Origin of the sequence: Mesorhizobium sp. M8A.F.Ca.ET.202.01.1.1 (assembly GCF_004791595.1) — a bacterium.
GTDB lineage: Bacteria > Pseudomonadota > Alphaproteobacteria > Rhizobiales > Rhizobiaceae > Mesorhizobium.
In genome coordinates, this window is sequence record NZ_SRUN01000002.1 from 557,181 (window position 1) to 614,851 (window position 57,671).

Consider the following 57,671-nt stretch of genomic DNA (forward strand, 5'->3'; position numbering starts at 1 on the left):
TGCGCTGTGGAGAAGGTGCAGCGCGTCGACAGGCCGGGCTGCAGGCTGGAGACCAGCCGCGTGTTGCGCTTGACGACGTGGCCGGCGGGCATGGTCTGCACCTGCTGGCCGGGTTTCAGCACGGCCATCGCTGTCGCCGGCGCCGGCGTGACCAGATCGGGATAGAGAACATCGAGCACGCTGCGCGAAAATCGCGAGCGCTCGGCGTCGACTTTCAGCCGGGTGCGTGCGGCGAGGAAGGCGACGCCGTCCAGCAGCCGTTCGACATAGGGATCCGGGCAGGGCACAGTATCGAGGGACAGGTTGCGCGCCACTGCCGGATGCATGTCGGCAAATTCCGCCGCAAGGCCGCGGATATGGGTCAGTTCCTCCTCGTAATATTCGACGAAAACCCGATCCATCTCAGGCGTCCCTAATTTCGGTCCGCGCCAAGCCGTTGTCGAGATTGATCGTGGTGCGCAGGCGCATGCGTTCCGGTGTCGGCGTCATGATCAGCACGGCATCGATCTCGATCTTTAGCCCTACGGTCTTATCACCAAGGGTGACGGTAACCTTCGTCGCACTTTCCTTGAGGCGGGGCTCGAAGGTGGCGAGCACCGAGCGGATTTCGCGCGCCAGCACGTCGCGGTCAAAGTCGCGGGACGAACGTCCCGAGAAGGAAGGCACGCCGTAATTGACCACGCTTCGGCGGACCTCCGGAAAATCGGCGAGCGACGGTGGGTTGTCCGCCATCTGCTCGTTCTCCAGGTCGGAAAGCAGCGGTGTGGCCTCGAAGCGCTCGGTGTTGAACAGAGCCTCGATGTCGCGCCGCACCGCTTCCCTGAGCACGCGGGCCGATACCACCACACCACGGCTCTCGATCTCGACGCGGTGCTGGGTCTGAAAGGCCAGGCGATGCAGACGCCGTTTCTGATCGGGCGTCAACTCCGCATCCGCGTCGATGCTCCGCGCACTGCCGGCAACCAGGGTGTCGAGACGGTCCGCGCCAAGCTCGTTCAGTAGGACATGGCGCAGCCCGTCTATCTCCGAGGTCAGGCCCGGCAGGTCGTTGACGAGGCGATCCCACAGCGACGGCTGGACGGCCTCGCTTTTCGCCCGCAGGCTGCCCGCGATCTGCTGCTTGCCCGCGCCGGGCCGCCGAACCTCACTTGCCGACATAGACATCCATTTCGGCTTCATCATTGCCGTCATAGACGAACTTGATCTTCTTGTAGGCGAAGCTGACCGCTTCCTCGATCAGGTCTGCCTCATCGTCAGCTTGCGACATGTCGTATTCCATGATCGAGGCGTCGGTCAGCGTAACGACCAGGTAATCCTTGCTTTCGCCATCGATGGTCCGACGTGCCGAAAACACCACCTCATTGAGGGCCTTGTTCTCGAACAACGCCTTTGCCAGGTAGGGCGAGGATTTGTCATAGTGTTTGGTGAACTTGATCATGCCCATGGACACGCGGCCACGGCGTGAGAGCGAATTCGGATCATAGGGTGCGACCATCTTGTAGTCGACGCCATGGACTTCGATCTCGTCCGAGTGGCCGTCGCGGGTGCTGGGGCCCTTGATATCGGGGACCTTCAGAAAGCCATCAATCTTCATGGTCGTGGGCATTTTCTCTCTCCACCGCTTTTAAAAACCAAGATGTTGTTGCTGCAAATCAAGTCTTCACGGACGGCAGTTCCGACACCAGTCGGAGCGAGGCATTGATGCCCTCCAGCTGGTAGTGCGGGCGCAGATAGAAGCGGGCATTGTAGTAGCCTGGCCGCCCCTCCACGCTGTCCACCTGGACCTCGGCAGCGGCAAGCGGACGCTTGGCGCGCGCCTTGTCGTCGGCAAAGGCCGGGTTGGCCAGCACGTAGCGGTTGATCCACTCGGTCAACCAGATCTGCATGTCGGAGCGCTCCTTGAACGAGCCGACCTTGTCGCGCGCAATGGCCTTGAGGTAGTGCGCGAAGCGCGAGACGGGGAAAAGATAGGGCAGGTTGGCGCTCAGCCGCTCGTTCGACTGTGCATCGGGATCGACCAGCCGGCCGGCACGCGTTTCGTCGTCCTGCAGCGAATGGGCGCCGATGAAGGCCGCCAGATCCGTGTTCTTACGGTGCAGGATCGGCATCAGGCCGAGCTTGGCCAGCTCGGCCTCGCGCCGGTCGTCGATGGCGACTTCGGTCGGGCATTTCATCGCGATCGAGCCATCATCGGTCGGGAAGCTGTGCACCGGCAGATTGAGCACGGTGCCGCCATTCTCGACGCCGCGGATTTGCGTGCCCCAGCCGAAAAGCTTGTGGCTGCGGTTGATGTTGACGCCCATCGGGAAGGCGGCGTTCATCCAGACGTATTTGTTGTGGTCGCCCTGCACCTCCTCCTCGAAGGTGAAGCCCTTCACCGGAACGGTATCGGTGCCATAGGGCAGCCTGGCCAGAACGCGGGGCATGGTCAGGCCGATGTAGCGGGCGTCCTCGCTCTCGCGCAGCGACTGCCAAGAGGCATAGGCCGGGTTGGAGACGATCTGCTGCAGGTCTTGCGGGTTCGGCAGTTCCTGCCAGCTGTCCATGCGGAACAGGCGCGGCGAGGCGGCTGCGATAAACGGCGTGTGCGCCGAGGCGCAGATGCCGGAGATATTGCGCAGCAGGCCGACGTCGCGCGGGTGGTTGGAGAATTCGTAGGCACCGATCACACAGCCGATCGGCTCGCCACCCAGCATCGAATACTCGTCCGTATAGACCTTCTTGAAGATCGGGCTCTGGTCCCACATCTGGCCTTCATAGTCTTCGAGCGTGTCGCCCAGCTGTTCCTTGGAGATGTTCATCACCCGGATCTTCAGCTTCTGGTCCGTCTCGGTGTTGTTGACGAGATACCAGAGGCCGCGCCAAGTGCCTTCCATCTCGCGCACTTCCGGTGCGTGCAGGATCTCGTTGACCTGTGCCGTCAGCATCTTGTCGATGCCCGCGATCAGCGACTTGATCGACTTGATCGCATTGGACGAAATGGTCGTGGTGTCGGAACGCGACTGCGCCGCGAGTGCCAGATTGCGCACGAGTTGCTGCAGCTTCTCGCTGTCGTCCTTCTTGACCTTGAAGTCCTTCTCGAGGAGGCCGCTGAATTCGTCGAGGTTTATGGCTTCGGCCTCGGCGGCGACGGCGGCGGTCTTTTGCTGTTCGGCCATGGTTTACTCCCCTGCCTTGTCGTCGTCGGCGAGCGCCTGGCCGGCGATCTTGCCAAGCAGCGGCTCGTTGTTCAGCAACTGCGCGATGCGTTTTTCGGCGTCGACACGGCCGTCCATGAAGCCGAGCAGTTCCTCGAGCTGGCGGCGCATCTTGAGGATCTCGGCCAATTGCGGCACCTGCGCGGCAATTTTGTCGGGAGCGAAATCACCCATCTTGGTGAAGGTGAGATCGAGCGCCAGTTCCTCGTCGCGCTCCTGGCCTTCGGCCTGTGGCAGCGTGTTCTTCACTCGGGCTTTGACGCGCGGCCCGAGCGCCTCCATGAATTTGGGGAAGCGGTTGGCGTCGGTCTCGACGAAGGATCGGTCCAGCACCGATTTTGACGCTTCCTTGGTCTGCGAAGCGCCGGAAAGGTCGGCCATCACCGCCATCACAAACGGCAATTCGATCGTGGTCGGGCTACCGTAGGTTTCCACGTCGTAGGCGATCTGCACCCGCGGCGCGCGATTTCGTTCGATGACCTTCGCTTTGCTTTCGGCTGGCATGTGCTGTTACCTTTCATCCTTCTGGGCCGTCTTCTTGACATCGGGAACGCCGGCAAGGAGCCGGAATTCCTTCAGCCCAGACGGGGCGAGATCTTCCATCAGTTCAACGAAATCCATGTGCACCATGCGGCGCACGCGCCGTGCCAGGTGCGGTATAGGGCTCGACGGTTCGGTGCGGTCGTAGAAGGCGACGACCAGGTCGAGGCACTTCACCACGTCGTCGCGCGAGGAGATCCGGTCGGGAAGCCCCGTGCTCGAGTCCGAGTAGCTTGCCGCACTTGTCATAGTATCGGCTCCACGACCGTTTCGAGCAGGCGTTGCCAGTTCTCCCGGGTTGGGCGTCTTGGCCGAGCCATTCGCCACGGCGCCGGCTGCCGAGTTCCGTTCGAGGGTCGTCAGCAAACGCTGGAGAAACCGCTTTAATTCCGGAACGGGAGCGCCGCCGCCTTCGAGGCGGGCGTTTAGGGCGGTTTCGACCGCGTCAAGAGCTGCGATCGCTGCCCTGGTGTCGGCGACGAGCGCGACCATCTCTGCGCCGGCCTGATCGATCTGTGCCGCACATCCGGCACGCACCCGGTTCAACAATTGTCCGTGGGCGCTGACCAGTGCGGCCTTTTCCGCCGTGTTCAATCCCGAGGCGGCTTCCTGGAGCATGATACGGTCGTCGAGCGCGCTTTGTTCCAGGTCGCGTCCGCTGATCGGTCCGATCGCGCGTGGCGTAAAGAAAATCATTTGCCGCAGGTTCGCCAGCAACCCGTCCTGACCATTCTGGAGGTCGAGCAGTGCGTTGATACGGCGCAAGGCAGCATCGCGAGGCGTAGCGTTGGGCCGCAGGGCCGGATGCATGGTTTCCCAATGCTGATCGAAGGTCTGCGCGATGAGGGTCAGACCCTGCGCGAGCCCGGCCAGTCCGTCTTCATTGGCCAGCGCACGCGTGACGATGACCAGCAGGCGCAGGTCGCGGCCATGCGCGCGCAAGTCCACCGCCTTTGCCAGCACTGCGGACCAGTCGACCGGAATGGTGCTTTGCGACGTGGGCTTGTTGTTGCCGTCGTGGACGACCTTGACCTCGGGCTCCGTCAGGCGCTCCAGCTCATGAAAAGCCGGGTCGTTGCGCAAATCCTCACCTGACGGGTTTCCACCGTCGAGCGGACTAAGCCAGAGCGCGGCATCAATCACTCAAACCCCCAGCGACCGACCTCATACCGTAAGTGACGCAACGTTATCACAGGGTTGCACTTTACCACAATTAAACGACGGCTCAAAAATTAACAGAAGCTAAACGCCACCGCCTCCAGAGTGCCGGAATCCTTGGTGTGGTGGCCGAAGCTGCAGGCGAACCGCATCGCGGAGGCCGTTTACAGTCAGTGGTGCGGGACTTTCCACAAATGGAAACGAGCCGGCTAAACCGGGCATTGCGACAGCGGTACATCAGGCGCTTTGTCAAGTGATGGCTTATGTGGCAATTTATCGGCTGGCAGACTGCAGGAGCACGTTCGATGGAACAGCGCCGGTCATCGCAGACTTTCAAGCGCAAGGAACTGGTCGGCAAGCTCAATCCTGTCGGTGTCCGCGCCTTCAAGGCGGCTGCCGACACCGCCAAACTGCGCGGCAACCCATACGTCGAACTCGTCCATTTCGTCGAGCAGCTGGTGCTTTCCGACCGCTCGGACGTGCAGATGATCATCGCCGATGCGGGCGTGGATGCGAGCCGGATCACCGCCGATATGACCCGCGCCGTCGACAAGCTCCCCTATGGCGCCACATCGATCGAGGAGTTCTCCGACCATATCTTTCATGCCATTCAGGAAGCCTGGAACCTGGCTACGCTTGAGTTCGGCGTGGAGGAAGTCCGCAGCGCCCATATTCTGCTTGCCTGCCTGAAGACGCCGGTGCTGGAAGGCCTGCTGTCGAAGATCAGCGGCGAGTTTAACAAGATCGATGCCGACGCGGTCATCGCGCGGTTCGCCGATGTCGTGGAGGGTTCACTCGAAGCCGGCACCTCGACCACGCTCTCCGTCGCGGAGGCGCCGAAGCGGGCTCCGGGCGGGGATTCGGCGCTGGCGAATTATGCCACCGACCTGACCCAGCGCGCCCGCGACGGCAAGATCGATCCGGTCGTCGGCCGCGAACCAGAAATCCGGCAGATCGTCGATATCCTGATGCGGCGCCGGCAAAACAACCCGATCCTGACCGGCGAGGCCGGGGTCGGCAAGACGGCGGTCGTCGAAGGCTTTGCCTTGCGTATCGCCGAGGGCGACGTGCCGCCCTCCTTGCAGAATGTCAGCGTGCGCATGCTCGACGTCGGATTGATGCAGGCGGGCGCCAGCGTGAAGGGCGAATTCGAAAAACGGCTGAAGGCCATTATCGATGAGGTTCAATCATCCGAAACGCCGGTCATCCTGTTCATCGATGAAGCCCACACCTTGATCGGCGCCGGTGGCGCGGCCGGAACCGGTGACGCGGCCAATCTCTTGAAACCGGCGCTGGCGCGGGGCGAACTTCGCACCATCGCCGCGACGACCTGGGCCGAATACAAGCAGTACATCGAGAAGGACCCGGCGCTGACCCGCCGTTTCCAGGTGGTCAAAATCGACGAGCCGTCGGAGGCGGTGGCCGTCCTCATGTTGCGCGGTGTGGCCGGTGTCCTGGAGCAGCACCACAAGGTGCAGATACTGGACGAGGCGATCGAGGCCGCGGTCGGCCTTTCACATCGCTATATCCCGGCGCGACAATTGCCGGACAAGGCAGTGAGCCTTCTCGACACCGCCTGCGCCCGCGTCGCCATATCGCAGCACGCCACGCCCGCCGAGGTCGAGGACATCATGCGCCGTCGCCAAGCGCTGGAGGTCGAAAGCGGCATCATCGGTCGCGAGGCTGCGATAGGCATCGAGGTGACTGACCGGCAGGCCCGGGTCGACACCGGACTTGCCGAAGCCGAAATCACGTTGGCCGCGGCTCAGCAACGCTGGGATCGGGAAAAGGCATTCGTCGCCGAAATACTCGAACTGCGCGCCAGACTGCGCGGCGAGGGTGTTCCGCTCGATCCGGTGGAGACGCCGGAAAGCAATACCGCAACGGCGGGCTCCGACACAGTTGAGGCTCAGCCGCCGAAGACCGAAGCGCCTAAGGCCGAAGTGCCCAAGACTAAAACGACGAAAGCCAAAACAGCCAAGACTGATGTAGAAGGACCGGCCGCTGCCCCTCCATCTGATCCTGCCGCCGATCTCGGCCGGCTGCGCGAACTGATGGCCGAACTGGCCGAGGCGCAAGGCGAGACACCGCTGATCCTGCCGTCGGTCGATCGCAATGCCGTGGCGGCGGTCGTTCAGGACTGGACGGGCATCCCGACTGGGCGGATGCTATCGAGCCAGACCGAAAAGGCGCTGCGGCTCGCCGGCAGCCTGTCCGAACGCGTGGTCGGACAGGATCACGCCATGGAGATGATCGCCAGGCGGGTGCAGACCAGCCGCGCCGGGCTCGGCGCGCCCGAAAAGCCGGTAGGCGTCTTCCTGCTCTGCGGCCCTTCGGGCGTCGGCAAGACCGAAACGGCATTGGCGCTGGCCGAAACGCTCTATGGTGGCGAGCAGAACCTGATCTCGATCAACATGTCCGAGTTCCAGGAGGCGCACACCGTCTCGACGCTCAAAGGCGCGCCGCCGGGCTATGTCGGCTACGGCAAGGGCGGCATCCTGACCGAAGCGGTGCGCAGAAAACCCTATTCGGTGATCCTGCTCGACGAGGTGGAGAAGGCGCATCCCGACGTGCACGAAATCTTCTTCCAGGTTTTCGACAAGGGGATGATGGACGACAGCGAGGGCCGCCGGATCGACTTCAAGAACACGCTGATCCTGCTCACCTCCAATGTCGGCTCGGAGGTCATCATGGACCGCACCAAAAATGGCACGCTGCGGGCCGGGCTCGACGATCTGGACACCGCCTTGCGCAGCCCATTGCTGAAAGTCTTCCCGGCGGCCTTCCTCGGCCGGGTGGTGACCATTCCTTATTATCCGCTCTCGGATTCGATGATCGAAGCAATCACCCGTCACCAGTTCGCCAAAATCGCCCGCCGGCTGCGGGCAACCAATGATGCGGAACTGGTAATCGGCGACGGTGTCATGGATCTGATCAAGGCCCGCTGCACCGAGATTGAATCCGGCGGCAGGATGATCGATGCCATCCTGACCAACACGCTGCTGCCGGAACTGAGCCGCGGCGTGCTGAACCGCTCGCTCGAGGGCGAAAAGATGACTAAAGTCACCGTCGGCGCCTCCAAGGAAGGGTTCACCTATTCCTTCGAGTAGGAATGTTGATGACGATTTGCTTCGGCGTCTCGCGCATAAGCAGGCTGAGCCGGTCAGCTCGACGATTTTTGAAGGCATGGAAGTACCTGCCTGCCGTTCCATCTCGGGCCAAAGGGCGAGTTTGTGTGGCGTGATTGACCTACTGACGGTACTTTTCGCAGGGCAATGTCATCACGTCGAGACGCTTCTGTGTGCAAAAATCGAGCGATTGTTCCCGATAGTTGGTGAAACCTCAGAATATTTTTTGTCGCGATTTTCCCTTTAAAATCAAGAGCGTAACTTTTTGACGGACTGTGCGTCGGCTTTCGGTGCCGCAGGTAAGAAAAAACCCAGCTAGATCAATGACCTAGCTGGGTTGGGAACAATCGAGTGGGAGTAGGGGTTAGCGTAGTATAGAGTGCTCCGACGTAGTTTTTCGCAGAAAAAACAACGATTTGCGGATAGTCTCATTCACTATCGATGTCACATCATCAACGCAGTCTCCGACTGCCCTAAATCACTGATTTTTCTGACCCCATGCGAGCGAGGTCTCATTGGGATGTAGGGCCAGTAGATCAATCCGACGATATTTTTGACAGTACTCTTCCGCGCGGCTCAACGTCCGAGAAAAACTTGGCGGCCACACCGCGTTTCGCGCGGGAAACGTCGCTGATCAAGCCATCACCCGCCGCACCGAGCGTGCTGAAACCGAGATGGCGATGAACGCCAGCAGGATGACGCAGAAACTGCCGGCCAGCGACGAGACATGTGCGATCAGGCCCAGCAATCCAGGCCCCAGCAGCAATCCAGCATATCCCATCGTCGTCACGATTGACATTGCCCGAGCGGCCGATGCGCCTCCCGCACGGCCGGCGGCTGCAAAGAGGGTGGGCACGACGTTGGCAAGGCCAAGACCGCACACCGTGAGTGCAACCAGAACAACGGGAAGATTGCCGCCCATCAGGATCAGTACGAGCACCGAACCTGCGCAGATCGTTGCGCAATAGCTCAACATTGTCATCTGCCCGATACAGTTGGCAATGGCGTCACCGAACAGGCGGCCGGTTGCCATCATGGTCGCAAATGCCGCGAAGCCATAGGCGCCTGTGCTTTCTGCGCCGCCGGATCGCGTCACGATGTAAATGGCGCTCCAATCCATCATCCCACCCTCGGCGAGCATCCCCAGAAATGCGAGGCCGCCAAGCAGGTAGAGGTGCTTCGTCAATGCGCTGTCCAACTTGCCGTCCGTCGCCTCTATCGCGTCCGCAGGCCCGTTGAACCGGGCTGCATTGTTCCACCCCGCGCAGGCGACAAGCGCCACTGCCCCCACACCGGCCCCCGTGACGCCAAGGCATACGCTCAAGGCGCCACCGTAGGACAGCATTTGACCGACCACAAACGCGCCGGCTAAGCTTCCGAAACTGAATACGGCATGGAAAGACGACATCACCTGCCGCCGCATGCGGCGCTCCAATGCCGAGGCATCGATATTCATCGAAACGTCGAGCGTTCCGAAACCGGCCCCCGCAAGAAACACAACCGCCGCCAGCGGCCAGGCGCCACCGACATAAGGGAGGGCTATCAGGGTGGCGCCAAAGGTAATCGATCCCAGTAAGCTGAGGACACTGCTTGGAACAATCGCTGCCAAGCGGCCTATATTGGTCATCATCGAGATGGCGCCGAGAGCAAAGCAGATCAGGACCAGCCCGAGTTGCCCTTTATCCAGGTTCATTTGAATGCTGAAGACTGGAAGGGACGAAGCCCAAGCCCCGATCCCGATACCGCCGCCGAGAAAGAACAGACTGCAGAAGAACCGGCTTCGTTTGATGCCTTGGGAAATCGTCGAGACATCGTTCACTATCGTAGGCCTCCGGACTGCTTGTCATTATCAGCCGGCTTGCGGGAGGCCGGCGAGCGCGTGAGGCTGATCTTGGAGATAGAACTGAGGCGCGTTCCTACTTGCCATGCTGGATAAAGTTCGCGGTCCTCTCGCCGATCATAATGCACACAGCGTTGGGGTTGCCGGATATGAGCGTCGGCATGACCGATGCATCTGCCACGCGAAGGCCTTCTACACCGTGGACGCGAAGCTCGGGATCGACGACTGCCATGCCGTCCTTGCCCATTCGGCAGGTGCCGGCCGGATGCAGCGCCGGGTGCGCGACCTCTTGGCAGAACTTTCTCACCTGCAGCGGAGTCGCTATGCCGGCGGACGGGATCTGCCTTGACGCAATGTAGCGACGGATGGCCGGCTGCTCCATGATATCGAACGCTCCCATCGTTCCTTCAACCACCGCATCGAGATCGTAGGTGTCGGAAAAATATCGCGGCGCAACACGTGGATTTTCGTAGGGGTCGGCGCTTCTCAGCGTCACTTCCCCTCGAGATCGCGGCCTGATCTGCCCAAGATTGATGGTGCAGCCATTCCCGCCCGGGACTGCATCGACACCTTCCTCGATGCCGGCTCCCACGACCATAAAGTATTGCACATCCGGGATGGCCTCGCTTGTATTGCCCCACCAGAACGCACCGCCTTCGATGAGGTTCGACGAAGCGGGCCCATCCCGGAACAGGAGGTAGTTCAGACCGGCAGCGGCCTTCCAGTGCGGCTTCTTGTATTTGTCGTAGCTGTGGGGGCCGTTCAACTGATAGACGAGAGATATCTCGATATGGTCCTGGAGGTTTTGCCCGACGCCCGGCAAGTCGGCAACGACAGGAATGCCATGTTCGCGCAAGGCCACGGCGGGGCCGATTCCAGACAACATCAGCAATTTCGGCGAGGCAATCGCACCGGCCGACAGGATAACTTCGCGACTGGCCATAAGCACCCATTTGCGGCCTTTTGCGACGTACTCCACTCCAACGGCACGCCCCTTCTCGACGATTATGCGGGTGACCGTGGAACCGGTTCGAATCTGGAGGTTGGGTCTGCGGCGGGCGGGTTTGATGAAGGCCGTGGCAGCACTGCTGCGCCGCTTGTTCCTGGCGGTGATCTGGTAAAGACCACAGCCGGCCTGGTCGCCGGAATTGAAATCCGGATTATAAGGCAGTCCAGCCTGCTGACAGGCCTGCAGCCAGGCGCGGGTGAGGGGGTGGATGTGGTCGATGTCGGAAACGCCGAGCGGTCCGCCCGCTGCGTGAGCCTGATTGCAGAACCGATTGTTGTCTTCGGAACGCAGAAAGAAGGGCAGTACATCAGCGTAGTTCCAGCCATCCGCGCCGAGCGCCTCCCACCGCGCATAGTCAGACGGAGCGCCGCGGATATAGATCATGGCGTTGACTGAACTGCCGCCGCCCAGCACCCGGGCCTGGACCATGGTCGGCTGTTCGCTTCGCGATTGGCTTGAGGTCGGTTCCCAGGCAATTCGTTTCAGGAGTGATCCTTGAGCAGTCTTGTAGTAGGCGCCCGGAATATGGATGTAAGGATTGAAGTCGCGCGGCCCTTCCTCCAACAGGAAGACCGAGGCATCGGGGTTCTCCGAGAGCCGCGAGGCAATCACGCAGCCGGTCGAGCCGCCGCCAATAACGATGTAGTCGCAATTGGTTTGCATCACTTCTTCCTGCGGACGTATACCCCAGAGGGCCGAGCCATGCGATGTCATGGGCCAAGATCCTAAAACAGCCGCCCCGGTTTTAGGGCCAGGGCGCCGCGCTCAATGTTTGATTGACCGCGGCGAACCTCGACAATACCGAGGCGTCGGCGGCTAGTAGGCAACCTTCGGGTATCGCTGACAACTTCGCAGGATGGCGAACTTAGACGCAACATGACGCGCCGAGAGAGGGGTCGCGCCTTGGCTCAGACATAGGACGCCCGGCAGGTTTGGCCTTCCGGGGCGATAGTTGGAAAGCGGCTGGCGTCAGTGCCGCTCTCGAAGGGCTAAAGGCCTTCGCAAATCGACGCATGAGGGGCGTCAAGTCACGACAAGAATCGTCATAACGCGCACTTCTTTCAGGTGCCACGTTATGGTTTGGTATGGTGAAAGTCACCCTGAGGATGGACGACAAACCCGTGCCCAACCAAACGAGAGACCTTTCGTTTGCCGACGACTTCATCTTCGCCAAACTCGTGGAAGATGTCCGCGACTATGCCGTCGAAGACGCCGTCGTTGTGAACATCAGCCCCAGCGCCATGATCACCGGTGACGAGCATCCGGCAATCGTGCCTGCCTGGAAATCGACATGGCTGAAGGGCGGGCAAATCAAGTCCGCGGAGCGCGCGGCGATCCTCAAGGTGCGAAAAGCCACCAATCTTGGCGGGTGCATGTTTCGCGGTTGGGATTGGCTGGGCAATCGCATCAAAAGCTTTCCGCGCGATACGCCGCTTTTCATTTCGTCGCAGGACGAGATCGGCACGGTGTCGACCGACCCGCTGGTCTTCACCAATGAGCGTGCCGCGCCAGGATCGCCGCAGACGTTCACGCTCAAGCTGAACCTGTGGTGGTCGCCTGGAGACACGGACTGCTTCATCCACAACGAGCACCCGTTCCTGGAAACGCATACGCAAATCCATGGCAGTGGTCGTATGCAGAAATTTCGACTGCGCGACGAAACCACGATTTACGAAGACGTGGTGATGCCTGTCGGTTATTCGCATGACCCGTTTTGCCGGATTACAGGCAAAAACCAGTGGACCTACCCCTGGCATCGCTATTACGCGGACACTGACTCGGTCTGGCTGGCTATAGAACTCCATCCATAACAGTAGTCACGCCATGGTCTCCCACGAGCCTTTCTCGTCTAGCGCCGTCGCGACCACCAGCCCTGTTTTCGTCGGCCATACAAAGGTGGACGAACCTGCATGAGAGCGGGACGACGGGGCTTTGGATCGCGCCCGGCTCTGGTCGCCGGCTGTCGGCCTTTGAGAGCAGGACATGATCAAAACGGCGCTCCACTCGGCGCAATCTCGCAAAGTGAAAGGAAGCACTAATGAAACTCGACAGCTTGCTCGTTGAAGGCACCGACAACGGCACGGCGACGATCCAGGACGATGTGGTGCGGCTTCGCGTCAATGGAAAAACGGATTGGTTCTTCGCTCCAAGCGGCAACAGCCGGATGGCAAATGTCACGCGACTGGTGGGGGAGGTCGAAGACAAGCATTTTGCATTGTCCGCAAAGGTCTCCGTTGAATTCGCGTTCGCCTTTGACGGTGGCGCTCTCTTCATCGAATGCGATGGTGACAACTGGGCGAAGATCGCTTTCGAGTTCTCAGCCGCGCGCAAGCCGACCATCGTCAGCGTGGTCACGCGGACTACATCAGACGATTCTGACGGCCCGGCCTTTCCCGGCGACCATGCGTGGCTGCGGGTCTACAGCGATGGGGAAGCAATCGCCCTCCATTTTTCGACCGACGGCAAATATTGGAACTTCCTGCGCTGGTTCACGCTGCCTGGCATTGCAAAGCGACCCATCCGTATCGGCATGGGGGTTCAATCGCCCACGGGCGAGGGGACGACCGCTGTCTTCTCGGACATCAAACTTTCCGTTGGCAAGATCGATGATCTGCGCAACGGACAATAGTCGAGCCGGCACTCATTGACGACGCCGGGCCGTAATCCGCAACGGCCCGGTTCCTACTTCCGTAGGTCCTGGAAAAGTGCCCATTGCGGCGGCGGTCGCTTTGTCGGCTGGTTGATACCAGGAGAGCGGGCCGGCACATTCGGCGCCGCGACTTCCTGCGGGAGCAAATACGGGCGCGCGGCTTTGTCCACGTCCTGGCGCGAACTGCATTGCGTCGGCCGCATCACGGGCGATGGCCCGGATATTGACGCCATCTCATTTGCCTCGCCTGCTTCCAGTTTGGCATTCTGATCTAGAGCCCGCAAAGCGGTTCCAAGCCAACAGAAGGCCGGAATCATTCGCGTTTCCTCGCCTTCCATTGAACAGAAGACCGGCGATCAACCTTGATGCACGACCATCCGAGGTTTCAAAAACCCGGCTGCGGAAATGTCGTTCGAGCCCGTTGCACGAAACGCTCTTGACAAGGGGAGCGCTTCACGGGATGTTCATTCAGTAATAGTGACTTTCACTGAGTGAAATAAGGATTGGCAATGACGACTGTGCTTCAAAAGGACGAGATCAAGGGGATCATCCCGCCGCTCGTTTCGACCTTCAAACCCGACGGTGATCTGGACCTTGACCTGTTCAAGGGCGAACTGAAGTTCATGGAGAGCGCGGGCATCAGCCTCGCCGTGGTCGGCGGCAGCACCGGTTCAGGTGATGAACTCTCCGCCGAAGAACTCGGCATCCTGGTGGAGACCGCAACAACCAGCAGCAAGCTGCGCGTCATTGCCGGGATAATCACGACCACCACACGCGACGCTATAAAACGTGGTCAAATCGCCAAGCAGAACGGCGCCTGCGCCCTCATGCTTGGACCGCCCATCTACAATACCCCGTCCGGGGAGGGGCTGGATAAGTTCATCCAGGATGTCGGGACGGCGACCTCGCTTCCCATCATCTACTACAATCATTTCTTCAACCCGCCGGCCGTCATGCAGCGCATTGCCGAGCTGCCTGAGGTCATCTGCCTGAAGGAAGTGGCGCTGGAGCCCGTGACGGAGCTGGTCCAGACCGTCGGAGACCGTGTTGTCATCGCCGCGGGTGCCGACAGCGTGAACATTGCTAGCTTCCTGTTTGGGGCAAAGGCATCGATTTCCGGCATCAACAGCGTGATCCCGAAGCAATATCTGGAAATCCATGACGCGCATGCGGCGGGCGACTATGCGCTCGGCCGCAGGCTTACGGACAAGATCGCGCCGCTCGCCCGCGAAATGACCAAGGGCGTCAATTTTCCCGCCCGCATCAAGTTCGCGATCAATGCCCAGGGCCGCAAGGTTGGTGAACCGCGCCTGCCGAATGGCAACCTGGCGAAGGAGGATCAGGACAACATCCTCAAGGCTCTCAAGCATGCCGGGCTGCTTGCCTGAGCCGGGATCGTCTGCAGCTGCCCGTCCGTTGGTCGATTAAACAGGCAAACAAAACAATCAAAACAGAGGGAATGTGGAAATGAGCAAGGACATCAATCGCCCTTACGCCGATCCGACGCTTATCGGGCGCCGGGATCTATTGAAAACAGGCTTGTTGATGGGCACGGGCATGGTGCTGGCGGGGGTCGGGCTTCGCCCGGCCCTTGCCGACGAACCGAAACGGGGAGGGACGCTGCGGGTCGGCCTTGGAGCGGCCGGCGCGAAGTCGTCGCTCAACCCTTTCATCTCGACCGGCGATATGGATTTCGCCGTCGCCCAGTCGATCTTCGATCGGCTCACCGACTTCGACAAGGATGGCAATCTCTACAACAAGCTGGCCGATGACTTCACCCACAACAGTGAAGGCAACATCTGGAAGATCAAGCTCAAGAATGGTGTCGTATGGCACGACGGCGCGCCCTTCACCGCCAAGGACGTCGCCTACACCATCCAGTACATCCTCAATCCCGACAACAAAGCCGATGCATACCCCAACCTGGCACCGCTCCTGGATTCGAAAGGCGTGCGCGCATTGGATGCAAGCACCGTCGAAATCGAACTGAAGCAGCCTTATGCCCTGTTGCCGCAGGTGTTGGGCAGCAAGGTGATGTTCCTCATCAAGGACGGCACGACCGACTTCGAAAAGCCGATCGGCACCGGACCCTTCAAGTTCGTGTCGTGGTCGCGCGGCCAGCGGGTGACACTGGCACGCAGCGATAATTATCGCACGGCAGGTCAGCCCTATCTGGATGGGGTCGAGTTCATCGCGATAAACGACCCCACCGCCCGCATGAATGCGCTTGTGGCCGGCCAGGTCGACGCTGTGGCACAGCTCGACGGAAGCCTCGCGCGGCTCATCGAAGCGAACCCCGCGCTTGTGCTCCTGCGTTCCAAGAGCGGCGCCACGACCGATCAATTCATGATGACAAACCTGAAACCATTTACCGACGTGAAGGTCCGGCAGGCGTTCAGGCTGATGGTCGATCGCCAGCAATTGCTCGACAATGCGCTGTCCGGCTATGGCAGGATCGGCAACGATCTGCATTGCATCACCGACCCGGACTATGCAGCCGAACTCCCGCAGCGTGCGTACGATCCGGATCAGGCCAAATCGCTGCTCAAGCAGGCGGGCTACGACAACAGCCAGGCAATCACCCTCTACACTTCCGACGCCGCTCCAGGCATGCAGGCGTCGGCCACGCTCATCGCCAACCAGGCGAAGAAAATTGGCGTGAACATCGAGCTCATGGTCGTCCCGCCAGACAGCTACTATTCCGGCCCGAACTTCAAAAAGACCCAGATGGGAAGTTCGGACTGGGGGCAGCACACCCTCGAATCCCAATTCGGCCAAGGCTACGCGCGGGGCGCCTACTGGAACGAACCGGATTGGACCAGCGACGCGTTCGACAAATGGGTAAACAAGGCAAGGGCCACATTCGATGCCCCCAAACGCCGCGAATATTACGTGGAGGCGCAGAAGGTGCTCTGGAACGAAGGAGCCTATATCATCTGGGGCTTCCGCGATCTCCTCGACGCCTCCAGCGCCAAGGTCAAGAACATCGTTCCCTCGACCCAGAGAAACCTCGGCTACTATCAATTCGAAGGTGTCTATCTCGCGTAAGCAGCAAGGCCGCCGTGTCGCCAATCAGGCCACGGCGGCTTCCTCTCCTATGAAGAGTGATAGCCCTTGAACAAGCCGTTGCTGCAGCTTTTGCTGACAAGAATAGCCCTGGCTTTCGTCACGCTATTTGCCGTCTCGGTCGTTGTCTTCACCGCGACCCAATATCTGCCGGGAGATCCGGCCCGTGCGGCTCTCGGCGCCAAGGCCGACCCCTCCGCAGTCGAGGCGCTCAGGCGCGAGTTCGGCATGGATCGGCCTGCGGTCGTGCAGTATTTCAGCTGGATCGAAGGCGCCCTCACTGGCGACTTCGGACGATCAATCCCCTCAGGCCGGCCGGTGTGGGAAGCGATCGGGCCTAGGGCCGTCAACACCATGGTGCTGACGGTCACCTCGCTGCTCTTGCTGATACCGCTCTCGTTCGTACTTGGCATTGTCGCTGCGATCTACAAAGACAGGTTGGCGGATCACCTGATATCTGTCCCGACCATCGTCACGGTTGCCTTGCCCGAGTTCGTCATTGGCACCGTGCTGATCGTGCTTTTCGCAGTCTATTTGCGCTGGTTGCCGCCGGTCTCGCTGATCAACGACAGCCTGCCCCTTTCATCCCAATCCAGCCTCTTCATCTTGCCGGTGCTGACGCTGCTCGGCACGACGCTCGCACAGGTCGTGCGCATGGTTCGGGCAGTGGCCCTCGAAGTGCTAAGCGCCGAGTACATCTACATGGTGCGGCTAAGAGGGATAAGTCCGGCGCGGGTATTGATATGGCATGTCCTTCCAAACACCATCACGCCGACCATTCAGACGATCGCGTTGAATGCGGCCTGGTTGGCGGGTGGGGTCGTGGTCACAGAATCCGTCTTTCAACTGCCCGGAATCGGCAGCGCGCTTTCTGACGCGGTCATCAACCGGGACATGCCGACAGTGCTCGCCATCACGCTGATCATCACGGCTACCTACGTGCTCATCAACCTGGTGTCGGAAGCGCTGATCCTTTTCCTCAACCCAAGACTGCGCGTAGCGCGCGGGAAGAACTGAGCCAGGGAGATCGGTCCATGTCCACCTCTGTCCTGCGCCTTACGCTGGCCAAGCCCGCCGCCCGCATCGCCCTGGTCCTGGTCCTGGTCATCGTCGCCCTTGCAACGCTTGGACCCTATTTCAGCCCATACGCCTTTGATGAAATCGTCGGCGCTCCGTTCGCGCCCATAACGCACGAGCATTGGCTCGGAACCGATTTCCTCGGCCGCGACACTTTCAGCCGTTTCCTCTACGGCGGCAGGACGGTGCTCGTTGTCGCACTGTGCGCGACCGTCGCGGCCTATATAGTGGCCGTGCCGTTGGGCATCTATTCCGGGCTGCGGCGGGGGCCTCTCGATGTCCTGCTGATCGCAATCTCCGATGTCATCTATGCCTTGCCGCCGGCCATCTTCCTCTTGGTGCTTCTCGCCTCGACCGGGCCGAGCCTCCCAACCGTCATAGTCGGCATCGTGATCCTGCATTCTCCCCGCATCTTCCGCATCGTGCGTTTGATTACGATGGATATCTCCAAGAACGAATATGTGGAGGCTGCCTTCGCCCGCGGAGAAAGTTGGACGGCGATTTGTTTTCTCGACATCCTTCCCAACGTGCTGACGCCGGTTCTCGCCGACTTCGGTGTGCGGCTTTGCGGATCGATCATTCTTTACGCCTCCCTCAGCTATCTGGGTCTGGGCCTGCCGCCGCCGGCCGCCGACTGGGGCCTGATGATCAGCGAAAACCGGATCGGCATCACCATCTCGCCATGGATCGCCATCGCGCCGGCGCTTGCGATTGCCGTCTTCTCCGTTGCCGTAAACGTTCTGACCGACAGCTTTGCGCGCTCGGTCGGTCGCTCGAAAGAGATTTGAAATGGCCGAAGCAATTCCGCTCGTCGTGCAATCGCTTTTCATGCACGATCTTAACGGCCGCGAGATCGTCAGCGACGTATCCATTGCCGTCAAGCGCGGCGAGGTTCTGGCCATCATCGGCGAGTCGGGATCTGGAAAGACCTCTGTCGCGCTTAGCTTGCTTGGCTTTGCGCGACCGGGAATGCGCATTTCGTCGGGCAAGATCATGATTGGCGGCACCGACATCCTCTCGCTTTCAGGGCGCGAGAGGCGTGCCTTTCAAGGCGGTAAGGTCTCGCTGGTTCCACAGAATCCGACCACCAGCTTCAGTCCGCGAATGTCCATCGGCAAGCAGATGGCCGAGCTTCTCACCGCGCATGGCCATTCGGGGCCTGGCGTGAAGCCGTTGCTGGCCGAAGCTCTGCGCAACGTCGACCTCCCCGATGATGAACGGTTTTTGAAGCGCTATCCCTTCGAGTTGAGCGGCGGACAACTTCAACGCATCGCCATTGCCATGGCCTTTATGACGTCACCGCAAGTGATCGTGATGGATGAGCCAACGACGGGCCTTGACGTCTCTACCCAGCAGACGATCCTTGAACTGATTGCCAGGCTGGTGAAGTCCAGCAACGCCAGCGTGGTGTATGTAACTCACGACCTTGCGGTCGTGAACGTCGTGGCCGATCGGGTGGCCGTCATGCTGTCCGGCAGGATTGTTGAGCAAGGTGGCCGCAAGCAGGTTTTCGCGGAGCCGCGCGACGACTATACGCGCATGCTGCTCGACGCCATACCGCGACTGGTGACCGATAGCCCGGGTCCTGCGGCGGATGACACGACCGTCAACTTCCTTGCATTCCGGAACGTCCTCGAGGTGAAGAACCTGCGCGCGTCGCATGGCCACGTCGAAGTTGTCCACGGCATCTCATTCTCGGTCGGCAAAGGCGAATGCGTGGGGCTGGTCGGCGGCAGCGGCAGCGGCAAGACCACGACAGGCCGCTGCGTGACGGGTTTGCATGGCAATGCCACGGGCAGCTTGTTGTTTGAAGGCCATTCGATACCCTTCGCCGTGTCGAGCCGCTCCAAAGCTGATCTGAGTGCCATGCAGATCGTGTTTCAGAACCCTGACCGCTCACTCAACCCCAAGGAATCGATTGCTCAAAGCATTGCCCGCGCCGTTCGCCTGACCGGGATGACAGACAAGACGAGGGTTGGTGCGGAGGTCCGGTCGCTGCTCGACCGCGTTCGACTGCCGCAAAGAGTAATCGACCTCTATCCCGCGGATCTGTCCGGAGGCGAGCGTCAGCGCGTCGCGGTGGCCCGGGCGCTGGCGTTGAAACCGAAGCTCCTGGTCTGCGATGAGATTACCTCGGCTCTAGACGTGTCTGTGCAGGCAGCGGTCGTCGAGCTTCTGCTCGATCTGAAGAAGGATGGTCTTGCAATGTTGTTCATAACGCACAACCTGCCGCTGGTCTCGGAAATCGCTCAGTCCATCATAATCATGAAGGACGGGGACATCGTTGAGGCCGGGCGAACGAACGAAGTCCTCCATTCGCCGCAGCATCGCTACACGAGGATGTTGTTGGAAGCCGCGCCGCGCCTTAATTGACGGCAACCTCTTCTTGGAGCACCAAGAGGGCGATTGTCATGGAGATTCGCCGGAGCGATCTTGCCCACCGACCTTGCCACCGATGAGCAGAAGAGTGCCCGTTTCGACGCAGTCGATCGGGCGGTTGCCGTTCTACGCGTTCTCGAACGGGCTGACCAGCCGATGTCGCTGTCAATGATTGCCCGCGAGGTCGGGCTGGGCCAACCAACGACGTCGCGCTATGTCTCCAGTCTTGTCGGTCATGGTCTTATCGCCAAGGTAAACGGCAACCGCTATGTCCTGGGCATCGGGCTCTATATTCTGGGGCAGAAATCCCTCCATAGAAGGGATGTGCGAACTGTAGCCCGTCCCTATCTCGAAACCCTGCACGAGCAGTTCAACGAGACGGTCAGCTTCGCTCTCTGGCTGCGCGATGAACTCGTTGTCGTGGACTGTATCGAGGCCATGCAAACCTTGCGTCAGGGGGCGTCAGTCGGCGTGACGAATCCGTGGCATGCCAGCTCCTTGGGAAAGTCCATACTCGCCCGGCTGGATGCGCATGAAGTTAACAGGCTCATCAATTCATCGGGGTTACCCCGCTACACCCAGAATACCCTCGTCACGCTGGACCAACTGCGTGGCGAATTCCCGCTCATACGGGAACGGGGCTTTGCGGTCGACAACGAGGAGTCGGCGATAGGTGGCCGCTGTATCGGGGCACCTGTTTACGATGAGGCCGGACGCCCGCTCGGCGCGATCAGCATCAGCGGGCCGATCGCGCGCGTCACCGACGAGGATCTCCCTTCGACGGGCAGGCGCGTTGCCGAGATCGCGGATCAGATATCGCGCGCCATGGGGTATGAAGGGAAGATGTCAGCCTGACCCCCGCAGCGAGTGATCGGCGGAGCAACCTGCCCGGCTGTCATTTCGACAGCCAGGCTCTGCAGGTTACGGCCGAATTGCGATTGTTCGGCGCTTTGTCGCAGCCGTGGCCACCGCCTCGGCGGCCCGCAGGGCCGCGACATTATCCGAGCCTCGCGCCAGCCAGGACATTTTTCGCTCCCCGGCGCTGACAAAATCCTCGACGGTCGCGACATGGGAGTCTCCGTCGCGAACCGGAACGAGCTCATTCTTGGCGCCATGGCGTCGCATGAGCGTACCCGAAGCCTTCCCGTTCAGCGTGCCATGGGCGATCAGTGTGCCGCGATCGCCGGCGACCACCACCGTGCTTTCCATGTCCATGATCGCGAAACTCTCGAACGTTTGGAATATGCTGCCATCGTCGAGCTTGAAAGCATAGGAAATCTGGTTAGGACCATTGCCTTCATTCGCACCGAGGGCGGAAACTTCCTGAGGCTCCGCGCCCGTGAGGAATCTAGCCAGGTCGATGTCGTCGACGGACATGTCGAGATAGATGTCGCTGTCGCTTTCGAGATCGTCCATCCTGCGCTTGGCTGTCGGCTTGTATGGTCCCTCGCGTGTTATAAGGGTCGATTGAACCTTGCCGATTTCGCCGTCGACGATCAGCCTGCGCATGGTCTGGTGGATCGCCGAAGCCCGGAACGGGTGATGTACGGCAAGCACGATCCCGGCCGTATCGCACATTCGCACCAAAGCGGCCGCCGTCTTGCTGCTTTCAGAGATGGGACCGTCGCAAAGGACGTTCTTCCTGGCCTCCGCCGCGGCAGCGATATAGTGCCCTCGGCGCCCTATCCGCGCGCTGACATAGATGAACTCGACGTCAGGGTCGCCGAGTGCATTCGACAAGTTGGTTGTCCACTGTGGGATATCCAGGTCCTGGGCGAAATGCGCGGCGTCCAGTTTGCGCCGGCTGACCACCCACAGGGGAGTATGCCCTTGCGCCCTGATGCCGGCGACCATCTGCTCCGAGGCGATGGTGCCGGTGCCCATAACCGACCACCCCGTCTTGCCGTGAGTTGCCATGCCGGGCGCTCCTTATTCGGTCCAAGTATGGGCGAATTCGCGTCGCGGAGCCAACTTCGCATCTGATTGAGTTCTGCATTAATGTGGCGTACACAGAGCGTCTAGTCGCGTCACCGGGAAGGCCGCCAGATTGAACCACCTCGCAGGGGATAATGCCGCGCTGGCGGCGAATTTGAGAACCCTCTGCGACCGTCACGGGTCTGTGGCTGCCGTTTGTCGCAAATTAAACGTCAACCGGCAACAATTTAACAAATATTTGTCCGGCGCCCACGTACCGTCGAGCGCCAACCTGCGCACGATCGCGAACTTCTTCGGGCTGAGCGTCCCGATCCTTTTCTCCAACCCGGAGGAATTTCGGACGCTGATCGACGGCAATTTTTTTCATGCAATGTCGACTGCCCGGCATTTGCCTGAGTTTGTGAATTTCCTCTCCAACATTGTTTTTGACAGCACCGTTCAGGATTCCGAGATCCTGGGTGTTTATGACCGGTATCAGTTTTCTTCGATCTACAAAGGCTTCATCCTGAAATCGGCATTCTGCTTGTACAGATCGGATAAGTTTCTGCAGCATTACTATATTGAACGGTTTCCGAGCTTCGACAAGCCGGGAAAAACCGAATATGTCTTTAAGTACTATGGTTTTAGTTTTCCGGTGGCGGACAGGCTATTCACAGCCGATTTCGAAGGCATTCAGAGCAATGAGCTCACCTTCGGCGTCTACGCCCAGGTGAAACGAAACGCCAAGCGCTTCATGTTCGGCATTGCTAGCGGCATCGCGGCCAATGCCTTTCGCCAACCCTACTCAACGAAGGTCGCTTTGCACTACAAAGGACCAGGCCTGCTCCAGCGCCGTCACCTCAAGGAGCTTACAGTGATCGACAGGGGCGACCCGAGCATCCCCAGGGAAGTGCTGCAGTACCTCGGTGACGGGTCCGACATGATCCAGATGTAGTCTCGGAGCCTTCACGGCACGAGGCTGTAGTCCAACGCTACCGCGAAGCCGGCCTATGCCGTGCCGACAAGCTCATTCAACGCCAACCGATGCAGCGCAGGCGTTGCTGAGGCCAGGACCGGCCCTCCCTCTTCGGCGCGGCCACCGTCGATACGGGTGACGACACCGCCTGCCTTTTCAATAATCGGTATCAGGGCCACGATGTCGTAGGGCTGCAGGGACGGCTCAAGCGATAGATCGATCCGACCCGCGGCCAGCATTGCAAAAGCGTAGCATTCCCCGCCATACCGGGTCATCTTCACCGCGCTGTTCAGCCGTTCGAATCCAGCCTTCAGATCGCCATGAAAATGTTCGGGCGAGTTGGTGTGGAGAATGGCGTCGGAGAGATTGTCGATGTTGCGCGTCTTGAGTGCTTTTCGCTCGCCGGCGCGCTGGCGCCATGCGCCCGTTGCGTCGGCCCAAAACCGTTCGCCGATATAGGGCTGGCTGAGCATCCCCATCTCGGCGTGGCCGCGATTGGTTAGACCGATGAGCGTCCCCCAGACCGGAATGCCGCAGATGAAAGGTCGCGTTCCGTCAACGGGATCGAGGACCCATCGCCAGTCGCTGCCGCCGCCCGTCTCGCCGAATTCCTCGCCGAGTACCGCGTGGTCCGGGAACTCTTTCACTATGGCGGCACGCAACGCGATTTCGGCCTCGCGATCTGCCTCGGTCACCGGATCGAACCTGTATCCAGCCTTCACCTTTGTCTCTACGGCGAGGTCGACCAGATAGCGGGGCAGGGTCTCGGCGTCCGCCAAATCAGCCAGATGGTGCAGGAAGGACGAGTCCGGGAGCTTTGACATGGGTTCCATCTCCAACTAGTCGAATGCGGCTGCCGCCTTGGGTCAAACGCTGGATCGAGTTTCAATTTTGAGGTGCGCCCTCTTGTCTGTCTAGAACAAGCACCGGGCAATTTCATCCAGCGCAGGCTTGCGCGACCGGTCGGTCCTCAGGCCGCCTGCAAGGACAGAGCAGAATCCCCAGCCAGCAGACGCACCGCGCTCGCCGCACGGGCAACGACACCTCGTTCGAGTTTGCCGGCGCGGACACTGGCGATGATAGTGTTTGCCACCTCATCGACCTGGGGCCCGCCCGCCAACAGAAGAAGGTCGACGCCGGCTTTGAGCGACGCCATCGCGGCTTCCGGAACCGTGCGGCCGCGCAACGTTCCAGGCAGATCGAGATCGTCCGAAACAATCAGGCCACGGAACCTGTGGGCACCGCGAAGCATCGCGACCACCTTCGCGGAAGTCGACGAAGGCTCGGTCGGATCGATTGCATCGACCGGTATGGGCCCGGTCATGATGGCGCGCACACCCGCCGCAATGGCCGCGTCGAAGCATTTCAGATTGGGTTTGAGCTCGTCCAGCGAGGCAGTGACCGACACAGTCGCGCTGTCGTGCGGGTCTTCAGGCACATGGGGATGGCCGGGAAAGTGCTTTGCTGTTGCCGCCACCCCCTGGCTCTGTACGCCTCTAATGAATGCCGACGCGGCGCTACTGACTATGTCGCTATCCACGGAAAAGGTGCGGTCAAGCAGCCAGGGATTGCTTCCGGTTACCAGGTCTACGACGGGGGCCAGGAAGAAGTTGATGCCGCAGGATTTGGCGGCGCGAGCGGCCTCAACACCAAAGTGCTCGATCTCGGTCTCCTTCATCTCCAGAACTTCGCGCGGATGAGGAAGTTGGGGTCCGAGGGTGTGGAGGCGGTGTACCCCTCCCAGTTCGTAATCGATTGCGATCAGCACGTCGCCGGCAAGCGCCCGCGCGCGATCGTGGTAATCCAGGAGAAGCTGCTGCGTTTCCGATTGCTGCCTAACTGGCGACATGCGACGTGCCACATATTCCTCGCGCGTCGATCCGAGAAGGGAAGCGACGCCGCCGGCACTGAAGAAAGAGGTCGATCCTTCGGTGAACTCGACCTTGTCATAGGCGGGCAGGAGCACTGCATAAGCGTCGCGGGAGAGGTCATCCATTTTTTCAGTCCTGATGTTTTTGCTTTGAGAGGACAGGGTCCAATTATTTGGTGTTTGTCTACGTCAGGAAGCCGGGAACGCGACCCAGGATTTCGACGCTGACGACGTGACGCTGATCTCGGACAGCAGGACGCCCCTTAGCCCTTCGTAGATATCGGGAACCGGCACCTGCAGCGCTTTTCGCCAGTTTCGGCCTGCCTCAAGCGCCGTCGCATAGTCGCTGTACAAGACAGCGAGCGCTTCGAGGTAGCCTTCGGGAGAGCCGGCCGGCAGGCTGGTCGCCAGTTTCGCGTCGGCCGACAGGTCGCCGTTTCCGCGACGATAGGTGAGGTCGCCTTGGCCAAGACGGAAGACGCTAAGCGTTTCCGGCGCCTCCTGCCGCCATTCCATGGTGGCCTTGGAGCCGACGATCTTGAAGCGCAGGCCGTTGCGATGGCCAGGAGCGGCAAAGGAGGACCACAAGACGCCGTTGGCGTTGCCCTCGAATTCCAGCTGGATCAAGTCAGTGTCGTCCAACCCAAAGGAATCGACGGTTCGCATCAGGTTGGCGCTGAGTGCTGTGCATCGGAGCCCGGACACAAACTCGAGGATATTGAAAGCGTGCGTGCCGATATCCCCCAGCGCGCCCGTCGGTCCCGCCTTTGCCGGATCGCCGCGCCATATCCCGCCCTTGCCCAGTTTCGAGGGGTCGTTGACCAACCATTCGAGCAGATACTCAACGTGCATGAAGCGAACCTGCCCGATCTCGCCCGCGCGAATACGAGCGCGCGCGTCTCGGACCATGGGATAGCCTGTATAGGTGTATGTCACGGCAAAGAACGTGTCATTGGCCGCCGCTATCCGCTGAAGCTCGCGCGCCTGCTCCGACGAGTGGACCAGCGGCTTTTCGCAGATGACAGGAATGCCCGCGTCGAGAAACGCTTTGCACGGTTCGAAATGCAGATGATTGGGCGTGACGATGATCGCGACTTCGATCGCATCGTCGCGTGCTGCTTCGGAGGCCGCCATGTCTTGGAAGCTGAGGTAATTGCGGTCCGCAGCCACCCCAAGCGCGTCGCCCGCTTCAACGCATGTTTGCGGGTCGGACGAGAAAGCGCCAGCTACAAGTTCGAAACGATTGGTAAGCCGCATGGCAGTTCGGTGGCGACTTGCAAAGAATGAACCACGACCGCCTCCCACCATTCCGGCGCGAAGACGACGTTTGCGGGGGATGTCATTCGTTAGAAGGCTCATAGGTACCCATTGCGCATTTCGGCCACTGTCTGGACCGGTCGGAGACGGATGTTGTACTCTTCCAATTCGACAGCGGCGGCGCCGAGGAAAAGTCCCAGGGTACCCTTCCACTCGCTAGATCAAGCGACAAGTTCGCACGGTTCCAATCTGTGACGCACAGTGACGCGATGCGCCTAGATCGCTGTCCATCGTGCATCGAGTCCAGACTCCCATTTGAGCGCCGCTCAGCCGCGATGGTATCCGCGCCCCGTAAGCGGTCGGACAGCACGGGTTGGTATGGTGGATACGATGTTCCGCGACCCGTTCCCCCTTTTCCCGCGTCGGAGATGGACGTCCAAATGCGTCAGGAATGATGACTGTGCGAAATTGCGTCGGTGAGCGGCAGGTAGTGAGACTTGTCGACCACATGATCGATGAGCAGCGCCCTTGGCTCGACAGGCAGCGCCGGTTCATGATGACATTGTGGCTTGGGACGGTAGGGAGTTATATCCTCTAGCGATGAAGACGAAATTGGAAGCTGCCCATGATCTGCCTGGGAGGTCTGGATGATGCTTTCGGAAGAGCGTCAGGCGATCATACGCGATAGATTGGCCGAGCAAGGCAAGGTCCTGGCCAATGCGCTAGCGCTTGAGTTCCGTGTGTCGGAAGACACCGTACGCCGCGATCTTCGCGACCTTGCCAAAGCCGGGATTTGCCGCAGGGTCTACGGCGGAGCGCTCGCCAAGGCATCGGCGGCCGGCACCGGAGGCGAGCGGTTGAAAATCTCCGCCACCGATCTCGCGGTGCTGGCTGCTGCCGCAACAAGGCTCGTGGAGCCCGGCGCAGTGATCCTGATGGATCACGCAGCCCTAAGCGTGGCATGCGCTGGCGCTTTGCCCCGTGACATGGCCTTGACGGTTGTGACGAACGCTCCGTCTGTCGCGACGGCATTGGCAGGGCATCGTCAAGCGCGCGTTGTTCTGTTGGGCGGCTTATACGACCACGATAAAGGGTGCTCTTTTGGACCCGTCTGCCTCTCGCAGTTGGAGCAGTTCCATGCCGATCTCTTCTTCGCTGGCGATTGTGCCATAGATGCTTCCGTCGGCCTGACCGCATTCGACCTTGCCGAGGCAGAGATCAAACGCGTGATGTGCAGGCGAAGCGCCGTTCGGGTGGTTTTTGCAGCAATCGACAGGGTGTCAAGGGTTGCACCCTTTCAGGTTGCGGGACCTGGAGAGATCGACCATTTGGTGGTCGGGCGCCACCTAACTGCCGAGACCCTCGAATTGTTTAGCAAGCAGGGCACGGTGATCCACCGCGCATAGGGCGGTTCAAATTGAAGCCTCGACGATCGACTACGAAGGACCTTCAACAAGATCCTGCATGAGATTTTTGAGATCGCGTGCGACCTCATAGCTGTTCATCTGATGCTGCTTGTTGCAGAACAGCTCGCAGCTCCACCAGCCATCGTAGCCGGTGGACTTCACGGCAGTCACCCACTCTCTGAGATCTAGGGCGCCTTTGCCTGTTTCCACGTCGCGCAGTACGGGCTCGTTGGGAACCCCGCCCGCAAACGGGAGAGAGTCGCAGATGTGCACGCCGTAAATCAGATCCTTGTCTAATCGCGAGATTTGTTCGGGACCGTCGCCTGAGGTGTAACAGTGCCAGAAGTCGACGACGAGACGTATGTTGTCGCGCGCTGCTTTCCTGATGGTGCGAAGCTGCCTGTCGAGGGTGTTGAGCGGCGTCCAGGACAGCGCTTCGTGGTAGATGACCAAGTTGCGCTGGGCGGCAACGTCGGCGACCGAGGCCAATCCAGACGCCGTAATGTCGATCTGCTCCTCTATCGGCAGGCCAACAACGCCTCGGTAGAGATCAGGTCGCCGCGTAACGCTGGTGGGATCGAGCGCCTCGAGACTGATTGGACCCGTAATGACCTGAATGCCCCTTGCTCCAACCGCCGCGGCAAGGTCAGTCAACGCTTCCGCGTCTTTCAGCAGGTCCTTTCGAGCGTCGCCGTAGCGTTCCACGTCGAGAAGAAATCCAACTCCTGGGATGAAAGTATCGCCGATAAGGCGCCGCAAATCCTGCGAATTGAAACCAGCGTCCAGGAAAGCGCGAATCTTGGCGCCGGATGCTTCCAGCCCGTCGAAACCGGTCAGGTGTGCGATATCGAGATCAAGTGCCAGCGTGCCGTATCGCGCCACAAGGGCATGCAGGATAATCTGGTTGCGCTTCGACATGGGTTCCACCGTCGTAAGTGGTTGACAATACCAGCAAGCAAGCCATACGCCTTGTGCAAGCGGAATTTCGCGGTGGCGCGAATTCTTGCGCGATATGCAGCACTTATCGCATTACATCGCGTCGAAAATCTCGCGGATTCCGGAAGCGTGTTGCGCGTGGCACGAGCCAGTCTCGGCATAATTCGCCAATCGGCGGCGGGAACGGGTCAACGCGTACTGTCGCAAGTCTTCTCTGATAGCGCGTCACATTGCTTCAAATAAACGTACCCTGCGAACTTGTCGCAAGGCCTTCCATGGCTGCTTATTGAAAGCATGGACGAGGAGCATATCTCGCAACGCCTCGTAAGCCAAAACATAAGAGGGTCGAACAATGAAACTGACCGGTGGGCAGATCGTCGCAAGAGCGCTCAAGGAATATGGCGTCGAATATGTGGCTGGCGTACCTGGACATGGCATCTGGGCCCTGTTCGATGCTTTTCTAGAGGAAGGCTCGCAACTGCCCTTTATCCAGGTCATGCATGAACAGAGCGCCGTTCACATGGCCGACGGCTATTTCCGCGCCAGCGGTAAGCCCATGGCATGTTCGACGTCGGTCGGGCCGGGCGCTACCAACACGATCATTGGCCTGGCGACAGCCTACTGCGACTCGACTTCCTTGTTTTATGTCTCGGGCTCGCCACAGACTTACATGCATGGCCACGGGACCATGCAGGAGATCGAACGTCAGCAGGACAACGCCTTTGCGCGCATCACCGAGCAGGTGACCAAGCGCGCCTGGCAGGCGCAATCCGTCCAGGTTCTGCCAACCATCATGCATCGCGCCTTCAACGAGATGCTCACCGGCCGTCCGGGCCCCGTGCACGTCGAGGTACCGATGGACGTGCAGGTCGAGGCGGCTGATGTGAGCATTCATCCGCTGGACAAGCGCCTGCCCATTGGTGTGGCCTACCCGGATCCGAGCGCGATCGAGGCGGCGGTAAAAGTTCTCCTGAGCGCCGAACGGCCGGTCATCGTCGCCGGTGGCGGCGCCATCACGGCCAACGCTTCGAATGAATTGACGCGTTTGGCCGAGCGGCTCGGCGCGGCAGTTTCGATCACCTGGAACGGCAAGGGCGCCATCTCGGAAGATCACGAGCTCTTCATCGGCGCGGTCGGCCAGACCGGCACGACCTGCGGCAACAAGATCACCGCGTCCGCGGACGTCGTGATCTCGGTAGGCTGCCGCTTTACAGATTGGTCGGCGTCTTCCTACGCCAAGGGCGTTTCGTTCTCGATCCCCCCGGGCAAGCTGATCCACATCGATCTTGACCCGCGCGAGATCGGCAAAACCTATCCTACCGAGGTCGGCATCGTTTCCGACGCAAAGGTGGCGTTGGAGGCAATTCTGGCGTTGCTGTCCGAGGCCGATGCCAAGAAGGCCCTGGCGAAGCGTGAGAAATTCCTGGCCGACGTCCAGAAGGCGAAGGCCGACTGGATCGCCCAGGTGTCGCCGCGCGAAAACAGCCGCGAAACGCCCTTCACGTCGCAGCGCCCCCTGGTCGCTTTGCGCAAGGTCCTCGACCGCAATGGCATTGTGGTTGTCGGTTCGGGCAACACCCAGGGTTCGGTGAAGCAAAGCTTCCCGGTCTACGAGCCTCGCACTCATCTGACTTCAGGCTCTTATTCGCCGATGGGCTGGGCGGTGCCGGCGGCGTTGGGCGCCAAGCTCGCATGCCCGGATCGTCAGGTCGTGGCGATCGTTGGCGACGGCGACTTCATGATGTCGCTGCCCGAAATGGGCACCGCCGTGATGAACGGCATCAATGTGGTGTTCCTCGTGTTGAACAACTCGGGCTACATGTCGATCCGCGGTGGCCAGCGCAAGTTCATGGGCCGTCACATCGCTTCCGAATTTACCCATCATTCCGGCAATGGCCAGCCTTACTCTGCCGATATCACGGCCTCCGCCCGCGCATTCGGGCTCGAAGCCTGGAAAGTCGAGAAGGATGAAGATCTCGAAAGCAGCCTGAAGGCAGCTCTGGAATGCGGCGGCCCGGCTCTCGTCGAGGTCATTGTCTCGCGCGACGCGGCGGGACCGTTCGCGACCGGCTGGTGGGATTTCCCGTCGCCGGCCTACTACGAAAAGGAACAGGCCGGCTACGCCGAGATGCGCGCCCGCGAGCAGCACCTGTAGCAGGATCGACCTGAGGGCGGGCCGGCCCCGTCCTCACACTTCACCACCCATCTCGTTGAGGATGCGGCGCCCACGCGCTCGCGAACGAAGAGTTATTGTCATGATACGCACCGTCAAGTCCGCCCGAGGCAGTGTCGCAGACGATGGTCAGCCGGCAGTCACTGCGACGGTTCAGGCCTTGCTGGCCCAGGTCGAGAAGGGCGGCGACAAGGCGGTGCGCGAATTATCCGTCCGCTTCGACAAGTTTGACAGGGATGACTATCGCCTGACCAAGGCCGAGATCGACGGATGCATCAACGCGTTGACCAAGCGCGAACGCGAGGATCTCGATTTCGCGCAGGACCAGGTTCGCAGGTTCGCCGAAGCCCAGCGCGCGACCCTTCTCGATCTGGAGATCGAAACGCTGCCGGGAGTCGTTCTGGGTCACAAGAACGTCCCGATCCAGAATGTCGGATGCTATGTCCCGGGCGGCAAATATCCGCTGCTTGCGTCGGCCCACATGACCGTCTTGACCGCCCGAGTGGCTGGCTGCGAGCGCGTCATCACTTGCGCCCCTCCGTTTCAGGGCAAGATCGCCGAGAAGATTGTCGCCGCCCAGGCCCTCGCCGGTGCGGACGAAATCTACTGCCTAGGCGGCGTCCAGGCGATCGCCGCCATGGCCTACGGCACCGAGACGATCGCTCCCGTCGATATTCTGGCCGGCCCGGGCAATGCCTACGTGGCAGAAGCCAAACGGCTGCTGTTCGGCAAGGTCGGCATCGACCTTTTCGCCGGTCCGACCGAGACGCTGGTGATTGCTGACGACAGTGCCGACGGTGAGATCGTGGCCACGGATCTGCTTGGCCAGGCGGAGCATGGCGTCAACTCGCCTGCTTTGCTGATCACCAATTCCGAAAAACTTGCCCGCGACACGCTGGATGAAATCGAGCGTTTGCTGAAAATCCTGCCGACCGCGGCTGTCGCGGCCAAGGCCTGGGAGGATTTCGGCGAGATCATCCTGTGCGATACGATCGACGAGATGGTGGCCGAGGCCGATCGCATCGCCTCGGAGCATGTCCAGGTCATGACACGTGATCCGGACTATTTCCTTGAGAAGATGAAGAACTACGGCGCTCTGTTTCTGGGTGCCCGCACGAACGTGTCGTTTGGCGACAAGGTCATCGGCACCAACCATACGCTGCCGACCAACAAGGCCGCGCGCTACACCGGCGGGCTCTGGGTCGGCAAGTTCCTCAAGACCTGCACCTATCAGCGCATCCTGACCGACGAGGCTTCGGCCCTGATCGGTGAGTACGGCTCGCGTCTGTGCCTGATGGAAGGGTTCGCGGGGCATGCCGAACAAGCCAACATCCGGGTCCGCCGCTACGGCAGAAAGAACGTCGGCTACGCCATGCCGGCTGATCCAAGCTGACTCCAACCCGCCCGATAACAGCGAAAATGCGACCGGGCATTTCAAACCTCAACAGGGGAATAACGATGACCAAACTCAAGAGAATGCTGCTCGCCGCCGCCCTCGGACTGCCGTTTGCGGGCCAGGCAATGGCACAAACCAAAATCGAAGGCCTGCATGTCTGGACGTCGGCGAGCGAGGTCGGGGCCCTGAAGGTGATTACCGACAAGCTCAAGACCATGGGCTTCGAATGGCAGGATAGCGCGGTCGGCGGCGCCAACGGTGCCAACGCCCAGCAGGCACTGCGCACTCGTGTCGCCGCCGGCAATCCGCCTGCGGTGATGCAGTTCCTCGGCTTCGAAGGACTGGGCTGGGCCAAGGAAGGCGTGCTGCGTTCGCTGAATGCCCTGTATGCCAAGAACAACTGGAAAGCCGCCCTTCCGCCGGTGATGCTGCAATTCCTGCAGCAGGATGACACCTTCTTCTCGACCCCAATCAACATGCATCGCCAGAACTGGGTTTGGGCGAACAAGGCCGTCTTCGACAAGGCCGGAATCGCCATTCCCACAAGCTGGGACGAGCTTATTGCCAGTGCCGAAAAGCTGAAGGCGATTGGCGTTACGCCGATCGCAATGAGCGACGAGAGCTGGCAGATCGAAGAGCTGTTCGAGTCCATGCTCATCGACGTGAACGGCCCGGATTTCTACAAGAAAGCCGCTATCGATCTCGATGAAACGGCGCTGTCCAGCCCGGAGATGATCAAGACGTTTGAACTGCTGGGCAAGGTGCGTGGATTGCATGACGCCGGCTTCACCGGCCGTGACTGGGCGGCTGCGACCAATCTGGTCGCCAACGGCCAGGCAGGCATGCAGATCATGGGCGACTGGGCGAAGGGCGAATTCCTTGCCAAGGGGATGAAGCCGGGTGTCGATTTCCTCTGCTTCCCGACACCGACCGCAACGCCGAACTACAAGTTCGTGTTCGATACTTTCGGCGGCTTCAAGATCAAAAATGCCGATATCGAAAAAGGGCAGGACGCGGTCGCCGAAGCGATCATGGACCCCGAGGTTCAGAAGAAGTTCAATCTGATCAAGGGCTCGATCCCGGCTCGTCTCGATGTGGCGATGGACGATTTTGACGACTGCGCCAAGCGCAGCTTTTCGGACCGCGTCGCTGCCATAAAGAACAACGCCATCTACGGATCGCTCACCGACGGCTTTGCCGTCGAGCCCCGGTTCTCCGGCGTGTTCCAGGACGTCGTCGGAAAGTTTTTCGTCACCGATATGAGCGCGGAAGACGCGGTCAAATCCCTGGTCGACGGGATCAACAACGCACGCTGAGGCGTGCGTTCGCTGCCGGGGCAATGCCTCCCATGAGGTCCCGGCAGCGCTTCCTCGCAGCTCCATTGACCCAACCTGAGGGCAAGCCGATGAGCAGATCCACCCCTTTGTCGAACCGTATCGAGAATTGGTTGCCACGGCTGGTGTTGGCGCCCAGCCTCTTGGTTGTGCTGGTTGCGGTCTACCTGTTCATCTGCTGGACGGGTTGGATTTCGCTCTCGTCTTCCATGATCGTGCCGAAATACGATTTCGTCGGCCTGAACCAGTATGTCCGTCTGTGGTCGACGCCGCGCTGGCACACGGCGGTGTTCAACCTGTTCGTCTTTTCAACACTGTTCCTGGCACTGACAACCGGCCTCGGACTGTTGATGGCAATCCTTCTCGATCAGAAGATCCGCGTTGAAGGCACATTGCGGGCGATTTTTCTCTATCCGATGGCGCTGTCCTTCATCGTCACCGGCACGGCCTGGAAGTGGATTCTCAACCCCGCTCTGGGCGTGCAGAAAGTGGTCAATGATTTGGGCTGGACCAGCTTCGTGTTTGACTGGATCGCACAGCCGACCTTCGCGATCTATTGCGTGGTGATTGCCGCTGTATGGCAATCGACCGGCTTCGCCATGGCGATCTTTCTGGCGGGCCTGCGCGGCATCGACAATTCGGTCATCAAGGCCGCCCAGATCGAGGGTGCAAGCCTGCCGCGGATCTACCGGACCATCGTCGTGCCGATGCTGCGCCCCGCCTTCCTGAGCGTGATCGTCCTGCTCAGCTATATCGCAATCAAGAGCTTCGATCTTATTCTGGCGCTAACCAACACCGGCCCCGGTTCCGCAACCGAAATGCCTTCCACCTTCATGTACTCCGCCACCTTCCGGCGTGACCAGATGGGCGTCGGTGCAGCCAGTGCGATGATGATGCTGATGACCGTCGCCGCGATCATCGTTCCGTATCTCTATTCAGAGCTGAAGGAGACCCGCGATGGCCACTAATACCGCGTCCTTGGCCACCAATCCCGCGCCCTTGGCTACTAAAGCCGCATCCTTCCGTCGGCAGCATCGAATCGGTCGTGCCGTCATCTACGGCAGCCTGTTCTTCATGGCCGCGTTCTACCTGATGCCGCTGTGGGTGATGATCACCACTTCGGTGAAGCATCTGGACGAGATCTATGCCGGCTCTTTTATCGGTCTGCCGCAGCAAATCACCTTCGACGCCTGGCGCACCGCCTGGTCGGAGGCTTGCAACGGGACCGCCTGCAAAGGACTGAAACCCTATTTCATCAACTCGCTGCTGTTGACGATCCCGGCCGTGATTATGTCGACCGGCATCGGCGCGATCAACGGCTACGTCATTACCAAATGGCGGTTTCCCGGCTCAAACGTGATTTTCGGGCTGCTGTTGTTCGGTTGCTTCCTGCCTTTTCAAGCCGTGATTCTTCCCATGGCGCAAACTTTGGGAATCCTTGGTCTCGCCGGGTCTCTGCCGGGGCTCGTTCTGGTCCACACGGTCTACGGCATCGCGTTCACGACACTCTTCTTCCGCAACTATTTCGTCAGCATTCCCGATGAACTTGTCAGGGCGGCGAAGATCGACGGTGCCGGCTTCATCAGGATCTTCGTATCGATCATGCTGCCGGCGGCCCTGCCGATCATCGTCGTGTCCTGCATCTGGCAGTTCACCCAGATCTGGAACGACTACCTGTTTGGTGCCTCATTCACCGCCGGTGAGAATGCCCCCATCACCGTAGCCCTCAACAACATCGTCAACGTCTCGATGGGGCGCAAGGAATACAACGTCGACATGGCTGCCGCCATGATCGCCGCGCTGCCGACCCTTTTTGTCTACGTCGTCGCTGGACGATATTTCGTGCGCGGCCTTACCGCCGGCGCCGTGAAAGGCTGATGCTATGTCAACTCTTGAAATCGATCGTGCCCGCAAGCTCTATGGTGACCTCGAAGTTCTGAAAGAGGTCAGCATCTCCATCGGAACCGGTGACTTCCTGGTACTGCTCGGCCCTTCGGGCTGCGGCAAGTCCACCCTGCTCAACATGATCGCGGGCCTGGAAGAGATATCGGGCGGAGAAATCCGTATCGCCGGCAAGGTGGTCAACGACCTCTCGCCGAAAGACCGGGATATCGCGATGGTGTTCCAGTCCTACGCGCTGTACCCCACCATGACTGTGCGCCAGAACATCGAGTTCGGCATGAAGATACGCGGAGTGTCGCAGGCCGAGCGGGATAAAGCCGTGAAGACCGCGGCCGACCTGCTCCAGATGACACATCTTTTGGAGAGGAAGCCGTCGCAACTGTCCGGTGGCCAGCGACAGCGTGTAGCGATGGGTCGCGCGATCGTGCGTCAACCCAAGCTGTTCTTGTTCGACGAACCTCTCTCCAACCTGGACGCCAAGTTACGCGTCGACATGCGCACGGAGATCAAGCGTCTCCACGCACGATTGGGAACAACCATCGTATACGTCACCCACGACCAGATCGAGGCCATGACGCTCGCAACGCGCGTCGCCGTGATGAAGGACGGCGTGGTCCAGCACCTCGACGATCCGCAGTCGGTCTACGACCGGCCGGCAAACGTGTACGTGGCCAAGTTCGTTGGCTCGCCATCGATGAACATCATTCCGGCGAAGCTCGAGGTGAAAGAAGGTCGCGCGGTGGCTGTGATCGACATCCCTGGAGCGGCGCCAACTCAACTCGCCGGAATTCCGGTCTCATCGCAGGCGGCCGCCAAATACGCCGGGCGCAGTGTCCTTGTCGGGATCCGTCCTGAACTTTTCAGCGTCGCCGGCGCGCAGTCTGCGGAAAAGTTGTCAGTAAACATCGACGTTGTCGAGCCCACCGGACCCGACACGCTTGCCCTGTTCCAGGCAGGCGGCGTCGAGGTCACGGCGCGCGTGCCACCACGGGCCGTCGCAGCCCGCACGCCCGCGACCCTCGCTGTCGAAACTGCCAAGATCGTGCTGTTCGATGCTGAGACCGAACAACGAATAGATTGAGGCGCCGACTTGGATCAGACAGCAGATATCGTCATCATCGGGTCAGGGATCGGAGGCGCGTCCCTGGCCTACAGCCTTGCCGATAGCGGCAGGCGCATCGTAATCCTGGAACGTGGCGAGCACCTTCGGGATACCCCCGAGGCGCGCGACGACAAAGCGATATTCCTCAAGGGATTTTACCGATCGAGCGAAGAGTGGGTTGGGACCGACGGCGAGGCCTTCCTTCCGGGCAATTATTACTATGTCGGCGGTAATTCCAAGTTCTTTGGCGCGGTCTTGTACCGCTACAGACTGGAAGATTTCTCGCCTCGCCCTCACATGGATGGCGCCTCGCCAGGGTGGCCAATCACCTATAACGAACTCGAGCCGTGGTACGAGCGGGCCGAGACGATCTTCAAGGTGCGCGGCGATGCCTCACAGGATCCGACCGAGCCGCCGCGCTCAAGCCCCTACCGCTTTCCCCCGGTGCAGGACGAGCCGGCCATCGCCGCTGTGCGGGCTCGCCTGAACGGGGCAGGAGTGCACCCCTCCAGTCTTCCTCTGGCCATCGACATCGATGAATGGCTTCGCCGCGCCAAGACCGGATGGGATGCGTTTCCCAATACCGGATCCGGCAAGATCGATGCCGAGGCCGGCCCGCTGGCGGCGGCGCTCAAGCATGGCAATGTCAGCCTCTTGACTGGGGCCAATGTCTTGCGCCTGGAGACTGATCCGGCCGGTCAGCAGGTGATTGCCGCGGTGTTTGTGAAGGATGGCGTTGAGCAGCGCATCAGCGCTGGCGTTTTCGCCGTTGCGGCCGGCGCCGTCCAGACCGCGGCGCTGCTGTTGCGGTCTGCCAATGCCGCGCACCGGCGCGGGCTGGCCAACGGCTCCGACCAACTCGGCCGCAATTTCATGAACCACAACACCACCGCCATGCTGGCGATCGATCCGCTATCCGCTAATACATCGGTTTATCAGAAGACGCTTGCGTTCAACGACTTCTACAATGCCGATCCGGAGACCGGATTTCCGCTGGGAAACGTCCAGTTGCTTGGACACATTACGGGAAACATCCTGAAGGCCAACGCACCATTGCTGCCGCGCTGGCTGGCCGGACTGATTGCCCGCAATTGCTATGGCTGGTTCCTGACCAGCGAGGACCTGCCCAATCCCGACAGCCGCGTCACGGTCAGCAACGGCCGCATCGTCATGCATTGGGTGCGCAGCAACATGCGGGCGCACGAGACCCTCATCCGCAAAACGCGTCACATCATGCGCACGGCTGGCTTCCCCATCGTGCTCACCCGAACCTTCGGCAGGAAGACGACCTCGCATCAGTGCGGCACCGCTAGACTTGGAAACGATCCGCAGACGTCGGTCGTGTCCACGGATTGCCGTTCGCACGAAATCTCAAACCTCTATGTAACCGATGCTTCGGTGCTGCCTACATCGGCGGCTGTGAATCCCGCACTGACCGTCGCGGCCCTCGCCATCAAAGCTGGCGCCGCAATAAAGCAGAGGTGAAGGCGTCGCCTGCGGTCGTCAAGCCGATCTGCTGTCCAGAGGCAAGTGATGAGGCGGTGCGTCGTGCCGGGATTTTGTGCTGAGAGAGGTAGCAATCATGTTTGTCGAACGCATCGAATCCGATCTGATCGGACCGCTCGCTATCCCTGGCAATGTGCTCTACGGCGTGCACACCCGTCGGGCGGAACAGAACTTTGATGTATCCGGGCTGCGCCTGAGGGATTTCCCCGAGCTCATCCAGTCGATGGCCATGGTGAAAAAGGCCGCCGGCCTGGCGAACATGGAACTCGGCCTGCTTTCGCCCGAAAAGACAGAGGCCATATCGGACGCCTGTGACGAACTGATCGGACTCCGTGCGATCGAAGAGAATTTCCCCGTGGACATGATGCAGGGCGGAGCCGGCACGTCCACGAACATGAACGTCAACGAAGTTGTGACGAACCTGGCCTTGATCAAGCTCGGCGCAGCCGTTGGCGACTATACAAGACTCCACCCCAACGACGACGTAAACCTCTCCCAGTCGACCAACGATGTGTATCCGACCGCGATCCGCCTCACTGTGCTGCGAGCCTGCGAGGGGCTGGTATCCGCACAGGTCGGTTTGCGTGAGGCCTTCCGCGCGAAAGCGCTGCAGCACGCAAATGCTCTGAAGGTCGGCAGAACTCAGCTTCAGGATGCCGTTCCGATGACAGTCGGGCAGGAGTTCGGGGCCTTTGCCGAACTGATCGACGAGGACATCATCCAGCTTCAATCGGCATCGAGGTTGTTGCTGGAAATCAACCTCGGCGGATCGGCGATCGGCACGTCGATCAACGTGCCCCGCGAATTCCCCGGCATCGTTTGCCGTCATCTGTCGCAGATATCCGGAATCCAGCTTATCGCCGCGCGCAACTTTATCGAGGCAACGTCCGACACCGGCGGGTTTGTCTCCTTTTCAGGCATGCTGAAGCGCATTGCGGTCAAGCTGACCAAGATCTGCAACGATCTCCGTCTTCTGAGCAGCGGACCGCTCGGCGGCCTTGGGGAGATTCGTTTGCCGCCGGTACAGGCCGGCTCTTCCATCATGCCTGGCAAGATCAACCCGGTCATTCCGGAGATGATGAATCAGCTCAGTTTCCAGGTCATTGGGAATGATCTTGCCGTAACGCTCGCCGCGAGCGCCGGGCAGCTCCAGTTGAATGCGATGGAGCCGGTGATCGTCTTGAATATCCTGCAGTCCATGCGGTTGTTGACCAAAGGAATGCGGATTTTCAAAGAGCGCTGCATCGACGGGATCGAAGTCGATGAGGATCGCTGCAAAGCCTTGCTGGACCAATCCCTTGCTTTGGCCACGCCGTTGGCGAAGCTCATCGGCTACAGCAAGGCTGCCGAATTGTCGAAGCGCGCTTTGGCTGGCAAGAGAAATTTGCGCCAAGTCGTTGAAGACGAGGGTGTTCTGCTGCCTGAACAAATTGAGCAGATATTCGGTAACAGTGCCGAGTTCGCGGGTCTCTCGAACGCCGCCTCGGCTTGAAGCGCAATCGGCCTCGCTGCGATAAACGATAGAGAAGGAAAAGGCCGGCGCCCTGCGCGTCGGGTGGCGGTCAGACAATCATCGACTCTTGTTCGACTGTGTTGCCTGATGTTTCGGTGAGTGATATCGTTGTTTGGCAGGTGTAAAATACGAGTCGCTTCACCCATTGTCGAGGTTTCCCGTTCGGGCATTGGGGCAGCGGGACCGCTTCAGCACTGAATATCTCTGATTGAGCGCTTGCTGACTTAGGCAACGGCCAATTTTGCTGGCGTCTGCCCATGCCTCATTCGGAGTTGGCTAGTTGACAGAACCATCACAAAATTTGACCGAGAAAGTCCGTTTCGACGCTGTTGATCGGACGATGGCGATCCTGCGCGTCCTTGAGAAGGCGGAAGGGCCATTGTCTCTATCCGCGATCGCCAGGGAGGTTGACCTCGGTAAACCAACGACGTTGCGATATCTGGCAAGCTTGGTCGGCCATGGGGTCATCGAGCGCGTCGACGGAAATGGCTACACGTTGGGTATCGACCTGTTTATGCTGGGACAGAAAGCGTTGCACCGCCGTGACATTCGCGCCGTGGCTCGCCCTTATCTGCAGAAATTGTATGAACACTTCAATGAAACCATAAACTTGGCACTGCTAGTCCGCCAGGAAGTCGTGGTCGTCGACAGTATCGAGACAACACAGATGCTGAGGCAGGGCGGGGCGGTTGGTTCAGTGAATCCCTGGCATGCGTCATCCCTGTCCAAAAGCATATTGGCGTGGCTCGATCGCGGCGAGGCCAACCGGTTGCTTCAGCGGTGCAGTTTTGACCGTTACACGCCGCGGACATTGACCAGCGCAGCCAAGGTCCTGGCCGAATTGCCGGAGATCGTCGAACTTGGTTACGCCGTGGACAATGAAGAGGCCACGATAGGCAGCAGGTGTGTCGGGGCAGCGATATTCGATGCCTCGGGTCGACCGATCGGAGCAATTAGCATCTCCGGTCCGACGACCCGCGTTGTTGACGATGCGATCCCGTCCGTGGGGGCCCATCTGGTCGAGGTTACTGCGCAACTGTCGCGAGCAATTGGATTCCCCGGCAGAAGGGATTCCCGCGTCGGCGCTTGAGAATCGGACGCCATCGCTAGCGGAAAAATCGCGTACTGTAGAGAGGCGGGATCGTCTACCTCGAGAGTGAGACGACCCGCCCAGAAAATCTTCTTATCGCAGTCCGGCGACCCTGAGAGCGTCGTCGATGGCCGCTTTATCAGTTTCGCCAATCCGGTCCAGCGGACGGATGGGCGTCCCGACATCCCGGCCAAGCATGCCGATCGCGTACTTTATGCGGGTGGGAAAATTGGTTGCCTGACTGACTTCGCGGCAAATCGGGCCGATGGCTTTGGTCAACTGCATCGCTTCTGCGATATTGCCGTCCTTGAACGCCCGATAGATATCGACGTTCTGCTTCGGCAATACCGCGTGAACGCCGCAGATCGAAGCCTCCGCGCCCATCACATAGCCGGCAAGTGTGATCGGGTCATAGCCGGCAGCTATAGTCACGTGATCGCCGACAGTCTGCACAAGCTCCCCTATGTTCTGGAATACACACTTGATTGCAATGACTTCAGGCAGGCGAGCAATCGTCTTCAAGAGATCGACGGAATAATTGAAGTGGTCGTAAAAGACGATTGGCAACTCGGATGCGGCAGCCACATCTGTGATAAATGCAAGCGCCGATTCGTCTGTCATGCCGTTGTAAGTCGGTGGGCAGAGTAGCAACGCGGCGGCGCCTGCCTCTTTCGCAAGCAGAGACCGGTGAATGGCGTCCTTGGTCGTATCGGGGATGATGCCGGCGATGACGCGCAGATTGCTCTTGGTCGTCGCGGTGCGGATCAAGGTCGCCAGCTCCTCGGCGTTCAGCTCGTTGCCGGATCCGGTGCTGCCGCCAATGATGATTACCCTGATGCCGGATGCTTCCATGAACGAAAGTTCGCGTTCAAAGCAATCGAAATCGATTGTCTCATCGCGGTTAAACGGCGTGACGATCGGTGTAATAACGCCTCTGACTTCTTCGCGCCTTAGTGCTTCAACCATTTGCATTTCCTGCTGAGAGGGATCGTTGTGAAACCAGAGGACCGCTCGGCCCCGGCGTCGATGATGTGCTCGGGCGGTCGCCAATGTTTCATTCAATGAAACTGTATATTGACTAGCGCAAAATCGCTCTGCCGTGGAGCCTTTGTCAAGAAGAATTTCGATGAGTGATTCTGCCGGAAATTTTCGGCTATCGCAGTGGCTGCGCCTTTGTGCATCACATAGCGTCAGTTTCCTGCCGAGTGCGCAATTGCTGGCACTGTTCCGTTGTATGAACCTCTATACCGGTGAGCGGAAAACCTACATGGCGAGCTTACCGGGGCAGGCGCGGGACGCAGGTTGCAAGCGCTCTGTACTCATCGCAATTCGGAGATAGTTGGGGAGAGGAAATGCGTAGTCGGACTCTGTTACTGGCCGCCGCCATATGCGGCATGATGTCTGCCACGGCCCAAGCGGAAGAAAAGTCCATTGAGGTCATTCACCATTGGGTGTCCGACAGCGAAGTGGCCGCGGTCAATACGATCAAGCAGGAGCTGGAAAAGCGCGGTGTCATCTGGAAGGACGCCGCTATAGGTGGAGCAAATGGTGTCAATGCGGAGCAATCGCTCCGCGCACGAATCGTCGCCGGCAACCCACCGGGCGCGATGCAGATGCTGGGCTACGACGCCTCGACCTGGGCCAAGGAAGGCGTTCTGCGGGACCTGACCGATTTGGAAACCGCGAATGGCGGCGCTGACTTGATCCCGCCCGACTATAAGCGTCTTGCGGCGCCCGACGGCAAGTGGGTCGAGGTGCCGATCAATCTGCATCGTTCCAACTGGATCTGGGCAAACAAGAAGGCGTTCGACGCCGCGGGTATAGGCATTCCGAAAACCTGGGACGAGCTCATCGCGTCGGGCGAAAAGTTGCGCAAGGCGGGTATCATCCCTCTGGCAGCCAGCGACGAGGCATGGCAGGTCGCCAAAATCTTCGACAGCCTTATCATCGATTTGAATGGACCCGAGTTTTACACGCGGGTCGCGCTCAAGGTTGACGACAAGGCCATTCGCAGCCCGGAAATGGTCAAGGTTTTCGAAAAGCTGCGCCAGGTAAGGGGTCTCGTCGACGACAATTTTGTCGGCCGTGACTGGGCTGTTGCGAGTGAAATGGTGGCGAGCGGTAAAGCCGGCATGCAGATCATGGGAGATTGGGCGAAGGGCGAGTTTCTCGCAAAGAACCTGAAGCCCGGCGTGGACTTCCTGTGTTTCCCGACCCCCACGTCAACGCCGAATTTCCTTTGGGCGATGGACTCGTTCAGCATGTTCGAGACCACCGATCCGAACCTTCGGGCCGCGCAGGACGAACTGGTCAAGGTGATCCTCGATCCGGAAGTGCAGATAAAGTTCAACTTGATCAAGGGGTCGATCCCGCCTCGGCTCGGTGTCGACATGTCGAAGTTTGACGAATGCGCCAAGCAGGCCGCAGCGGACCTCAAGACGGCGATCGACAACAGATCGTTCCTCGGCACCCTGTCTGGCGGCTATGCCGCCGAACCTCAATTCGCTGCGATTTTCAAGGAAGTTGCAGGGAAGTTCTTCGTGTCGGACATGAGCGCGCAAGATGCGGTGACGCTTCTCGCGGACGAAATCGATAACGCTCGTTAGGCGTGATTGACAACGACCGGAAGGCCGCCGATGGCCTTCCGGCTGGCGTTCTGCTTGAACCTGAATTGGCCGGGCAATTCGAGGAATGACATGGTTCGAAGGACGGATATCAAGCGATACTTCGCCGCCCAGTTGCCAAAAATCGTTCTGGCTCCGAGCGGATTGATTATACTCGTAATTACGTACGGATTCATCGCGTGGACTGCAAGTATTTCGCTTAGTTCATCCAGGGTGATGCCGATATACGATTTTGTGGGTCTGGAGCAGTTCATCCGTCTTTGGTCGACCCCGCGGTGGTACATAGCCGTCAAGAACTTGTTTATCTTCTCGGCACTCTACCTGTCGATCGCGACTTTCTTTGGCCTTTTCATCGCCATTCTCCTCGATCAGCGGATTCGGGCGGAAGGCTTTCTCAGAACCGTCTTCCTCTATCCGATGGCGCTGTCATTCATCGTTTCCGGCGTCGCCTGGAAATGGGTCTTGAACCCCGGTCTCGGCATCCAGAATGTGGTTCGGAGCTGGGGCTGGACCTCCTTCACATTCGATTGGCTGGTGAATCCCAACTACGCCCTCTACACCGTCGTCATTGCCGCGGTATGGCAGTCGTCCGGCTTCGCGATGGCCATTTTTCTCGCCGGCCTGAGGGGGATCGACAATTCGATCATAAAAGCCGCTCAGATGGAGGGCGCTTCTCAGGTCCGCATCTATGTCAGCGTCGTCGTGCCGATGCTTCGACCGGCGTTTCTCAGCGTCGTCGTCCTGCTTGGCCAGATCGCCATCAAGACGTTCGACCTCACATTCGCCCTGACGAATGGCGGGCCGGGCGGGGCAACCGAGATGCCGTCGATGTTCATGTTTTCCGCGACGTTCGAAAGAAACCAGATGGCAGTCGGCGCGGCGAGCGCGATGATGATGCTGGCCGCGGTGGTGGCGATTATCGTTCCGTATCTTTACACCGAACTTCGGAAGCCAGCCAATGATCATTAAGATGCGCAAATTCGAGCGCTACGGCGGCAGGCTGTTTGTCTATGGCTGCCTGGCTTTCCTGGCTACGCTCTACCTGGTGCCGCTCTGGGTCATGTTGATTACGTCGTTCAAGCCACTGGATGAAATCTATTCCGGCTCGCTTATCGGCCTCCCAAAGCAATTCACGTTCGAAGCGTGGTCGAAAGCCTGGAGCACGGCTTGTATCGGCACCAACTGTGTCGGCCTTTCGCCCTTCTTTCTGAACTCGCTGATCATTACTGTCCCGGCGGTTTTCGTGTCCACGGCCATCGGCGCCATCAATGGCTACACGCTGGCCAAGTGGAAATTCCGCGGGTCAGACCTTTTCTTCGCCTTCATGTTGTTTGGGTGCTTCCTTCCGCTGCAAGCGGTCCTCCTGCCTATTGCACGAGTGCTCGGCATGTTGCATTTGTCGGGGTCCACCGCGGGCCTCATACTGGTTCACACGGTCTATGGTATCGCATTCACGACAATGTTTTTCAGGAACTACTTTGTCTCGTTCCCTGATGAGTTGACCAAGGCGGCTTTGGTCGACGGCGCTGGCTTCTTCAGGATATTCTTCAGCATTGCCCTGCCTACGGCCATTCCTATCGCCGTTGTGTGCTGCATCTGGCAGTTCACGTCGATATGGAACGATTTCCTGTTTGGCGTATCGTTTTCCGCTGGTGGAAGTTCACCGATCACTGTTGCATTGAACAACGTCGTGAACGTAACCCTTGGGCGCAAGCAGTATAACGTGGACATGGCGGCGGCACTGATAGCCGCGCTTCCGACGCTGATCGTCTATGTCCTGTCTGGAAGGTACTTCGTCCGGGGCCTGACGGCCGGCGCGGTAAAAGGATAATCGCGCCGCCAACAGCCAGCCTGCGATCTCCACCCGGTCAAATGAGCCAGCACAGGTATACTCAGTCGATGGGATTTCCAATATCAGTGTCGAAGCATCCGCTGCCGACTGCCTTTGTCCAAGAGATCGCAAAGCTGCTTGGCGACCGCTTCACCACCAACACGGCGCTCAGGCAGCAGCACTGCGGCGGAGAGGGGTTCCACGCGGTTGAAGCACCAGACGCCGTCTGCTTTGCCGAGAGCGAGGCGGAGGTCGCGGCGATCCTCAAGAACGCCAATGCCCATGGCGTAGCGGTCATTCCCTTCGGAGCCGGAACTTCGTTGGAAGGCCATTTGAGCGCCGTCCACGGCGGAGTAAGCCTAGATGTCAGCCGCATGAATCGAATACTTGCTGTGCATCCCGACGATCTGGACGTGGTCATCGAACCTGGCGTTACGCGACAGGCGCTTGATAGGCATCTGAAGGATCTGGGGCTGTTTTTCCCCATCGATCCCGGCGCGGAGGCAACGATCGGCGGGATGGCAGCTACGCGTGCGTCCGGCACCAATGCCGTGCGCTACGGTACGATCCGCGAGAACGTACTGTCCTTGCGAGTGGTATTGCCCGATGGCCGGGTCATCAAGACAGGGAGCCGGGCTCGAAAATCGTCGACAGGCTACGACCTGACCAAGCTTTTCATCGGCTCGGAAGGCACTCTCGGCATCATCACACAACTAACCATCCGCGTGCATGGCGTTCCAGAGGAGACGGTTGCAGCCGTGTGCGGCTATCCATCATTGAAGGCCGCGGTCGACACTGTCACTCAAATAATTCAGCTGGGCCTGCCGATTGCGCGAGCGGAGTTGATGGACGAGCCCGCCATGCGGACATGCGTCGATTACTTCAAGCTCGATTATGAAATACGGCCTACCTTGTTTTTCGAATTCGCCGGCGCGCCCCAAGCTGTTGCCGAACAGATAGCTACCGTCGGGGCGATATCCGCCGAAATGGGGGGAGGCGAGTTTCGCTGGGCAAAAGATCAGGAGAGCCGGGAGGCCCTGTGGCGCGCGCGCCATCGCATGCACAATGCGTTGTTGGCCAGCCGTCCCGGCGCGAAGGTGATGCCCACGGATGCTTGCGTGCCGATCTCCCGACTGACGGAATGTGTCGTGGAAACGAAGGCCGACATCGAAAAGGCCCCGTTCTTTGTGTGTCTGAACGGACATGCGGGCGACGGGAACTTCCACCTTGGTCTGGTCATCGATCCGGATAGCCATGAAGAATACGAGATCGCGAGCGCCATCAGTTCCCGCTTGGCCTATCGTGCCTTGACAATGGAAGGAACCTGCTCCGGGGAACATGGCATCGGATTGGGCAAACTCAGATATATGGAAGCCGAACACGGGCCTGCCCTGGACGTCATGCGCGCTATCAAGAGTCTTTTTGACCCGAACGGCATCATGAATCCCGGCAAACTCATTCCCGGGTTGGCTCCGCGGGGCTCAACAACGTCGTAAGCCGGCAGGGATGTAATTAATAGGCGTCTGGATGCTCACGGCGCGGTTCTAGAACCCGGGTCGCGCCCACTTTGCAGGCTGTAAGATATAGCGATTGAAAGCTGGGGGCCGAGGACGCTTCCGGCAAATCCGCGATGCGTGGACTCAAAATCCAAGCAGTCGGGTAGCATCAGTCAGGTCGGGAAGGGGCAGGACTTCTTCCGGGAAATTCGTTGGCGATGGGCCGTTGCGGATTCCCAGGAACGGTATTCCCAGTTCTATCGCAGCCGAACATTCGGTGATGGAATCGCCGACAGCCACCACCGTTTCCCGGGCCAGGCCCAAGGCAAGGATCCGGGTAAAAGCCTCATGCTTTTTGGTAGGCGCGCCGATGACGATTTCGAAATAGGAATCCAGGGCGCGTTGTCGGACGATCTCGACAAGTTCTTCCTGTGGCGTACCCGAGACGACAAAAAGCCGAGAGTGATCGCGAGCCGCATCCAGCAGCGATTTGGCTCCCGGAATGAAAGGTGCGGAAAGTACCTTCTTGAAGACGATATCCGTGAACCTTTGGGATAGGAAAGAAAGCCTCTCCTCGGTCGGCTCCTGGCCGAGTATCGTTTTGTCAAAATGTTTGAACTTTTCCCGGCGCGATACGCCTCCATGCATGCGCTGATAATCCAGGATGAAAGCAGCCCATTCTTCGCCGTGCCCGGAATAGATTTCTGCAAAAGCCTGAGCCTTGATCTCGGCCGAATCCAAGATGACGCCGTCGAAATCGAAAATTATTGCCGCAGGGCGGGCCGGAAGAAGTGTCTTATGGGGCAACGCCTTACCTCTTGATCACACTGTTTCCGGGGCAGCAGCGCCGATGGTCTACACGGCGCTGGCGAGGCGCAGTTGCTTCAGGCCTCGTGGTGGGCAGGCGGATTTTCTCACGATTAGATGAGAGTCCAGCCGCACAAAGCGAGGAGACTCCCCTGTCGAGAGCGACATGTGAAGCATATCGGCGCTCAGGCGCCCCATCTCTTCGGCAGGTACGGCAATCGTCGTCAGCGGCGGGTCCAACTGTGCAGCATACTCTGCGTCGTCGAACCCCACGACGGAGATATCCTGGGGAATGCGAATCCCAAGCCGGCGGCTTTCGCTGAGAGCACCGAAGGCAACCACGTCGGTATTGCAAACCAATGCGGTTGTGTCGGGATATTTATCCAGCAGGGCGCGCATCGCTTCGGCGCCGTCGCGAATGGTAAAGTCGCGAATAATAATGTTCTCCTCACCCTCCAGTTGCCTCGCCGCGATGAAATCCCTGTAGGCGGCAATTCGGGTGCGCTGACGATCGCTCCCCTTAGGACTGCCGGCGATCATGGCAAAATTTCTATGACCAAGATCCGCGAGATATTCCATCGCGCTCTGGGTAGCGGCGTAGTTGTCGAAGCCGATGCAGGGCACGATCTCCTCTGGAATATAGGAGTAGGTCGTGACGACCGGAATATGCGGCTCCTTCAGGTAGCGCACCAATGCCGGATCCTCTATCGCGCCAACCAGCAGCAGCGCTTCGGCGCCGCGATCGACCAGCGTCTTGACCTTCTCGAACACGTTGGCGTGCTCGAAACCTGTCGTGGCGACAATCGTGATGTAGCCATGCTGGGCGAACGTATCCTGGAAGTGATTGATCATCTTTGCAAAGATGGCGTAGTCGAGCGTGGGAATGGCAGCGCCGACAATGTGTGTCTTGCGCGAACGAAGCGCCTTGGCGGCCGGATTGGCGGCGTAGCCGAGGCGTTGCGCGGTCGCCAGCACACGCCGGCGCACATCCTCGCTGACTACATCGGGCAGGTTGAAGGCTCTCGACACTGTCGCGACGGATACGCCTGCCTCCCGGGCAACATCGAACACACCAGCTCGTTTCTTGAGCCTTGGCTGTTTCGTCTTTTTACCGGGCATACGCCGCCACCGTGATCGTTGGTTTCATCGACCTTCAGCCTTTGTCTTCGACTTCGCCCGCCTTGACAAGTCTTAAAGCGCTTTTGGTGAAATCGTTTACATATTTCAAGAATGGCGCTTGACAAGGGGTAGCAGGGTCGTAAAAATGAAAACGTTTACACGATTTGGGAACGCTAAGGCGTACTCGTTTCGCCTTGCATGAAAACAGGAGGAGCAACAAGTGACCGCCCCGATCAGACTGCCCTTTTCCCGTCGCAGCTTTTTGAAGGCTTCCGCCGGTCTCGCCGCGGCGATGGCAGCGTATCGCGCTTCATCCGCCTATGCGGAGGAGGTGACACTCAACATCCTCAACAGCAACTCGGTGTGGGCCGGTGCCCTGACCGACCAGGTGGCGAAGGCCTATACGGCCGCAAAGATCACGGGGGAGTCCAACCCATATGAGTCCCACTACGAAAAAATGCTGATCGAACTCTCGCAGGGGTCGGAGACGTTCGACATCATCACCACCGACAGCCTCTGGGTTCGCCAGCCGCAGCGCAACAAGTGGGCGCCGACGATGGAAGACATCAAGGCCGCAACCCCGGGTCTTCCCGACATCAACTACGGGAACGTCACCGAAGGCTCGCTCCAGTACTCGATCTATCAGGGCAAGCACTACGGCCTGCCGCTTGCCATGACAATTCCTGTGTTCATCTATCGCCGGGACCTGTTCGAAAAGGCCGGCATCGACAAGGTGCCTGTCACCTGGGATGAGTATGTCGCGGCCGCCAAGAAGCTGCACAGTTCGGATGTGGCCGGAAACACTCTGTGTCTGGGAGGGCAGGACGCCCACATGTCCGGCGACTGGATGACCCGTGTCATGGGCATGACGAAGCTGGCGCCCACGGATGACGGTTGCTTCAACGATGCCAATGAACCCGTCTTCAATTCGGAAGGGCAGGGCGAGCATGCCATCGAGCGGCTGAAGGAGGTCTTGCAGTATTGCCCGCAGGGCGTGTCCGGGTTCGACTATCCTGAAGGCCAGTCGGCGATCGGCCAAGGCACGGCAGCCATGATCATATCCTGGTCGGACGCGCTCTCCGGAATTGAAAGTGGTCCGCATGCTGGCAAGTTCGGCTACGCCGTGGCGCCCACGGAGAAGTTCCAGCAGTCGATGATTGGCGGCTGGACCGTGGTGTTGAACGCCGCGAGCAAGAAGCAGGCCGAAGGCTACAAGTTCCTGGCTTGGCTTGCCGATGGTGGCTACAAATATTTCTCGGAGGCTGGCGAAACCTCGATTTGCTACAAGCCGGATCTGGAAAATCCCGAGATGATCAAGAAGATCCCCGGGCTCCATGTCTTCGAGGACTTCAAGACCCGTGGCACGCAGCCGATCGCTATCCCGCCGTATCGCCTCACCAACGCGGTGGAAGTGCAGCGGGCAATCTACGAGGAAGTCCTCGCCGGCGTGACCGGGCGAAAGACGCCCAAGACAGCCATGGTCGATGCCGTTGATCGAGCGGCTAAGCTCGTCAAGGGCTGAAGTCGCAGCACCGGTGCGTCGGGATATCCCGACGTTCGTTGAACAGGAAAGCGCCGCGGGCGGATGCCCGCGTGCGCCCTGGAGACCAAGGAAACATGACAGCCAGCTTAGAGAGTTTGCCAATCGCAAGCGACCGCGCTCAGCGCGCCGGGGAGCGCTACACGGGCATGGTCCTGCTTGCGCCGACCATGATCATCATGACTGTCGTCGGCCTGTTTCCGCTCCTCCACTCCCTCTACATGAGCATCACTGGCTACAGGCCGGCGGATCCTGACAAGTTTCAGGGATTTGTCGGTCTCGGCAACTATGCGGATGCGCTCACCGACGCCCAGTTCCTGCATTCAATCCTGCTGACGTTGCTGTTCACGGTGCTCTCGGTCGGACTGTCCCTCACCTTGGCGATTCTGCTGGCCCTGCTCTTCAACCTCAGGCTCAGGGGTTTCACCGTTCTAAGGACCATCATCATCGTGCCGATGCTGATCACGCCGATCGCGGTCGGCATCACATGGCGCATCATGATGATGCCCGACCTCGGGGTGCTCAACTACTTGCTCAGCCTCGCAGGTATCCCGCCGCAGCCGTGGGCCGGTGAGAAAATCAGCGCCATGGCTTCCATGGTGCTGGTCGACGTCTGGCAGTGGACGCCGTTCATGTTCCTCATCATCTTTGCCGGCCTGTCGGCGCTGCCGAAGAGCCCGTTTGAGGCAGCGGCAATTGACGGCGCCTCGCCCGTTCAGACCTTCTTCATGGTCACGCTTCCGATGCTGAAGCCGGTAATCGTCATCGCCAGTCTGCTGCGGATCGTCGACGCCATCCGAACCTACGATACCGTCTACATCATCACCCGAGGCGGGCCTGACTTCGCCACCGATCTGCTCAGCATCTATCTGGCGCGCGTCAATTTCCGTTTCTTCAATCTCGGATATGGCGCGGCACTGTCCTGGCTCACGCTGCTGATAATCCTGGCCGTGGTTCTGATCTTCGTGAAGTACACCGGCTTCATGCGCATGGTGAACGAAAAGGAGGCACGCTGATGTCGAGTTCGACTGCGCCACGTGGATCCCTCTTCGGCGGCATCGGCTACTATCTGCTGGCCCTGATCGCGACTGCTTTCTTCGCCTTTCCCATCGTCTGGATGACGCTGTCTTCGCTCAAGTCGGATGTCGACATATCGGCCTATCCGCCGAAATGGATCTTTTCGCCGACACTGGAGAGCTTTCGCAAGCTTTTCACCGAGCTGAATGCGATGGATGCCTTGATCAACAGCACCTTCATCGTATGCCTCGCCACGCTGTTTGCAATGATCGCAGGCACGCTCGCTGCCTACGGGCTGGCCCGGTTTGACGTGAAGAACAAGAACTTCATCGCCTTCGAGGTGCTGTCGATCCGCATGCTGCCGCCCATGGTGAGCGTCATCCCGCTGTTCATCATCGCCAAGCAACTCGGCATCTTCGACACACCGTGGCTGTTGATCGCCGTCTATACGCTGAACGGCTTGCCGTTCGTGGTCTGGGTCATGCGCGTCTTCATCCAGGAGATTCCGCAGTCGATCGAAGAGGCCGCGCTGATCGACGGTTGCAGCCGCTTCGAGTGTTTCTGGCGCGTAACCTTGCCGCTGCTTTTGCCGGGCCTCGCGGCGACCATGGTCATCATCTTCATGTTCGCCTGGAACGAATTCCTGCTCGCCAGCATCCTGACCTCTTCGGAGGCGCGCACCTTGCCTGTGATCGCGGCCAGTTCGATCAAGGCCAAGGCCATATCGTGGGGGTTGGGATCGGCCGCGGGCGTGCTGATGTCGTTGCCGGTCGTCGTGCTCGTGCTGTTGATGCAAAAATACCTGGTCAGGGGTTTGACCCTCGGCGCCGTGAAGGGATGAGGAAGAGATAATGGGTATCGAAGTCAAATCCGTATACAAGCGCTTTGGCGCCTTTACCGCCGTCAACGGCGTCTCGGTCGACATCAAGGACGGCGAGTTCTTCGTCATGCTTGGCCCCTCCGGCTGCGGCAAGACCACGACCTTGCGGATGATCGCCGGACTGGAGCTCCCCAGCGACGGCCAGATAAAGATCAATGGCCGTGACGTTACCTACGAGGAACCTCGCCATCGCGACATCGCGATGGCTTTCCAGGACTACGGGCTTTATCCGCACCTGTCGGTATTCCAAAACATCGAGTTCCCGCTGAAGGTGCGAAAGATTGCCGAGGGCGAGCGCAAAAAGAAGGTGCAGGCGACCGCGGAGAAACTGGGAATTGCCGAGTACCTGGACCGCAAGCCAGGGCAGATCTCCGGTGGGCAAAGGCAGCGCGTGTCCTTGGCGCGCGCTCTGGTCCGCAACCCGCGTGTCTTCCTGATGGACGAGCCTCTCTCGAATCTCGATGCCAAGCTGCGAGCCACAATGCGCACCGAGATCAAGAAACTCGTGACTAGCCTCGGCATCACCACCGTCTACGTGACCCACGATCAGATCGAAGCCATGTCGATGGCTGACAGGATCGCGGTCATGCGCCGCGGCGACATGGTGCAGGTCGCAACCCCGCTCGAAATCTATGACAGGCCGAAGACCGAATTCGTTGCCGACTTCATCGGGTCGCCTCCCATGAACCTGTTTCCTGCGCACTTTGATGGCAAGAAGGGAATCGCCGCTTCCGTGCAGCCTTTTGCCGACAGTCTGGCGGGCGACGTCGCCGACAGGGCAAGCAGCTTTGCCGACGCCCAGGGACAATTCTATGTCGGCGTCCGCCCCGAGCATCTCATGATCGTCCGCGACGGTATTGAAGGCGCAGCCTCGGCAAATGTCGACTTCGTGGAGCCCCTGGGCCAGACAACCAATGTCTACGTCGACTGCGGTGGTCACAAGTTCATCGTCGTGACAGATCGCACCGAAGCCAAGATCGGCGATGTTGTCGGTATAGCCGTAACACCCGGCAAGAGCCGGCTAGTCGCGCGCAACTGACAAGGAATGTGAACTGATGAACGTGCGCGAATACGAGAACTGGATCGATGGCGCCTGGGCGAAGTCCGATCGCAAGGTGGAACGCAAGTCACCGGCCCATGGCGAACTGCTTGCGCGGTTCGCGCAGAGCGACGAGAGCGCTGTCAACGCCGCGATCGAAGGTGCCCGAAAAGCCTTCGATAATCGATCCGTGTGGTCAGCCATTCCCGGCGCCGAAAGGGCCAAGGCTCTCGGGCGCTGGGTGGATCTGCTGACCGGTGAGATCGACAGGCTTGCCCTGATTGAAGCCGAGGAGGTTGGCAAGCCGATCCGCTTCGCCAAGGCCGAGGTCGAGTGGTCGATCGAGCTTGCGCGCTATGCTGCAGCGCTCGCCTGGCAAATCCCGGGTGACCTGGTCTCCAATATCGGGGACGCAAATCTGGGCCTTGTGACCCGCGAGCCACGCGGCGTGATCGGAATGATAACGCCTTGGAACTTCCCCTTGGTCACGCTGTTCCAGAAGCTGCCCTTCGCGCTCGCGGCCGGCTGCACGGTTGTGATCAAGCCATCCGAGCTGACCTCAGGGTCGACGCTGGAAATCGCCAGGCTGGCAAAAGAAGCGGGCATTCCAGACGGTGTTATCAATGTGGTCACCGGTTCAGGCCGCACCGTCGGCGAAATGCTGACCGGGCATCGAAAGGTCGACATGATCTCGTTTACTGGCTCGACCGCGGTCGGCATCAGGATCGCACAGCGCGCTGCCGAACAGGTCAAGCGCGTTGGCCTCGAACTGGGCGGCAAGGCGGCAAATATCGTCTTTGCCGATGCCGATATCGACGCCGCGCTGGATGGCATCCTGCTTGGCTATGTCCTCAACCAAGGCGAGGAATGCGTTCAAGGGACCAGGCTGCTGGTCGAGGACAGAGTCGCGGATACCTTCCTGGATAAGTTGGTCGAGCGCTCGAAGAAGATCCGGCTCGGCCTGCCGACGGATGAAAAGGCGGATGTCGGAGCGCTGATCCATGAAAAGCACATGGAACAGGTGCTATCCTACATCCAGAGCGGCATAGATGAGGGCGCTACACTTTTGCTCGGCGGCAGTCGGGTAACGGAAAACGGCCTGGGCAGGGGCTTTTATGTTGCCCCCACGATCTTTTCCGATGTCACCCCCGATATGACGATCTTCCGTGAAGAGATTTTCGGGCCGGTTCTGGCTGTCACCCGTTTCACCAGCGTGGACCAGGCGATTGCCCTTGCCAACGACACGAACTATGGCCTCGGCAATGGTGTCTGGACGAAGGATATCGACAAGGCAATTCGCGTTTCCCGTGAACTCCGCAGCGGGACGGTTTACGTCAACACCTTTCTCGAGACTGCCGTTCAGATGCCGTTCGGAGGGTTCAAGGAGAGCGGGATCGGTCGCGAAAACGGCCTGGACGGATTGCTCGAGTTCACCGAGGTAAAGTCGACCTTTATCAAGCTAGGGCAGCGCCCGCACGCCTTGCCCCACACCTTGGCGAACTAAACAGTAAGGAGTGACCTTCAGGTGGTAGACAAGAAGACGTTCGATTACATCGTCATCGGCTCCGGCTCGGCAGGTTCGGTAATCGCTTCTCGCCTCGCCGAAGACCCTTCCACGACTGTCCTTCTTTTGGAAGCAGGGCCTTCGGATCAGCATATCTACATCCGCATGCCGGCGGCTCTCGGCTTTCCGTTGATGAACGACCGCTTCAACTGGTTCTACAATTCGGAGCCGGAACCACATCTGCAGGGACGGATCGTTCATGAGGCGAGGGGGCGCGTGCTGGGCGGCTCGTCCTCCATCAATGGCATGAATTGGGTCCGTGGCAATCCATGGGACTATGACAATTGGGCGAGCATCGGAGCTGGCGGGTGGTCGTATGCCGAATGCCTGCCTTACTTCAAGAAAGCCGAGACATTCGACAAGGGAGCGAACGCCTATCGCGGCGGGGCAGGGCCAATGCAGATCGAAACCTGCAAGGCGGAAAATCCCCTCTATCACGCCTTCCTCAACGCCGGAGTTGAAAGCGGGCTGAAGCATGTTGCCGATCACAATGCGTACCAGCAGGAAGGTGTGCACATCACCCAGCGCAACGTCCATGACGGCATCCGTTGGAGCACCTCGCAGGGCTATATCCATGCGCAGCCGCGCAAACCAAATCTTACCGTGCTGACTGGTGCAAGGGTCACGGGCATAGAGACAAGCAACAAGCGCGTCGTGCGGGTTGCGGTTTCTACGAAATCCGGCGCTCAGCAGTTCGAGCCGGAGCGTGAGACGATTCTGTGCGGCGGCGCCCTGAACTCGCCGCAACTCTTGCTTCTTTCCGGCATCGGGCCGGCCGAGGATCTCAAAAATGCCGGCATAGCTGTGAAGCATCATCTGCCGGGTGTCGGCCGCGGACTGAAGGATCACGTCGCGGCGCCGGTCATGTATCGCGCGACCAAGGACGTCTCGGCAGCAAAGGACTTGTCCACCTTGGGCAAGGCCAAGATTGGCCTCCAGTGGCTGCTGTTCAAGAAAGGGCTCGGCGCGACCAATTTCTTCGAGGTTGGCACGTTCATGCGGACGCGCAACGAAGAGGCCATACCCAATGTGCAGTTTGAGTTCGTCCCGATGCTGGGTGAATTCCAGCACGGCAACGTCAAGCTCGAGAACGGCTTTCAGTACTTCCTCAGCCTCATGCGTCCCAAGAGCGAAGGGCGCGTCTGGGTGGATTCGGCGGATCCGGCTGCCGCCCCAAAATTCGTTTTCAACTATCTGCAGCATCCCGACGACATGGTGCAGGCGGTCCAGGCCGTAAAGGCAATTCGCAACGTGGTCCGCCAGCAGGCCTGGGACGAATTCCGGGGCGTTGAAGAAATGCCAGGGCCCTCCGTCGCGACCGACGATGACATCGCCAATTGGCTGCGCGGCGTTGCCGGCACGAACTACCACCCGTGCTGCACCTGCCGAATGGGCGAGGGCGACGACGCCGTCGTCGACAAGGACGCAAAAGTGCACGGCATCGAGGGTCTCAGAGTTGTCGATGCCTCCATCATGCCCGAGATCGTCAGCGGCAATCTCAATGCGCCGGTTATCATGATGGCGGAGAAGGTCGCGGACGCCATCCGAGGCCGCGTCACGTTGCCTGCGGATCCACAGCCGTACCACACCGCCTGAAGACAGTGAGAGGTGCAATGTCGAGGTGCTTGATTTCTACTATGAAAACGATTACATAAATCAAAACTCGTGGAAAGAAATATTGCTGCAGAAAAACTGCAGCCAAAGGGCAGTATATCGACGAATTTATGTTTGGAGCGCCAGCTGGGGCCGTCGTTTCTGACCGCGGTCTTCGTTGAAATCTTGAACAAATCCGATCTCGAAAAAGGAGCATGGACGTGAGCGAACTAAAAGGAATCTGCGTGCCGATTTGCACGCCATTCAAGGACAAGGGTGCGGCACTCGATGAGGGGGCTCTGGGCGCAAACATCGATTCGCTGATCGATGCGGGCATTCACATCATCGCGGTCAATGGCGGGACGGGTGAGTTCCCGTTTCTGACTGAAAGCGAGAAGCGGCGTATCGCGGAGGTTGCCGGCAAGCGCATCAACGGCCGCGCCAAGCTGATCGTCCAGACATCTGCCTTGCGCACCGAAGACGCCATCGAAAACTCGAAACATGCGAGCGACGCTGGCGCCGACGCTTTGCTCATACTCCCGCCCTTCTTCGAGGGGCCGGGCGAGCCAGGTGTTCGCTATCACTACGAACAGATATCCAGCGCCGTGAACACCCCGATCATGGTCTATAATATTCCTCAGTACACCGGCTTCGACATCACGCCTGACGTCTACAAGCGCTTCAGCGAGATCGACACCATCAAGTACATCAAGGACAGCACGTCCAATATGATGCGCATCGACCAGCTGTCGGCACAGGGTGCGAAGGTGTTCAACGGCTGCGACTATCTGAATTTCTACAGCCTGCTGAGCGGCGCGCCGGGTGTTTTTACCGGCTCCGGCAACGCTGTTCCGCAGCAACTCGTGCGGCTCTATGATCTGGTTCAGAACAAGAACCTGGCCGAAGCGACCGCGCTGTGGCTCAAGCTGCGTCCCCTGTCACTGCTGCTCTGGACCGCCCCCTTCAATCCAGTCGCCAAGTCAGCAAGCACCAAGACGGGTCGCCCTGTCGGCGAGTGCCGCCTGCCGGTTCTCCCCTTGACCACTGAGGAGGTTAAACTGGTTGACAAGGCGCTTGCAGCGGCAGCTGCCTGACGCGATCCGGTCGTTCCCGGGGCTTCGTCGCCCCGGGGATCCGGCTGCTGCAACTGGTCCTGGACATTCGTTTTTCCTTGTCCAGCATCGGCTGCACGACTTCGGGGCCGGCCCAGGCAGAAAGGATTGAGGAATGAGATTGTCGCGGATGATCAACGTTGTGGGCGCCCACGCCGAGGGCGAGCCGAACGACGTCATTACGGGCGGTGTTATAGATGTTCCCGGCAAGACCATGTTCGAGAAGGCACGATGGCTGGAAACCAAAGGTGACGACCTTCGAGCCTTTCTCCTGCATGAGCCCCGCGGGAAGGTCACGCTCTGCACCAACCTTGTGCTGCCCTCGTCTCACCCTGACGCCCAGATGGGTTATGTCATCATCGAACCGGCCTCCTATCCGCCGATGTCGGGCACGAACACGATATGCACGGTGACCGTTCTCCTGGAGACAGGAATTATCCCGATGCAGGAGCCCGTCACCAGGCTGACGCTCGAGGCGCCGGCCGGCCTTATTGAGGTCGAAGCACGGTGCCGGGACGGAAAGTGCGAAAGCGTCAAGTTCAGGAATCAGCCGTCTTTTGTCATGCACCGGGACCGGATGATCGAGGTCGAAGGCATAGGCTCGCTCCGCGTCGACGTTTCCTACGGGGG

Annotated in this window: 48 protein-coding genes (2 of these 48 cut by a window edge); 32 read left to right on the top strand and 16 right to left on the bottom strand. The window is 59.7% G+C overall.

Going from position 1 to position 57,671, the window contains the following annotated elements:
• The 6 genes in view from tssF to tssA are tightly spaced (at most 46 nt apart) and all read right to left on the bottom strand, a layout consistent with a single transcriptional unit that may run on beyond the window.
• Positions 1-401: the start of a type VI secretion system baseplate subunit TssF gene (gene tssF / locus EN845_RS07445; RefSeq protein WP_135880682.1), read on the bottom strand. It extends 1,474 nt beyond the left edge of the window; only the first 401 of its 1,875 coding nucleotides appear in the window; the start codon lies at positions 399-401; its stop codon lies beyond the left edge, outside the window.
• A gap of 1 nt (position 402) precedes the next feature.
• Positions 403-1,158 (bottom strand): type VI secretion system baseplate subunit TssE, encoded by a 756-nt coding sequence (gene tssE, locus EN845_RS07450; protein ID WP_135881127.1) that lies wholly within the window; start codon positions 1,156-1,158, stop codon positions 403-405.
• Positions 1,145-1,606, bottom strand: a complete 462-nt coding sequence (locus tag EN845_RS07455; protein WP_032926026.1) for an Hcp family type VI secretion system effector — start codon at positions 1,604-1,606, stop codon at positions 1,145-1,147. Before EN845_RS07455 ends, tssE begins: the two co-directional genes overlap by 14 nt.
• A gap of 46 nt (positions 1,607-1,652) precedes the next feature.
• Positions 1,653-3,158: a type VI secretion system contractile sheath large subunit gene (gene tssC / locus EN845_RS07460; RefSeq protein ID WP_027033815.1), complete on the bottom strand. Its 1,506-nt coding sequence runs from the start codon at positions 3,156-3,158 to the stop codon at positions 1,653-1,655.
• Between the two features lie 3 nt (positions 3,159-3,161).
• Complete coding sequence (gene tssB, locus EN845_RS07465) at positions 3,162-3,701, bottom strand: type VI secretion system contractile sheath small subunit (RefSeq protein WP_027033816.1); 540 nt, start codon at positions 3,699-3,701, stop codon at positions 3,162-3,164.
• A gap of 6 nt (positions 3,702-3,707) precedes the next feature.
• Entirely contained in the window at positions 3,708-4,880 is a 1,173-nt protein-coding gene (gene tssA, locus EN845_RS07470; protein ID WP_135907066.1) for a type VI secretion system protein TssA, read from the bottom strand.
• A gap of 320 nt (positions 4,881-5,200) precedes the next feature.
• Here tssA and tssH point away from each other — a divergent pair, with 320 nt between their 5' ends.
• Positions 5,201-8,005: a type VI secretion system ATPase TssH gene (tssH, locus tag EN845_RS07475; protein ID WP_135907067.1), complete on the top strand. Its 2,805-nt coding sequence runs from the start codon at positions 5,201-5,203 to the stop codon at positions 8,003-8,005.
• A 652-nt stretch (positions 8,006-8,657) separates the two neighbouring features.
• Here the strand turns inward: tssH and EN845_RS07480 are convergent.
• Both EN845_RS07480 and EN845_RS07485 read right to left on the bottom strand, forming a co-directional pair.
• Positions 8,658-9,842 (bottom strand): MFS transporter, encoded by a 1,185-nt coding sequence (locus EN845_RS07480; protein ID WP_189522873.1) that lies wholly within the window; start codon positions 9,840-9,842, stop codon positions 8,658-8,660.
• Between the two features lie 97 nt (positions 9,843-9,939).
• Entirely contained in the window at positions 9,940-11,535 is a 1,596-nt protein-coding gene (locus tag EN845_RS07485) for a GMC family oxidoreductase N-terminal domain-containing protein (protein ID WP_127871034.1), read from the bottom strand.
• Positions 11,536-11,978: 443 nt separating this feature from the next.
• Here EN845_RS07485 and EN845_RS07490 point away from each other — a divergent pair, with 443 nt between their 5' ends.
• The 8 genes from EN845_RS07490 (at position 11,979) to EN845_RS07525 (ending at position 20,899) form a co-directional block, all read left to right on the top strand.
• A complete protein-coding gene (locus tag EN845_RS07490) occupies positions 11,979-12,683 on the top strand; it encodes a hypothetical protein (protein WP_167531280.1) in 705 nt (234 codons plus the stop codon).
• A gap of 227 nt (positions 12,684-12,910) precedes the next feature.
• Positions 12,911-13,501, top strand: coding sequence for a DUF1349 domain-containing protein (locus EN845_RS07495; protein WP_127870949.1), 591 nt, complete (start codon positions 12,911-12,913; stop codon positions 13,499-13,501).
• Between the two features lie 530 nt (positions 13,502-14,031).
• Positions 14,032-14,910, top strand: a complete 879-nt coding sequence (locus tag EN845_RS07500) for a dihydrodipicolinate synthase family protein (protein WP_127870950.1) — start codon at positions 14,032-14,034, stop codon at positions 14,908-14,910.
• Between the two features lie 79 nt (positions 14,911-14,989).
• Positions 14,990-16,570, top strand: a complete 1,581-nt coding sequence (locus EN845_RS07505) for an ABC transporter substrate-binding protein (protein ID WP_245511665.1) — start codon at positions 14,990-14,992, stop codon at positions 16,568-16,570.
• Positions 16,571-16,636: 66 nt separating this feature from the next.
• The gene (locus EN845_RS07510) at positions 16,637-17,605 is read left to right on the top strand and encodes an ABC transporter permease (RefSeq protein WP_127870951.1); all 969 of its coding nucleotides are present in this window, start codon (positions 16,637-16,639) and stop codon (positions 17,603-17,605) included.
• 17 nt (positions 17,606-17,622) lie between these two features.
• The gene (locus tag EN845_RS07515) at positions 17,623-18,453 is read left to right on the top strand and encodes an ABC transporter permease (RefSeq protein ID WP_127870952.1); all 831 of its coding nucleotides are present in this window, start codon (positions 17,623-17,625) and stop codon (positions 18,451-18,453) included.
• Position 18,454: 1 nt separating this feature from the next.
• On the top strand, positions 18,455-20,038 hold the full coding sequence (locus EN845_RS07520) for an ABC transporter ATP-binding protein (protein WP_245511666.1): 1,584 nt from the start codon (positions 18,455-18,457) through the stop codon (positions 20,036-20,038).
• Positions 20,039-20,098: 60 nt separating this feature from the next.
• Positions 20,099-20,899, top strand: coding sequence for an IclR family transcriptional regulator (locus EN845_RS07525; protein WP_245511667.1), 801 nt, complete (start codon positions 20,099-20,101; stop codon positions 20,897-20,899).
• A 66-nt stretch (positions 20,900-20,965) separates the two neighbouring features.
• On the opposite strand, the gene EN845_RS07530 is transcribed toward EN845_RS07525, so the two are convergent.
• Positions 20,966-21,961, bottom strand: coding sequence for a Gfo/Idh/MocA family oxidoreductase (locus EN845_RS07530; RefSeq protein ID WP_127870953.1), 996 nt, complete (start codon positions 21,959-21,961; stop codon positions 20,966-20,968).
• 130 nt (positions 21,962-22,091) lie between these two features.
• On the opposite strand from EN845_RS07530, the gene EN845_RS07535 reads away from it, so the two are divergent.
• The gene (locus tag EN845_RS07535; RefSeq protein WP_127870954.1) at positions 22,092-22,913 is read left to right on the top strand and encodes a helix-turn-helix transcriptional regulator; all 822 of its coding nucleotides are present in this window, start codon (positions 22,092-22,094) and stop codon (positions 22,911-22,913) included.
• 53 nt (positions 22,914-22,966) lie between these two features.
• Here the strand turns inward: EN845_RS07535 and hisN are convergent, their stop codons facing one another.
• The 3 genes from hisN to EN845_RS07550 all read right to left on the bottom strand — a co-directional run bounded on the left by hisN (position 22,967) and on the right by EN845_RS07550 (position 26,163).
• The gene (gene hisN / locus EN845_RS07540; protein WP_127308846.1) at positions 22,967-23,758 is read right to left on the bottom strand and encodes a histidinol-phosphatase; all 792 of its coding nucleotides are present in this window, start codon (positions 23,756-23,758) and stop codon (positions 22,967-22,969) included.
• A 146-nt stretch (positions 23,759-23,904) separates the two neighbouring features.
• On the bottom strand, positions 23,905-24,930 hold the full coding sequence (locus tag EN845_RS07545) for a glycoside hydrolase family 3 N-terminal domain-containing protein (protein WP_127870955.1): 1,026 nt from the start codon (positions 24,928-24,930) through the stop codon (positions 23,905-23,907).
• 63 nt (positions 24,931-24,993) lie between these two features.
• A complete protein-coding gene (locus EN845_RS07550; RefSeq protein ID WP_127871038.1) occupies positions 24,994-26,163 on the bottom strand; it encodes a Gfo/Idh/MocA family oxidoreductase in 1,170 nt (389 codons plus the stop codon).
• Between the two features lie 545 nt (positions 26,164-26,708).
• Between EN845_RS07550 and EN845_RS07555 the strand changes: the two genes are divergently transcribed.
• The gene (locus EN845_RS07555) at positions 26,709-27,467 is read left to right on the top strand and encodes a DeoR/GlpR family DNA-binding transcription regulator (protein WP_127870956.1); all 759 of its coding nucleotides are present in this window, start codon (positions 26,709-26,711) and stop codon (positions 27,465-27,467) included.
• A 30-nt stretch (positions 27,468-27,497) separates the two neighbouring features.
• Here EN845_RS07555 and EN845_RS07560 read toward each other — a convergent pair whose 3' ends face one another.
• Positions 27,498-28,385: a sugar phosphate isomerase/epimerase family protein gene (locus EN845_RS07560; protein WP_127870957.1), complete on the bottom strand. Its 888-nt coding sequence runs from the start codon at positions 28,383-28,385 to the stop codon at positions 27,498-27,500.
• Positions 28,386-28,755: 370 nt separating this feature from the next.
• On the opposite strand from EN845_RS07560, the gene EN845_RS07565 reads away from it, so the two are divergent.
• The 9 genes from EN845_RS07565 to EN845_RS07605 all read left to right on the top strand — a co-directional run bounded on the left by EN845_RS07565 (position 28,756) and on the right by EN845_RS07605 (position 40,419).
• A complete protein-coding gene (locus EN845_RS07565; RefSeq protein ID WP_127870958.1) occupies positions 28,756-30,558 on the top strand; it encodes a thiamine pyrophosphate-binding protein in 1,803 nt (600 codons plus the stop codon).
• A 100-nt stretch (positions 30,559-30,658) separates the two neighbouring features.
• Positions 30,659-31,969 (top strand): histidinol dehydrogenase, encoded by a 1,311-nt coding sequence (gene hisD / locus EN845_RS07570; protein ID WP_127870959.1) that lies wholly within the window; start codon positions 30,659-30,661, stop codon positions 31,967-31,969.
• A gap of 65 nt (positions 31,970-32,034) precedes the next feature.
• Positions 32,035-33,288, top strand: a complete 1,254-nt coding sequence (locus tag EN845_RS07575) for an ABC transporter substrate-binding protein (RefSeq protein WP_167531281.1) — start codon at positions 32,035-32,037, stop codon at positions 33,286-33,288.
• 89 nt (positions 33,289-33,377) lie between these two features.
• The gene (locus tag EN845_RS07580) at positions 33,378-34,274 is read left to right on the top strand and encodes a sugar ABC transporter permease (protein WP_127870960.1); all 897 of its coding nucleotides are present in this window, start codon (positions 33,378-33,380) and stop codon (positions 34,272-34,274) included.
• Positions 34,264-35,184 (top strand): carbohydrate ABC transporter permease, encoded by a 921-nt coding sequence (locus EN845_RS07585; protein ID WP_245511668.1) that lies wholly within the window; start codon positions 34,264-34,266, stop codon positions 35,182-35,184. The genes EN845_RS07580 and EN845_RS07585 overlap by 11 nt, the downstream gene beginning before the upstream one ends.
• A 4-nt stretch (positions 35,185-35,188) precedes the next feature.
• Positions 35,189-36,289, top strand: coding sequence for a sn-glycerol-3-phosphate ABC transporter ATP-binding protein UgpC (gene ugpC, locus EN845_RS07590; protein ID WP_127870961.1), 1,101 nt, complete (start codon positions 35,189-35,191; stop codon positions 36,287-36,289).
• Between the two features lie 9 nt (positions 36,290-36,298).
• Entirely contained in the window at positions 36,299-37,795 is a 1,497-nt protein-coding gene (locus tag EN845_RS07595) for a GMC family oxidoreductase (RefSeq protein WP_127870962.1), read from the top strand.
• A gap of 97 nt (positions 37,796-37,892) precedes the next feature.
• Positions 37,893-39,308 carry an aspartate ammonia-lyase gene (locus tag EN845_RS07600; protein ID WP_127870963.1) on the top strand — a complete coding sequence of 472 codons (1,416 nt, stop codon included), beginning with the start codon at positions 37,893-37,895 and terminating at the stop codon, positions 39,306-39,308.
• A 301-nt stretch (positions 39,309-39,609) separates the two neighbouring features.
• A complete protein-coding gene (locus EN845_RS07605; protein WP_245511669.1) occupies positions 39,610-40,419 on the top strand; it encodes an IclR family transcriptional regulator in 810 nt (269 codons plus the stop codon).
• A 93-nt stretch (positions 40,420-40,512) separates the two neighbouring features.
• Here EN845_RS07605 and EN845_RS07610 read toward each other — a convergent pair whose 3' ends face one another.
• Positions 40,513-41,385, bottom strand: a complete 873-nt coding sequence (locus EN845_RS07610; RefSeq protein ID WP_167531282.1) for a dihydrodipicolinate synthase family protein — start codon at positions 41,383-41,385, stop codon at positions 40,513-40,515.
• 386 nt (positions 41,386-41,771) lie between these two features.
• On the opposite strand from EN845_RS07610, the gene EN845_RS07615 reads away from it, so the two are divergent.
• The 4 genes from EN845_RS07615 (at position 41,772) to EN845_RS07630 (ending at position 46,370) form a co-directional block, all read left to right on the top strand.
• On the top strand, positions 41,772-43,025 hold the full coding sequence (locus EN845_RS07615) for an ABC transporter substrate-binding protein (RefSeq protein WP_127870965.1): 1,254 nt from the start codon (positions 41,772-41,774) through the stop codon (positions 43,023-43,025).
• 90 nt (positions 43,026-43,115) lie between these two features.
• Positions 43,116-44,012, top strand: a complete 897-nt coding sequence (locus EN845_RS07620) for a sugar ABC transporter permease (protein WP_127871042.1) — start codon at positions 43,116-43,118, stop codon at positions 44,010-44,012.
• Positions 44,002-44,874 (top strand): carbohydrate ABC transporter permease, encoded by an 873-nt coding sequence (locus EN845_RS07625; RefSeq protein ID WP_127870966.1) that lies wholly within the window; start codon positions 44,002-44,004, stop codon positions 44,872-44,874. The genes EN845_RS07620 and EN845_RS07625 overlap by 11 nt, the downstream gene beginning before the upstream one ends.
• A gap of 86 nt (positions 44,875-44,960) precedes the next feature.
• Positions 44,961-46,370 carry an FAD-linked oxidase C-terminal domain-containing protein gene (locus EN845_RS07630; protein ID WP_245511670.1) on the top strand — a complete coding sequence of 470 codons (1,410 nt, stop codon included), beginning with the start codon at positions 44,961-44,963 and terminating at the stop codon, positions 46,368-46,370.
• A gap of 144 nt (positions 46,371-46,514) precedes the next feature.
• Here EN845_RS07630 and EN845_RS07635 read toward each other — a convergent pair whose 3' ends face one another.
• Positions 46,515-47,177, bottom strand: a complete 663-nt coding sequence (locus EN845_RS07635; RefSeq protein ID WP_127870968.1) for an HAD hydrolase-like protein — start codon at positions 47,175-47,177, stop codon at positions 46,515-46,517.
• Positions 47,178-47,225: 48 nt separating this feature from the next.
• The gene (locus tag EN845_RS07640; protein ID WP_127870969.1) at positions 47,226-48,296 is read right to left on the bottom strand and encodes a LacI family DNA-binding transcriptional regulator; all 1,071 of its coding nucleotides are present in this window, start codon (positions 48,294-48,296) and stop codon (positions 47,226-47,228) included.
• Between the two features lie 220 nt (positions 48,297-48,516).
• Between EN845_RS07640 and EN845_RS07645 the strand changes: the two genes are divergently transcribed.
• The 8 genes from EN845_RS07645 to EN845_RS07680 form a co-directional block, all read left to right on the top strand.
• Positions 48,517-49,818 (top strand): extracellular solute-binding protein, encoded by a 1,302-nt coding sequence (locus EN845_RS07645; protein ID WP_127870970.1) that lies wholly within the window; start codon positions 48,517-48,519, stop codon positions 49,816-49,818.
• 95 nt (positions 49,819-49,913) lie between these two features.
• A complete protein-coding gene (locus tag EN845_RS07650) occupies positions 49,914-50,852 on the top strand; it encodes a sugar ABC transporter permease (protein ID WP_127870971.1) in 939 nt (312 codons plus the stop codon).
• Positions 50,852-51,694, top strand: coding sequence for a carbohydrate ABC transporter permease (locus tag EN845_RS07655; RefSeq protein ID WP_127870972.1), 843 nt, complete (start codon positions 50,852-50,854; stop codon positions 51,692-51,694). Before EN845_RS07650 ends, EN845_RS07655 begins: the two co-directional genes overlap by 1 nt.
• 10 nt (positions 51,695-51,704) lie before the next feature.
• Positions 51,705-52,772, top strand: a complete 1,068-nt coding sequence (locus EN845_RS07660) for an ABC transporter ATP-binding protein (protein WP_127870973.1) — start codon at positions 51,705-51,707, stop codon at positions 52,770-52,772.
• 16 nt (positions 52,773-52,788) lie between these two features.
• Positions 52,789-54,276: an aldehyde dehydrogenase family protein gene (locus tag EN845_RS07665; RefSeq protein WP_127870974.1), complete on the top strand. Its 1,488-nt coding sequence runs from the start codon at positions 52,789-52,791 to the stop codon at positions 54,274-54,276.
• A gap of 21 nt (positions 54,277-54,297) precedes the next feature.
• On the top strand, positions 54,298-55,932 hold the full coding sequence (locus EN845_RS07670) for a choline dehydrogenase (protein WP_127870975.1): 1,635 nt from the start codon (positions 54,298-54,300) through the stop codon (positions 55,930-55,932).
• 218 nt (positions 55,933-56,150) lie between these two features.
• Positions 56,151-57,023, top strand: a complete 873-nt coding sequence (locus tag EN845_RS07675; RefSeq protein ID WP_167531283.1) for a dihydrodipicolinate synthase family protein — start codon at positions 56,151-56,153, stop codon at positions 57,021-57,023.
• Positions 57,024-57,156: 133 nt separating this feature from the next.
• Positions 57,157-57,671 carry the 5' portion of a proline racemase family protein gene (locus EN845_RS07680; RefSeq protein ID WP_127870977.1) on the top strand. The gene runs 517 nt beyond the window's last position, so the window shows 515 of its 1,032 coding nt (coding positions 1-515); it begins with the start codon at positions 57,157-57,159; the stop codon falls past the right edge of the window.

Excerpts from the sequence above, each read along its gene's own strand:
- EN845_RS07515 (WP_127870952.1), top strand. The coding sequence starts at position 17,623 with ATGTCCACCTCTGTCCTGCGCCTTACGCTGGCCAAGCCCGCCGCCCGC.
- EN845_RS07500 (WP_127870950.1), top strand. The coding sequence starts at position 14,032 with ATGACGACTGTGCTTCAAAAGGACGAGATCAAGGGGATCATCCCGCCG.
- EN845_RS07575 (WP_167531281.1), top strand. The coding sequence starts at position 32,035 with ATGACCAAACTCAAGAGAATGCTGCTCGCCGCCGCCCTCGGACTGCCG.
- EN845_RS07550 (WP_127871038.1), bottom strand. The coding sequence starts at position 26,163 with ATGAGCCTTCTAACGAATGACATCCCCCGCAAACGTCGTCTTCGCGCC.
- EN845_RS07580 (WP_127870960.1), top strand. The coding sequence starts at position 33,378 with ATGAGCAGATCCACCCCTTTGTCGAACCGTATCGAGAATTGGTTGCCA.
- EN845_RS07640 (WP_127870969.1), bottom strand. The coding sequence starts at position 48,296 with ATGCCCGGTAAAAAGACGAAACAGCCAAGGCTCAAGAAACGAGCTGGT.
- EN845_RS07600 (WP_127870963.1), top strand. The coding sequence starts at position 37,893 with ATGTTTGTCGAACGCATCGAATCCGATCTGATCGGACCGCTCGCTATC.
- EN845_RS07495 (WP_127870949.1), top strand. The coding sequence starts at position 12,911 with ATGAAACTCGACAGCTTGCTCGTTGAAGGCACCGACAACGGCACGGCG.
- EN845_RS07455 (WP_032926026.1), bottom strand. The coding sequence starts at position 1,606 with ATGCCCACGACCATGAAGATTGATGGCTTTCTGAAGGTCCCCGATATC.
- EN845_RS07655 (WP_127870972.1), top strand. The coding sequence starts at position 50,852 with ATGTCGAGTTCGACTGCGCCACGTGGATCCCTCTTCGGCGGCATCGGC.
- EN845_RS07660 (WP_127870973.1), top strand. The coding sequence starts at position 51,705 with ATGGGTATCGAAGTCAAATCCGTATACAAGCGCTTTGGCGCCTTTACC.
- tssE (WP_135881127.1), bottom strand. The coding sequence starts at position 1,158 with ATGTCGGCAAGTGAGGTTCGGCGGCCCGGCGCGGGCAAGCAGCAGATC.
- EN845_RS07650 (WP_127870971.1), top strand. The coding sequence starts at position 49,914 with ATGACAGCCAGCTTAGAGAGTTTGCCAATCGCAAGCGACCGCGCTCAG.
- EN845_RS07555 (WP_127870956.1), top strand. The coding sequence starts at position 26,709 with ATGATGCTTTCGGAAGAGCGTCAGGCGATCATACGCGATAGATTGGCC.
- EN845_RS07560 (WP_127870957.1), bottom strand. The coding sequence starts at position 28,385 with ATGTCGAAGCGCAACCAGATTATCCTGCATGCCCTTGTGGCGCGATAC.
- EN845_RS07665 (WP_127870974.1), top strand. The coding sequence starts at position 52,789 with ATGAACGTGCGCGAATACGAGAACTGGATCGATGGCGCCTGGGCGAAG.
- EN845_RS07585 (WP_245511668.1), top strand. The coding sequence starts at position 34,264 with ATGGCCACTAATACCGCGTCCTTGGCCACCAATCCCGCGCCCTTGGCT.
- EN845_RS07620 (WP_127871042.1), top strand. The coding sequence starts at position 43,116 with ATGGTTCGAAGGACGGATATCAAGCGATACTTCGCCGCCCAGTTGCCA.
- EN845_RS07565 (WP_127870958.1), top strand. The coding sequence starts at position 28,756 with ATGAAACTGACCGGTGGGCAGATCGTCGCAAGAGCGCTCAAGGAATAT.
- EN845_RS07520 (WP_245511666.1), top strand. The coding sequence starts at position 18,455 with ATGGCCGAAGCAATTCCGCTCGTCGTGCAATCGCTTTTCATGCACGAT.
- hisD (WP_127870959.1), top strand. The coding sequence starts at position 30,659 with ATGATACGCACCGTCAAGTCCGCCCGAGGCAGTGTCGCAGACGATGGT.
- EN845_RS07545 (WP_127870955.1), bottom strand. The coding sequence starts at position 24,930 with ATGGATGACCTCTCCCGCGACGCTTATGCAGTGCTCCTGCCCGCCTAT.
- EN845_RS07485 (WP_127871034.1), bottom strand. The coding sequence starts at position 11,535 with ATGCAAACCAATTGCGACTACATCGTTATTGGCGGCGGCTCGACCGGC.
- EN845_RS07505 (WP_245511665.1), top strand. The coding sequence starts at position 14,990 with ATGAGCAAGGACATCAATCGCCCTTACGCCGATCCGACGCTTATCGGG.
- hisN (WP_127308846.1), bottom strand. The coding sequence starts at position 23,758 with ATGTCAAAGCTCCCGGACTCGTCCTTCCTGCACCATCTGGCTGATTTG.
- EN845_RS07625 (WP_127870966.1), top strand. The coding sequence starts at position 44,002 with ATGATCATTAAGATGCGCAAATTCGAGCGCTACGGCGGCAGGCTGTTT.
- EN845_RS07610 (WP_167531282.1), bottom strand. The coding sequence starts at position 41,385 with ATGGTTGAAGCACTAAGGCGCGAAGAAGTCAGAGGCGTTATTACACCG.
- EN845_RS07490 (WP_167531280.1), top strand. The coding sequence starts at position 11,979 with ATGGACGACAAACCCGTGCCCAACCAAACGAGAGACCTTTCGTTTGCC.
- EN845_RS07530 (WP_127870953.1), bottom strand. The coding sequence starts at position 21,961 with ATGGCAACTCACGGCAAGACGGGGTGGTCGGTTATGGGCACCGGCACC.
- ugpC (WP_127870961.1), top strand. The coding sequence starts at position 35,189 with ATGTCAACTCTTGAAATCGATCGTGCCCGCAAGCTCTATGGTGACCTC.
- tssC (WP_027033815.1), bottom strand. The coding sequence starts at position 3,158 with ATGGCCGAACAGCAAAAGACCGCCGCCGTCGCCGCCGAGGCCGAAGCC.
- EN845_RS07615 (WP_127870965.1), top strand. The coding sequence starts at position 41,772 with ATGCGTAGTCGGACTCTGTTACTGGCCGCCGCCATATGCGGCATGATG.
- tssH (WP_135907067.1), top strand. The coding sequence starts at position 5,201 with ATGGAACAGCGCCGGTCATCGCAGACTTTCAAGCGCAAGGAACTGGTC.
- tssB (WP_027033816.1), bottom strand. The coding sequence starts at position 3,701 with ATGCCAGCCGAAAGCAAAGCGAAGGTCATCGAACGAAATCGCGCGCCG.